Source organism: Nesterenkonia sp. K-15-9-6 (assembly GCF_052656005.1).
In genome coordinates this window covers 1-42,188 of record NZ_JBQYEY010000030.1, presented here as the reverse complement: position 1 = coordinate 42,188, position 42,188 = coordinate 1, and the positions used below count along the sequence as shown (strand labels likewise).

Genomic DNA, 42,188 nt, shown 5'->3' with positions numbered 1-42,188 from the left:
GGAGCGACGATGAGTCGTCGCTCCCGGCCCTGTGCTGTGGGGAGCCAGGATCAGGCCAGGGTGACCAGGTCCTGGTATTCGGCGGTGTAGAGATCCTCGACGCCGTCGGGCAGCAGCACCACACGCTCCGGATCCAGCGCCTCCACCGCACCCTCGTCGTGGGTGACCAGCACGACGGCGCCCTCGTAGGTCCGCAGCGCGGCCAGGATCTCCTCCCGGGAGGCGGGATCCAGGTTGTTCGTGGGCTCGTCGAGCAGCAGCACGTTGGCGCTGGAGGCGACCAGGGTGGCCAGGGCCAGACGGGTCTTCTCACCGCCGGAGAGCACCTCCGCCGGCTTGTGGACGTCATCGCCGGAGAACAGGAACGAACCCAGGATCTTGCGCTGCTCGGTGTCCGCCAGCTCCGGTGCGGCGGTCTTCATGTTCTCCAACACGGTGCGTTCGGTGTCCAAGGTGTCGTGCTCCTGGGCGTAGTAGCCCAGCTTGAGCCCGTGTCCAGGGATGACAGCCCCGGAGTCTGGCTGGGCGACTCCGGCGAGCATGCGCAGCAGTGTGGTCTTGCCTGCCCCGTTGTAGCCGAGGATGACCACCCGGGAGCCTCGGTCGATCGCCAGGTCCACACCGGTGAAGATCTCCAGGGAGCCATAGGACTTCGAGAGCCCTTCGGCGAACAGCGGCGTCTTGCCGCAGGACGCCGGCTTCGGGAAGCGGATGTTGGCCACCCGGTCCGCCTGTCGCTCTCCTTCGAGTCCGACCATCATGCGGTCGGCCCGCTTCAACATGTTCTGCGCAGCGACCGCCTTGGTGGCCTTGGCGCGCATCTTCTCCGCCTGGGAGCGCAGCGCCGTGGCCTTCTTCTCGGCATTGGCGAACTCGCGCTTGCGTCGCGCCTCGTCCTGCTCCCGCTGAACGAGATAGTTCTTCCACCCCATGTTGTAGACGTCCACCACACACCGGTTGGCATCCAGGTACAGCACCTTGTTGACGGTGCGCTCCATGAGCTCCACGTCGTGGGAGATCACGATGAATCCGCCCGAGAAGTGCTGCAGGTAGTCCCGGAGCCAGACGATGGAGTCCTGGTCCAGGTGGTTGGTCGGCTCGTCGAGAAGAAGGGTGTCGGCGTCCGAGAAGAGGATCCGCGCCAGCTCCACGCGCCGCCGCTGGCCGCCGGAGAGCGTCTTCAACGGCTGGGTGAGGATGCGCTCCGGCAGGTCGAGGTTCGCACAGATGGTGGCCGCCTCAGACTCTGCGGCGTAGCCGCCGGCTGCCACGAACCGAGCCTCCAGGGTGGAGTAGCGCTTCATGGCCCGGGCCTGGACGGCGTCGTCAGAGGAGCTCATCTGCTCCTCGGCCTGGCGCATCTTGGCCACGACCTCGTCAAGACCGCGCGCAGAGAGGATGCGGTCGCGGGCGAGCTGCTCCATGTTCTCCACTCGGGGGTCCTGGGGCAGGTACCCGATCGACCCGGTGCGCTCGACGTGACCGGCCGCGGGCAGGGCCTGGCCGGCGAGCACCTTGGTCATGGTGGTCTTCCCCGCGCCGTTGCGCCCCACCAGACCCACCTTGTCACCGGCGTCGATGCGGAAGGACACCTCGTCCATGAGCAGACGGGCGCCGGCTCGCAGCTCGAGGTTCGATACGCTGATCACAGTTGACAGGCCTTCCTGGGAGAGACGCGGACCGCCGCAGATCGGAGCAGCAGTCGAGACATGGCTGAGATGACGGACGGAGCGACGAGGAGCACGCTGAAGGGCGCCGACGCTCCGGCACACCCTGGACAGTCTAACGAGGCTGTCCAATCGGGCTCGCGGGTCCCCGCCTCTGGCCCGCAGCGCCTGGTCACCGAGGTCGACGCCGTCCACGTCGCCGTGGACCTGCCCGATGGCTCGCGTCGGACGATCCTCCACGAGCTGAGCCTCACCCTGGACGAGCCGGTGGTCGCGGTCGTCGGGGCCAACGGCTCCGGCAAGTCCACGCTGCTGCGGCTGGTGGCGGGCCTGGTCGCACCCACCGCCGGGGAGATCCGCTTCTCCCCGGCCGTGCCGCGGTCGGGGTTCATCTTCGCGAACCCGCAGGCGCAGATCATCATGCCGGTGGTGGGCGAGGACATCGAGTTCTCGCTGCGGGAGACGGTGAAGTCCCGCGCCGAGCGCACCCGCCGGATGCGGGAGATCCTGACACAGCTGGAACTCGGACACCGGGCGGAGTCGAGCGTCTACGAGCTCTCCTCCGGCGAGCGGCAGAAGGTCGCCCTGGCCGGAGTGCTGGCCACTGAGCCCGAGCTGGTGATCGCCGACGAACCCACCACACTGCTGGATCTGCGCAATGCCGCAGAGTTCCGCCGCCGCCTGCTCGAGCTGCAGGTGCCCCTGCTGCTGGCCACCCATGATCTGGAGTTCGCGGCCCAGGCGGACCGGGTCCTCGTATTCGATCACGGGCGGCTCGTGGACGACGACGAGCCGGCGGCAGCGATCGCTCGCTACCGCCGACTCGCCCTGCAGGAGCCTGAGGGCCGCTGAAGGCTCAGATGTTGAAGCCGAGGGCCCGCATCTGCTCGCGGCCGTCCTCGGTGATCTTCTCCGGCCCCCACGGCGGCATCCACACCCAGTTGAGCCGCCACTCGTCCACCATGGTGCCCACGTGCTGGCCGACCTGGTCCTCCAGGACGTCGGTCAGCGGGCAGGCGGCGGTGGTGAGGGTCATGTCGATGACCAGGGCGCCGTCCTCGGCGTAGTTCAGGCCGTAGAGCAGGCCCAGGTCGACGACGTTGATGCCCAGCTCCGGGTCGATGACCTCTTTGAGGGCCTCTTCGATGTCTTCGAGCGGTGTCCGCTCGGCGGTCGGGGTCTCACTCATGGTCCGCACTCCTTCCTTCGATGGCGTAACGCCACGGTGTCGCCATGTATGCCCGGCCTGTCCGGCCGGGGTGTCAGTCTTCGGTGCTCGGCGTGCGGGAGACGCGCGCCTGCAGCAGGGCGTCGTGCAGCGCCATCCAGCCCAGCAGGGCGCACTTGATGCGCGCCGGATACTTCGCGACGCCCACGAAGGCCGAGGCGTCCTCCAGCCTCTCCTGTCGTTCCTCGTCCGCCAAGGGGCGGCCTCGACCACGCATGAGCTCCCGGAAGGTCTCCCCCAGCTCTTCGGCCTCCGAGACCTGCGTGCCGTCGACGAGGTCATGCATGACCGACAGCGAGGCCTGGGAGATCGAGCAGCCGTGGCCCTCCCAGCCCAGACCCGCGATGCGCAGGTCCGTGCCGTCCTCCGAGGAGTCCAGCCTGACCCAGAGCCGGGCCTCGTCGCCGCAGGTCGGGTTGACCTGGAAGGATTCGCCGTCGTAGTTCTCCAGCGCACCTGCCCCGTGGCGTTCCCGGGAGTGGTCGAGGATCACCTGTTGGTAGAGCTGCTCCAGGGCGTCAGCCATGCTGCCCTCCCGAGGTGCTCCCCCCGAGGCCGAAGAACGGCCTCACACGCCCCAGCGCCTCCACGAACGCCGCGACCTCGTCAGGCGTGGTGTAGACGCCGGCTGAGGCTCGGGCCGAGGCGTGGACGCCGAGCCGCCGATGCACCGGCTGGGCACAGTGATGTCCCACGCGCACGGCGATGCCGGCGTCGTCGAGCACCTGGCCCACATCGTGCGGGTGCACCCCCTCGACGTCGAAGGCCACCACGGCGAGCCGGTCGACGGGATCCGTGGGGCCCAGCACCCGCACACCGGGGACCGAGGCGATCCCGTCGAGCAGCAGCCGGGTCAGCTCCTCCTCATGTGCGGCGAAGGACTCCATACCCACACCGTGGAGATACTCCACAGCGGCGTGCATCCCCACGGTCTGGGCGACCATCTGCGTGCCGGCTTCGAAACGGTTCGGCGGCGGCATGAACGTGGTGGTCTCCATGGTGACGACCTCCACCATCGATCCGCCGGTGATGAACGGCGGCAGGAGCTCCAGCAGCTCACGGCGACCGTACAGGACGCCCACACCGGTGGGAGCGAGCATCTTGTGCCCGGAGAACGCGGCGAAGTCGACGTCGAGACCGTGGACGTCCAACGGCAGGTGGGCTGCGGACTGGCAGGCATCCAGCACCACGACGGCGCCGACGCGCCGCGCGTGCGCGACGACGTCGGCCACAGGGCTGATCGCGCCGGTGACGTTGGAGGCGTGCGTCAGCGCCACGATTCGGGTGCGCTCGGTGATCACGGAGAACGTCTCCGGATCCAGGCGGCCCTCATCCGTGAGGCCGATCCACCGCAGCGTGGCTCCGGTCCGTGCGGCGAGCTGCTGCCAGGGCACCAGGTTCGCGTGGTGCTCGGCCTCGGTGACCACGATCTCGTCACCTTCCGCGAGGGCGAAGCGCTCCGACGTCGCGGATTCGCCGCGTCCGAGCCGGGCGTCCAGCGTGGCGCTGAGGAAGCCGTGGCTGACCAGGTTGAGCGCCTCGGTGGCGTTCTTGGTCCACACGATCTCGTCCTCGTCGGCCCCGACGAAGCCGGCGACGGCGGCTCGAGCCGCCTCGTAGACCTCTGTGGCCTCTTCGGCGACCTGATGGGCGCCGCGGTGGACAGCGGCGTTGGTGCGCTCGTAGAAGTGCCGTTCCGCCTCGAGCACAGCACGGGGCTTCTGCGCGGTCGCCGCGGTGTCCAGGTAGACCAGCGGCCGCCCGTCACGCACGGTGCGCTCCAGCAGCGGGAAGTCCGCACGGACGGCCGCCAGCTCCGCCGCGCTCAGGGAGCGGGCGGAGCCGGCGGCCGGCGCGGGCTGCGGGTGAGCAGCGGTCATGGGATCAGTGCCTCTCGAGATGGTCGTCTCAGGCGGTGGCCGCGAGGAAGCGGTCGTAGCCCTTCTCCTCCAGCTCATCAGCGAGCTCCGGCCCACCGTGCTCGGCGACGCGCCCGTCGATGAACACGTGGACGTGGTCGGGCTTGATGTAGTTGAGGATGCGGGTGTAGTGCGTGATGAGCATGGTGCCCATGCCGTTGGCCTCATGGGCGCGGTTGACGCCCTCGGAGACCACGCGCAGGGCGTCGATGTCCAGACCCGAGTCGGTCTCGTCCAGGACGGCGAACTTCGGCTTGAACAGCTCCAGCTGCAGGATCTCCACGCGCTTCTTCTCACCGCCGGAGAAGCCCTCGTTGACGTTGCGGCTGGCGAAGTCGGCGTCGATCTTCAGCTGCTCCATCGCCTCGCGGACCTCCTTGGTCCAGGTGCGGAGCTTCGGCGCCTCGCCGTCCAGGGCGGTCTTCGCGGTGCGCAGGAAGTTGGTCATGGTCACACCAGGGACCTCCACCGGGTACTGCATGGCCAGGAACAGGCCGGCCTGGGCGCGCTCGTCCACGCCCATCTCCAGGACGTCCTCGCCGTCGAGGGTGATGGACCCGGAGGTCACCTCGTAGCGGGGGTGCCCGGCGATGGTGGCGGCCAGGGTGGACTTGCCGGAGCCGTTGGGGCCCATGATGGCGTGGATCTCACCGGAGGTGATGGTCAGGGAGACGCCCTTGAGGATCTCCTTGGTGCCCTGCTCGGTCTCGATGGAGACGTGGAGGTCCTTGATCTCGAGAGTAGACATGTCGTGTCCGTCGTCCTTTGCTGTGTCGTGAAGCGTCAGTGTCAAGCGGGTGGGGCAGTCCGGGCGCGCGCCCGGCGATGCTCAGAAGCCGGCGATCTCCAGCTCGTTCTCCAGGTCCTCCTGGAGAGAGTCCTCGATGCTGGACACACCGATCTTCTGGATGATCTCGTTCAGGAAGCCACGGACCACCAGCTGGCGGGCCTCCTTCTCCGGGATGCCCCGGGCCATGAGGTAGAAGAGGTGGTTCTCGTCGAACCGTCCGGTGGAGGAGGCGTGCCCGGCCCCCTCGATGACGCCGGTCTCGATCTCCAGGTTCGGCACCGAGTCCGCGCGGGCTCCGTCGGTGAGCACCAGATTCTGGTTCTTCTCGTAGGAGTCGGTCCCCACGGCCTCCTTGCGGATGAGCACGTCACCCACCCACACGGTGCGGGCCGAGGCGCCCTGGAGAGCGCCCTTGTACAGGACGTTGGACGTGTTCCGCGGCGAGTTGTGGTCCACGAACGTCCGGTGCTCAATGTGCTGACCGGCATCGGCGAAGTACAGGCCGTACATCTCCGCCTCCGCACCCTCGGCGGCGTAGCGGAAGTTGGTGTTGAGGCGGATGACTGCGCCGCCCAGCGACACGGCGACGTGCTTGTAGGACGCGTCGCGACCGACCTCGGCGTCGTGCTGTCCGACGTGGACGGCGTCGTCGTCCCAGCGCTGCAGGGAGATCACCTTCACGTCGGCGCCGTCGCCAACGATCACCTCCACGTTGCCGTTGAAGGCCGCGCTGCCGCGGTGCTCGAGCACGAACACCGCCTTCGCGTGGGTCCCGGCCTGCAGCACGATGTGGCTGTTGGCGCGACGTCCGGCGCCCGCCCCGGTGATGTCCACGCGGATCGGCTCCGCGACCTCGACGTCGGCCGGCACGCTGACGTGCAGCGCGTCGTCGACGTTCTTGGCCGCGACGGCGGCTGCGCGGTCCGCCGGCTGCAGGACGCTGTCGCGCGGAGCGATCCCCTGGGCCAGCGAGGAGACGACGACGTCCTCGGAGGCGGTGACGCGGTGCTCCGCGGCGTCGGCCTGACCTGCCTCGTCGGTCAGCACGCCGGTCAGCTTCTTCAGCGGAGTGAAGCGCCACTCCTCCTCACGGCCGCTCGGCTGCGGGAAGCCGGCGACGTCGAATCCGGTGTGCCGGTTGGCCCGGGAGCCGATGCCGGAGGTCAGCTGCTTCGTCTCACCGAGCCCGCCGTGGCTGTGCTCAGCGGCCTGGTTGGTCTCAGCGGCGAGGTTCTCGCCCTCCTCCGTCATGCCGGGGATGGAGATGCGGCGTTCGCCGACCTCCACTCCTGCGACCTTCTCCGCCTGGTCAGCGGGGGTGTTCGTCATCTGTTCCTCGTCCCTTGTCTGTCGTGGAGATGTGGGTGAAGTCTGATCTCACGGAGACCCGCCCCGGGGGCTCCCCCCGGAGCGGGTGTCCGTGCGTACGGCGATGAGGCCTCCGGTCAGCCGACCGAGCCTTCCATCTGCAGCTCGATGAGGCGGTTCAGCTCGAGGGCGTACTCCATCGGCAGCTCCCGGGCGATCGGCTCGATGAAGCCGCGCACGATCATCGCCATGGCCTCGTCCTCGGCCAGCCCGCGGGCCATGAGGTAGAACAGCTGGTCCTCGGAGACCTTGGAGACGGTGGCCTCGTGCCCGAGGGTCACGTCGTCCTCGCGGATGTCGATGTACGGGTAGGTGTCGGTCTTTGAGATCGTGTCCACCAGCAGGGCGTCACACACCACGGAGTTCGCCGAGTGCTCGGCTCCCTCGTTGACCTGGACCAGGCCGCGGTAGGAGGCGCGCCCACCGTTGCGGGCCACCGACTTCGAGACGATGGAGCTCGAGGTGTGCGGCGCCATGTGGACCATCTTGGAGCCGGTGTCCTGGTGCTGACCCTCGCCGGCGAAGGCCACAGAGAGGGTCTCACCCTTGGCGTGCTCACCGGTCAGGTAGACCGCGGGGTACTTCATGGTGACCTTGGAACCGATGTTTCCGTCGATCCACTCCATGGTGCCGCCGGCGTCGACGACGGCGCGCTTGGTGACCAGGTTGTACACGTTGTTCGACCAGTTCTGGATGGTCGTGTAGCGCACGCGGGCGTTCTTCTTGACCACGATCTCCACGACCGCCGAGTGCAGCGAGTCGGTGTCATAGATCGGGGCGGTGCAGCCCTCGATGTAGTGGACGTAGGAGTCCTCGTCGGCGATGATCAGGGTTCGCTCGAACTGACCCATGTTCTCGGTGTTGATGCGGAAGTAGGCCTGGAGCGGGATCTCGACGTGCACGCCCTTGGGGACGTAGACGAAGGAGCCGCCGGACCACACCGCGGTGTTCAGGGCGGCGAACTTGTTGTCGCCCACCGGGATGACGGAGCCGAAGTACTCCTCGAAGAACTCCGGGTGCTCCTTCAGTGCGGTGTCGGTGTCCATGAAGATGACGCCCTGCTCCTCCAGGTCCTCACGGATCTGGTGGTAGACCACCTCAGACTCGTACTGGGCGGCCACGCCGGCCACCAGACGCTCACGCTCGGCCTCCGGGATGCCGAGCTTCTCATAGGTGTTGCGGATGTCCTCGGGCAGGTCCTCCCAGGTGCGGGCCTGCTTCTCCGTGGAGCGCACGAAGTACTTGATGTTGTCGAAGTCGATCTCAGAGAGGTCGGCTCCCCACATCGGCAGCGGCTTGCGCTCGAAGTACTTCAGGCCCTTCTTGCGCAGCTTGAGCATCCACTCCGGCTCGTCCTTCTTGGAGGAGATGTCGGCGACGACGGCCTCGTCGAGACCGCGCTTGGCGTTGGCGCCGGCGACGTCGGAGTCGGACCAGCCGTACTCATAGGCCCCGATCGCGTTGAGCTCCGGATTCTTCTCCAGGATCTCAGAGATGACGCCCGGGTCCTCGGTGCGCTGGATCTGCTCGGTCATGACAACCTCTCTTGTTGACGGGGGGAGATGACGATTCTCTTGCGTCCGCCGGACAGGCGGCTGCCTGCGGAGGCGGTGCGTGTCGTGGGGTCCTGCGGGGCATCGGACGCTGAACGTCGGGCCCGCTGTTCGGCGGCGAGCCGCTCGCGGCCCACCGGGACGTGTGTGGTGCAGACGTGGGCTCCCGCGGCCTGCGTCGAGAGCCGCCGGACGTCCACTTCGAGCAGGCGAGAGATCATCTCGGTCTCTTCCTCGCAGAACACCGGATGGGCCTCAGCTATTTCCCGCACCGGGCAGTGTCCCTGACAGAGCTGGGTGGACTGCATGGCCAGCAGCGGATTGTCCCGGCCCACTTTGCGGGTGAAGCCGGCGAACCCGTCCTCGCTGAAGAGCTCGGCCAGCCTCTCCGCACGCTCGTCGAGGTCGTCGATGCCGGCCAGGTGCTGGCGGTAGCGATCCTCGTGGCCGGCGAAGTAGGCCTCTGCCAGCGCGCGGGGCGCCTCGTCACCGACGGCGTCGCCGAGCACGTCGAGAGCCCGCCGGGCCAACCCGAGATAGTCGTCGCCGAGTACCTGCTGGCCCTCCTGCGAGATCACGTAGCGTCGGGAAGGACGTCCGGCACCCTTGCGACGGGAGGTGACGTTCTTGATCTCCACGATGCCCTGCTCGGTCATCGCGTCGAGGTGACGGCGTACAGCGGCGGCCGTGAGGTCAAGGCGCCTCCCGAGCGCCGCAGCGCTGATGGGGCCCTCCTCCACGACGAGCTGCAGCACCCGCTCACGCGTGGTGCCGTCGCCGTCCCGACCCGCGTCGACCTGCGCCGACACGGGCTCTGCGGAGCTCCGGCTCGAATACATGATCCTATTATGACTTATTCAAAACAGGCGTGCCAGTAAGGCGACCCTGCATTGATGCAGATCACAGCCGGGGTCCACGAGCCCCGGCACAGGATGTCATCCTCCCACCCTCCAGCACCCTCGACCTCTACTACAACCTGTAGAAATGTAGAATGTCCTGGTGCCCCAGCATCCCCTCTGCCTCAGCCTGCGCCAGGTCCGATACGCGGTCGGCTCCGCCCGGTCCGCAACCGGTGTGCAGGAGATCCTCCGCGGCGTCGACTTCACCGCCCGCCGCGGCGAAGTGACCGTCCTCCTGGGGCCCAACGGTGCGGGGAAGACCACCGCACTGGGCTGCGCGCAAGGCCTGCTGCGACCCTCCCAGGGCACGGTCTCCCTGCTGGGCGAGGACCCCTGGCGGGCCGGGGCTGGGCTGCGCGCCCGGGTCGGCGTCATGCTCCAGGACGGCGGCCTCCCCCAGTCGGTGCGACCGAAGGTGCTGCTCGAACACGTCGCCCGGCTCCACGCGGACCCCTGGCCGCTTCAGGACCTGGTGGACCGCCTGGACATGTCCGGATTCATGGGCACCACCGTGCGCCGCCTCTCCGGCGGGCAGCGGCAGCGCGTCGCCCTGGCCGCCAGCCTCATCGGCCGCCCGGAGGCCGTCTTCCTGGACGAACCGTCGGCCGGCCTGGATCCACAGTCGCGGCAGACCGTCTTCGAGCTGGTCACGCATCTGCGGGACCGTGGGCTGGGCATCGTGCTGACCACCCATCTGCTGGAGGAGGCCCAACGCCTGGCCGATTCGGTGCACATCCTCAAGGACGGCGTCGTCGTGCGGCACGGCACCGTGGCCGAGCTCACCGACGACGGGCGCAGCCGGCGGCTGATCTTCGTCTCGCCCCGCACGTTGACCCGTGCCGAGCTCGAGGCGGCTCCGACGCCGATGAGCCTCGACGGCGGGGCGGACAACGAGCCCGGAGCCCGGTGGGCCGCCGGAGGCATCAGTGGCCCCCAGGATCTCCACCGTCTCACGGACTGGTGGCGCCAGATCGATCTGATGCCCGGCGAGGTCTCCTTCGAGGCCCGCACCCTCGAGGACGTCTTCTGGGAGGTCTCCGTCTCATGACCCCGCCGCTCTCCCGCCCCGCTCCGGCGAGCCGGCGCATCCTCGCCCATGGCTTCTACGAGACCCGCAACACGCTGCGCAACGGCGAACAGCTGCTGGTCTCGATCATCCTTCCTGTGTTGGTGCTCATCGGAGCGCACCGTCTGGACATCGTCTCCGGTACGACCGCCGGAGGCCTCAGCGTGCCCGGGATCGATGTCATCACCCCCGGGGTGCTCGCACTGTCCGTGATGGCCTCTGCCTTCACCGGACAGGGCATCGCGGCCGGCTTCGAACGGCAGTACGGGGTGCTGGCCTATCTGTCCACCACTCCGCTCGGGCCGACCGGCCTGATCCTCGGCAAGGCCGTGGCCGTCGTCTGCGTCGTGGTCATCCAGGTGGTCGTCATCGGGGCGGCAGGACTGATGCTGGGCTGGCAGCCTGACCCCGGAGGCCTGGCGTGGCTGTCGCTGGTCCTCGTCCTGGGTGCCACCGCCTTCACTGCGCTGGGCCTGCTGCTGGCCGGCACGGTGCGAGCAGAGGCGACACTCGCACTGACCAACATCCTGTGGGTTCTGCTGGGGGCCGCCGGAGGCACCGTGTTCCCGCTCGACCATGACGGACCGGGCGCCCTGCTGCTCCTGCTCCCCTCCGCGGCGCTGGGCGAGGGCCTGCGCGCCGCTTCCATCGACGGGGCACTGGCCCCGGTCCCTGCTCTCGTCCTGGCGGGCTGGTCCGTGCTCGCCGTCCTCGCCGCACGAAGGTGGTTCCAATGGCGCTGACCGATTCCCTGACCCGCCGACTCCCCACCCGTATCACGACCATGACGCGGATCCTGGCGATCGCCACCCTGGTGTCCAACATCGGCATCATGGTCACCGGCGGCGCCGTGCGGCTCACCGACTCGGGCCTCGGATGTCCGGAGTGGCCCCGCTGCACCCCCGAGTCCTGGGTCTCCACCCCCGAGATGGGCATCCACGGTGCGATCGAGTTCGGCAATCGGCTGCTCACCTACGTGCTCATCGCCATCAGCATGGCCATGTTCTTGGCGATCGTCCGGCTCTGGGACAGCCACCGTCCACTCGTCGTCCGGTCGCTGCTGATCGGCCTGGGCATTCCGCTGCAGGGCGTGATCGGCGGCATCACCGTCTGGACGAACCTCAACCCGTGGGTGGTGGGCCTGCACTTCGTGCTGTCCTCGGTCCTCGTCATGCTCGCCGCCCAGCTGCTGCATCGAGTGAACCTGGAGCTCCGACACGACGGTGAGGCCGGACGTCCCCTCGTGGACGGGCCAGTGGACTCCGTCAGCTCCGCGATGGCTCCGGTCCTGCTGGGCGCCAGCTGGATCGCCGTCGTCCTGGGCACGATCGTCACGGGCACAGGCCCTCACGCCGGAGACCCGGGCGCCCCCCGGCACGGTTTCGACCCGGACCTGGTCACCCGCCTCCACACGATCCCGGTGTGGGTGCTGTGCGCGGCGACGCTGGCCATCCTGGTCCGGCAGCTCCGGCACCAGGCGTCCCCTGCTCAGCGGAAGGCCACCTGGTGGTTGGTCGGCGTGATCCTGGGCCAGGCCACCATCGGCTATGTCCAGCACTTCACCGGACTCCCCATCCTGCTCGTCCTGCTGCACATGCTCGGCTCCGCCGTGCTCATCGCCGCGGCGATCGTCCTGGTGGACAGGCTGCGGGCCCCGTATCGGACCCGCGGCCTGGATCGCGGGGCCCCGACGCAGGCCTCGGCCCCCGGTGAACACCGAGGTCGACGGTCACATCCTGAGCTGAACGGTTCCTGACACACGGTCATGGACGGCGCGCCCGTCGGGCCCGAAGAGGATCGCCGGGAGGATCACCACCAGCAGCCCCGTGCGTACGGCCGACCAGAGCGGGCCCGGGGCCCGAGTGCCGCGCACCACCTGGATGCGGACCAGTCGTTTGCCGATGGTCACCCCGAGCAGACCCACCAGGATGATGTGCATTGCGGCGAAGATCAGCAGGGTCACCACCGGGTCGCCGGCGAACCAGACGGTGGAGATCAGCAGCGCGATCCCCCAGTCGATCAGCAGAGCCAGCACCCGGCGCCCGAACGGGGCCAGGCTGCCTGGGCCGTCCTCCGGAAGGCCCAGGCGTTCCCCCGGCCAGCTGTCTCCGGCCCCCTCCCCGGAGGGCTCGGAACCACCAGGGCGCGCGTCTCGGCTGTCTGCCACGGATCTCCTCTGCTCGACGGGCCGTCGGCAACATGTCTGCCGACGGACTCCAACCCACCATTCTACGGGCGAGGACGCTCTCCGGGCGGGACTGACCGACGGGGATGAGCGACTTAAGTTACATGGCTGAAACATTTGCGTGATGGTCGAGAAACCCCGCCTGCCTAGCGTGGACTCCAGAGCGTGAGCCTCGGCCCACGGCTCAGGTGACGCGGACCGGCCATCACGACGGCACGACCCCGGTGCACCCCCCGCCGGATCAGGTCATCGACGGTGATCGGTCCCACACACCTGTGCCGATCCGGCTAGGGTGAACAACGCAGACCGGGTCCGCCCGGTGTCCAGCACGATATCCATAGGAGCAAGGACGCATGTTCAGCAACCCCGAAGAAGTCCTGAAGTTCATCCAGGAGGAGGATGTCCGCTTCGTCGACATCCGGTTCACGGACCTCCCCGGCAGCCAGCACCACTTCAACGTCCCGGCGAAGACCGTCGACCTCGACTTCTTCGAGAACGGGCAGCTGTTCGACGGCTCCTCGATCCGCGGGTTCCAGGGCATCGAAGAGTCTGACATGCAGCTCATCCCGGATGTCGCCACCGCCTTCATCGACGAGTACCGCGTCGAGAAGACCCTGGCGATGAACTTCTCCATCGTGAACCCGCGCACCGGCGAGCCCTACGTCCGCGACCCGCGCGGCGTCGCGCAGAAGGCCGAGGAGTACCTGGCTTCCTCCGGCATCGCCGACACCGCCTTCTTCGGTGCTGAGGCCGAGTTCTTCCTCTTCGACGATGTGAAGTGGCAGTCCTCGCCGCAGGCCTCCTTCTACTCGGTCGACTCCGACGAGGCCAACTGGAAGTCGGCCGAGGAGCTCGCAGGCGGCAACCTGGGCCACAAGCTCGCCACCAAGGGCGGGTACTTCCCGGTCTCGCCGCAGGACAAGAGCGCCGACCTCCGTGACGCGATCTGCATCGCGATGGACAACGCCGGCCTCGAGGTCGAGCGTTCCCACCACGAGGTCGCCGCTCCGGGCCAGCAGGAGATCAACTACAAGTTCAACACGCTGGTCCACGCCGCCGACGACGTCCAGAAGTTCAAGTACGTCGTGAAGAACACCGCCGACCAGTTCGGCAAGTCGGCCACGTTCATGCCGAAGCCCGTCTTCGAGGAGAACGGCTCGGGCATGCACTGCCACCAGTCCCTCTGGAAGGACGGCGAGCCGCTGTTCTTCGACGAGAAGGGCTACGCGAACCTCTCCGACACCGCGCGGTGGTACATCGGTGGCCTGCTCAAGCACGCCCATGCGGTCCTGGCGTTCACCAACCCGACGGTGAACTCCTACAAGCGACTGGTCAAGGGCTATGAGGCCCCGGTCTCCCTCGTGTACTCGCAGGGCAACCGTTCCGCCTCGATCCGCATCCCGATCACCGGGGCAAACCCGAAGGCGAAGCGCCTCGAGTTCCGCGCTCCGGACGCCTCGGGGAACCCGTACCTGGCCTTCGCCGCGCAGATGATGGCCGGCCTGGACGGCATCCGCAACCGCATCGAGCCCCACGAGCCGGTCGACAAGGACCTCTACGAGCTGCCGCCCGAGGAGCTGGCGACCATCCCTCAGGCCCCCGGCTCGCTGGATGAGGCGCTGGAGGCTCTGGAGAACGACTACGAGTTCCTGCTCGAGGGCGGGGTGTTCACCGAGGAGATCGTCAAGACCTGGATCGCCTACAAGCGTGAGCAGGAGATCGAGCCGCTGAACCTGCGCCCGAACCCGCACGAGTTCGAGCTCTACTACTCGGTCTGACCCGCAGACTCAGGTCGACGTCGAAGGCCCCGTGGGCGGCAGCTGCCAGGCTGTCCCCCACGGGGCCTTTCGCGTGCGCTGCGGTGGGCGCCCCTCTGCCCACGGTGCCGGGACCCACGGCCATACGCCCTGGCCACAGACCTCCGCCCGCCACTAAGGTCTGTGGGCATACCCGACGCCCGACGACCAGCGGCCACCACATCCCGAAGGCCGCAGGAGGCCGACACCATGTCAGAGATCGCCGCCCGTCACGCCCGGCTCGCCGCCGACTTCAGGAGCACCGCCGCCTCCGTGCCCCCGGGCCGGTGGGACGCTCCCTCACCCTGCCAGGGCTGGACCGCACACGACGTCGTCGCCCACGTCATCGAGGCGCACCTGATGCAGCTCGGTTTCGCCGATGCCGTTCCGCAGAACGTGCCTGATGCCGTCGAAGCCCCCGTCGAGGCCCTGGACGTCGTGATCGCCGCGGTCCAGGAACAGCTCGGGGACCCCGACCGCGCCACGCAGGTGATCGACGGAATCGCCGGGCAGATGCCCTGGGAGACCTCCGTCGACTCGTTCCTGTGCTTCGACCTGCTCGTCCACCGCTGGGACCTCTCCCGTGCCGCCGGCTTGCCGGAGGCGCTGCCTCCCGAGGACGTCCGTTGGGCGTCGGCCGTCGCCGACGGGTTCGGCGAGATGCTCCACGCCGAAGGAGTCTGCGCCCCACCGCTGGAACCTCCCCAGGACGCCGATGAGCAGACCACGTTCCTGGCCCGGCTCGGCCGACGCGCCTGGTGATCATGCTCTCAGCGAATCCGGGATGACGTGCCGCCGCGCCCCTGTTGGATCCGGTGAGCGCTGACACGGGTCAGCGCACCCGTCCGTCCGGAACCGCCGAGGAGCCGCTGTGCCTGCATCCCGTCCCCTGTCCCTGCTGGATCTGGCGACCGTCCGGTCCCCGGAGACGATCGCAGACGGCATCGCCCGCAGCCGCCGACTGGCACGCACCGCCGACGGCCTGGGCTACACCCGGCTCTGGTTCGCCGAGCATCACAACATGCCCCACATCGCCTCCTCGGCGACCTCACTGATGATCCAGCACATCGCCGCGGCCACCGAGAACCTCCGCGTCGGCTCCGGCGGCATCATGCTGCCCAACCACACTCCCCTGGTCATCGCCGAGCAGTTCGGCATGCTGGAGACTCTCTTCCCCGGGCGGATCGACCTCGGACTGGGTCGGGCCCCAGGCACCGACGGCGCGACCATGCGGGCGCTGCGCCGCGACGGCACCGAGTCCGACCGGTTCGAGTCCGACATCATGGAGCTCAACGGCTATCTGTCCGGATACTCCCGCATCCCCGGGGTCCGGGCCTACCCGGGGGACGGCACCGACGTCCCCCTCTATATCCTCGGGTCTTCCCTGTTCGGCGCCCAGCTGGCCGCCAAGCTCGGGCTGCCCTATGCCTTCGCCTCCCACTTCGCCCCGCAGATGCTGACCCAGGCCGCGGATCTCTACCGGTCCACCTTCGACGCCACCCGGTCGCTGCTCGGCCCCGAGGCCCGCCCGCACTTCATCGCCGCGGCCAATGTGATCGCCCACGACGACGCCGACGCGGCCCGGGCCCAGCGCCGGGCCGCCGAAGACTCCTGGATCCGCAGCATGCTCGGCCGAAACCGGAAGTTGACGGACGACGACGTCATCATGCTCCGTGACCATCCGGCAGGTCAGCAGGTGCTCGACATGCTCTCACGCACCGTGGCCGGCACAGGAGCAGAGGTCATCGCCTGGCTGGACCGCCTGGCCGAGGAGGTCCAGGCCGACGAGCTGATGCTGGTCAACCTCGCACCCGAGGAGGACGTCCAGCACCGCACTTTGGAGCTCCTCTCCCCGACCGCATGACGGTGCCGGGTTCTCGACGTCCGACCCTCGGGGTCCGTCAGACGTCTTCGTAGAAGAGCCTCTCGTAGACCTGCCGGCAGCGCCGCGTCGTACGCAGATAGTGTTCCTCGAAGGCGGCTGCGGAACCGGCGTCGAAGCCGCACCAGCGGGCCACGGCCTCCAGGTCCCGGCGCGATGAGGGCAGTACGTCCGAGGTCCGTCCGCTCCACACCTTCATGGCGGCCCTGGCTCGGGTGCACAGCCTCCAGGCCTCGGCCAGCACGGCGGCGTCCTCTGCCGCCAGCAGCTCATGCTGAACCAGCACCTCGAGGGTGTCCAGCGTGTTCGTCACCCGGAGCTCCGGGTGCTCATAGGCATGCTGCAGCTGGAGCAGCTGGGCCAGCCATTCCACGTCGGAGAGACCGCCGCGGCCCAGCTTCACATGACGGGACGGGTCGGCTCCACGGGGAAGGCGCTCCGATTCGACCCGGGCCTTGATCCGCCGGATCTCCCGCACCTCGGACTCGGAGGGGGCCGGGGCGTAGCGGACCTCATCCACCAGCTCCATGACGTCGGCCGCCAGCTCGTCGCAGCCGGCGATGGGACGGGCTCGCAGCAGCGCCTGGCGTTCCCAGACGTCCATCCACCGCCGGTAGTACTCGCGGAAGGACTCCAGGGTCCGGGAGATCGGGCCGGTCTTGCCCTCGGGCCGGAGATCGGCGTCGAGCTTCAGGGGGTCCTCCCCACGCACCGGCGGCTTCACCGACTGGGAGAGCAGAGCGGTCAGCCGTGTCGCCAGACGCCGGGCCTGCTCATCGGCGACGGTCGGGTCCGCCCCCTCGACGGCGCGGTGCACGAACATGGCGTCCATGTCCGACCCGTAGGAGATCTCCTGGCCACCCTGCCGTCCCATGGCGACCACGAGGAACTTGACGTGCTCGCCCTGCTCGGCAAAGACCTCCCGCTCGGCCACGTGCAGGGCGCCCAGGGTCGCGGCCCTGTCGACGTCGGAGAGCGCACGGCCCACCTCGTCCAGCTCCAGCAGCCCGGCGGCGTCGGCGATTGCGATCCGAAGCACCTCGCGCTGACGCACCAGTCGGGTGAGCCGGACCGCGGTGGACGCGTCCCCCTCATGCCGGGCCAGCTGATTTCGGATCTCCGTCCACAGCGACTCGAAGCTCAGCGGTCGCAGCGCAGAGTCGTCACCCAGCCACCGGCTCGACTCCGGCGAGTGCTCCAACAGGTCGGAGATGAAGCGGGAGCTGGTGAGGATGTGGCACAGCCGCTCGGCGGCCACCGAGGAGTCCCGCAGCATCGTCAGATACCAGGGGCTCGTGCCCAGGGACTCGCTGAGCCTCCGGAAGGCCAGCAGTCCGGCGTCGGGATCCACCCCTTCGGCGAACCAGCCCAGCATCATCGGCAGGATGCGGCGCTGCAGCGTCGCACGCCGGGTGACTCCCGCGGTGAGCGCCTCGATATGCCGCATAGCGCCGGAGGTGTCCGAGTACCCCAAGGCGGCGAGCCGGTCCTGTGCGGCCTGGGACGACAGGCGGACCTCCTCGTCGGAGAGCACCGCAGTGGTCGAAAGCAGCGGACGGTAGAAGATCGTCTCGTGGAAGCTCGCCACCTCACGCACCACGCTGCGCCACGCCTTGAGCAGGTCCTCAGCGGAATCCCGTCGGTCAGCCTGCGGCGGCCGCACAGCATGGGCGAGGGCGCGGAGCTCCGGCTCCCTCCTGGGCATCAGATGCGTGCGTCGCATGTTCGACATCTGGATCCGGTGCTCGTAGAGCCGCAGCTGTCGGTAGCAGCGGGACATGGCCTCCTGGTCCCGGCTGGCCATGTACTCGCCCTCTCCGAGCGCCCGGATGGCGGTCAGCGTGTCCCGGACGTGCAGCTCCTCGTCCACGCGTCCATGGACCAGCTGCAGCAGCTGCACCGTGAACTCGATGTCACGCAGCCCTCCACGGCCGAGTTTGATCTCCCGGTCCACATGCTCGGCAGGGATGTGTTCGAAGACCCGCCGGCGCATGCGCTGGACGTTCTCCACGAACTCCGGCTGCTGCGAGGAGCTCCACACCAGCGGCCACAGCGTGGTGATGTAGGCCTCGCCCAATGCCTGGCTGCCGGCGATGGGGCGCGCCTTGAGCAGCGCCTGGAACTCCCAGCCGTGGGCCCACCGCTTGTAGTACTCCACATGGGACTCCAGGGTGCGGGTGAGCGGGCCGTCCTTGCCCTCGGGCCGCAGATTCGCATCGACCTCCCACAGCCCTGGTTCCGGCGCCGAGGAGTTGATGACCTTGGAGATGCCTCCGGCCAGCCCTCCGGCGATCGAGCTGACCTGCGCGTCGTCCACGTCCTCCGGCCCGCGATGGACGAAGACGACGTCCACGTCGGAGATGTAGTTCAGCTCGCGGGCCCCGCATTTGCCCATCCCGATGACCGCGAGCTCCACCTGCTGGGCGATCGGGCCGTGACGCTCCACCAGCTCCGCCCGAGTCACGGCGAGGGCGGCCTCGACGGCCGCGGCCGCCAGGTCTGCCAACTGCTGGGAGACCAGCGGCTGATAGGCCAGCGGGTCCGCCGCGGTGAGGTCACGCAGAGCCACGGCGGTGAGCAGGCCACGATAGGCAACTCGCAGGGCGACCGCGGCGTCGCGGGCCGTGAACCCGTCATCCAGGCGGGCCACCGGCGTCTCTGACCCGGGGTCCGCGCGCACCTCTTCGAGCAGGACCCGCCGGAGGTTCTCAGCGTCGTCGACCCGCGGCCGACCATCGGGGGATGGAAGATCCGCCTCCTCCCGGTGATCGAACACCACGCGCACCGCGTCAGGGCGGCGCACCAGGAACTCGCCGAGCGCCCTCGAGGCGCCCAGGAGCCGGATCAGCGGGACCGCCTGCGGATGGTGGCCGTCGCTGACCTCCTCGAACAGCGCGAGGACGTCCGGTGCCTGCTCGAGCAGCCGGATGAGCAGCAGCAGGGCCTGATCGGCATCGGGGGCCCGCCTCAGCGTGCCCAGGAGTTCCGGCCTGCCGATCGTCCGCAGCTGATCGTCCTGCAGGAAGGCCGCAGCTCGGTCCAGCTCGTCGAAGCCGGCGGCGATCAGGTCGCGTGTGGACGGTGTGCTCATGCTCGTCCGGCCGGTCTCAGATCATGCCCAGGTATCGGTTGATCTCGAAGGGCGAGACGTTGATCCGGTACTCGTCCCATTCCTGCTGCTTGTTGCGCAGGAAGTTCTCGAAGACCTGCTCGCCGAGGATCTCCGCCACGAGCTCGGAGTCCTCCATCTGGCGGATCGCATCGTGCAGCGTGCCGGGCAACGGCTTGATGCCCAGTGCCTTGCGCTCCGGGGTGGTCAGAGACCACACGTCCTCAGTGATCGCCTCCGCCAGCTGGTACTCCTCCTGGATGCCCTTCAGCCCGGCACCCAGCACGACCGCGTAGGCGAGGTAGGGGTTGGCGGAGGAGTCGATGCCACGGAACTCCACCCGCGCAGAGCCGCCCTTGGTGGGCTTGTACAGCGGCACCCGCATGAGGGCCGACCGGTTGTTGTGCCCCCAGGAGACGTGCGACGGCGCCTCTCCCCCGCCCCAGAGGCGCTTGTAGGAGTTCACGAACTGGTTGGTCACCGCCGTGAACTCCGGTGCGTGGGTGAGCACACCGGCGATGAACTGCCGGGCGATGGTGGAGAGGTTGAACTCGGCGTTCGGCGCGAAGAACGCGTTCGTGTCGCCCTCGAAGAGGCCGAAGTGCGTGTGCATGCCCGAGCCGGGGTGCTCGGCGAAGGGCTTGGGCATGAAGGTCGCGTATTTGCCCTGCATCACGGCGACCTCCTTGATCACCGTGCGGAAGGTCATGATGTTGTCCGCCGTGGTCAACGCGTCCGCGTAGCGGAGGTCGATCTCGTTCTGGCCGGGTCCGGCCTCGTGATGGCTGAACTCCACCGAGATCCCCACGGCCTCCAGCATGGAGACCACATGGCGGCGGAAGTCCTGGGAGACGCTGCCGGTCACGTGGTCGAAGTATCCTGCCCGGTCCACCGGCACGGGGTAGCCGTCCGCGTCGACCTCGTCGGAGTCGAGCAGGTAGAACTCGATCTCCGGGTGGGTGTAGCAGGTGAAGCCCATCTCCGCGGCGGTGTCGAGCTGTCGGCGCAGCACGGAGCGCGGGTCAGCGGCGGCCGGCTCCTGGTCCGGCGTGAGGATGTCGCAGAACATCCGGGAGGTGGGCTCATCCTCGCCCCGCCACGGCAGGATCTGGAAGCTCGAAGGGTCGGGCTTCAGCAGCATGTCCGACTCGAAGACGCGGGAGAGTCCCTCGATGGAGGAACCGTCGAAGCCCAGCCCTTCGCTGAAGACGCCTTCCACTTCGGCGGGCGCCAGGGCGACCGACTTCAGCGCGCCCACGACGTCGGTGAACCACAGACGCACGAAGCGCACGTCCCGTTCCTCGATGGTGCGCAGTACGAATTCCTGCTGTCGATCCATGCTCGCTGCAGCCTCTCTGCCGTGCGTGGGTGTCTCGCCGCTCCCACTCTACCCAAGTCTTCGCCCACGTCGGGGCCATCCTGGGTGCGGTTCGGGGTTCGCCGACCCTCATGCCGGCTCGCCGGCAGAAGGCGCTAGCCTGGAGCCATGCCAGCTGAGAATCAGAGCAGCGAGACAGACACCCAGGCCACCTCCCCCGCGTCCGCCCCCTATGGGGGGTCAGGCGGCGCGGCGGCCGGAGGCACCGCAGGCGAGGCCGGGGCGACGCCGCACTCCCCCTCGCGGATCCGCACGGTCCACCTGCGACGTTTCAAGGACGACGGCCGCCGCTTCGCCATGCTGACCGCCTATGACGCCCAGATCGCCTCGATCTTCGACGAGGCCGGCGTCGAGGTGCTGCTGGTGGGCGACTCCGCCGCCAATGTCATGATGGGCCGGACCACTACGCTGCCGATCACGGTGGACGAGATGCTGGTGTTCTCCCGATCAGTGGTCAACGGCGTCCGGCGCGCCCTGGTGGTGGCCGATGTGCCGTTCGGCAGCTACGAGGCCTCCCCGCAGCAGGCGGTGGCCACCGGCGTGCGCTTCCTGAAGGAGGCCGGCGTCCACGCGGTGAAGGTCGAGGGGGATGCCGCCATGGCGCCCCACGTGCGCGCCATGGTCGCCGCCGGGATCCCGGTCATGGGGCATGTGGGATTCACTCCGCAGTCGGAGCACGCGCTCGGAGGCTACCGAGTCCAAGGCCGCGGCGATGCGGCCGCCCGAGTGCTCGAGGACGCGCGAGCCATGCAGGACGCCGGCGCGTTCTGCGTGCTCATGGAGATGGTCCCCTCGGAGGTCGCCGCCGAGGTCGACGCCGCTCTGGAGGTCCCGACCATCGGCATCGGCGCCGGAGGGTCCACCACCGGGCAGGTGCTCGTGTGGCAGGACATGCTCGGCATGACCCAGGGCCGCGTGCCTCGCTTCGTGAAGCGCTATGCCGACCTTCGCGGGGTGATCTCCGAGGCCGCGACGGCTTTCGCCGACGACGTGCGCTCGGGCACGTTCCCCGCGGAGGAGCACGGGTTCTGAGTCAGCCCTCGGCGTCCTCCGCCGAGTCGCTCTCGTCCCATCGCTCGTTGTTCGCCCGCACCTTCTCCATGGCGCGGGCCGCCTCCGCATGGGAGTCGTAGGGACCCAGGAGGTGCTTCCAGCTGGACTGGGCGCCCTGCTCGACCTCGCCGGTGCGGACGTTGTACCAGTACTGCGTGCTCATGGCTCCAGCCTACGCCGCACGCCCTCGCAGGCACAGCGCGAAGGCGCGACATCAGGCACAGCGCGAAGGCGCGACATCAGGCACAGCAGACGACGTCGACCCCCTCCTGCTCCAGCCAGAGCCGTCGCTCGCGAGACAGACGCCCCGTGGCGAGGGTGTCTACCGCCGAGGAGGGGCACACCGAGAGGACCGCCGAGAGCCCGATCTTCTCGGCCGCCGCGGCGGCGACCACCTGACGGGAGGACCCGATGAGCGCCTTCTTGACGTCGGCGTCCTGAAGCGTGGACGCCGTCATCCCGGACTCCTCGTCCCATCCGCAGACCCCCAGCACGCCGATGTCCGCCCGGAAGTCCTCGATGTCGCGCACCGCCCGGTGGCCGCTCCAGGACAGCTCGCCAGGGTTGAGCTCGCCTCCGGGGGTCAGCACCCGGATCCCCCTCCCTGAGGCGTCCCCTCCCTCCGCAAGCACGGCCGCGAGATGCACCGACAGCGCGAGGACGGTGAGCTCCCGCCCGGCCAACGCTCGGGCCACCGCTCCGCAGGTGGTGCCGTCGTCGAGGATCACGCTGGAGCCGTCCGGGATCATGGCGGCCACCGCCTCCCCGATCCCGCGCTTCTCCTCCACATGAGTCTCGCTGCGCACCTGGAACGGCAGCTGCGCGCCTCGTGCGGGCAGCCCGACGGCACCCCCATGGGTGCGCCGCAGCACCCCGCGGCGTTCGAGATCGCTCAGGTCCCGGCGAATGGTCATCGCAGAGGCCCCGGTGGCGCGGACCAGATCGGAGGCGCGCACCTCGTCGCCGCCCCGCACGGCTGCGATGATCGTTCTGTGTCTGTTCGCACGTTGCATGTGTTCGATCTGATCGGAAGACTGCTCGCCATGCAAATGCCCAGCCCAGCGGACCGCGTGCCGACTCCGCCGCCGCCCTCCCTGCGACGCAGCCGGATGGCGACCATGGCGGCCTTCGCCACGAACGGCGCCCTGCCGGCCTCCCTGCTGGCCCGGTATGCGGAGGTCAAGGAGGCCCTGGGACTGAGTCCGGCGCTCTTCGGACTGCTGGTCGTCGGCATCGGTCTGGGCGGCACGCTGGCCGTGCACCTGCCGGGAGTGATCTCCCGTCGCTTCGGCGTCGCCTGGTCGGCCGGTGTGGGCACGGCCTGGGTGGGCGGCTCCCTGGTGGTGGCCACCTCCGGCGTGGCACTGGCCAGCCCGTGGCTCGTCCTGCTGGGACTGCTGCTCGCCGGCTTCGGAGACGCCGTGGTGGACGTGGCGCAGAACTCCCAGGGCTTGCGGGTCCAGGAGGCCTACGGCCGGTCCCTGCTGAACTCCATGCACGCCGGGTGGAGCGTCGGAGCGGCGCTGGGCGGCGCCGTCGGCACGCTCGCCGCACTGCTGGGTGTGCCGATTCTGACCCATATGGCCGTCTGGGCCGTGGTCTGCGCGGCCGCGATGGCCGTATCCGCCCGGGCGTTCCTGCCGGAGCCGGAACCGGTGCTGGGCACCCCGCAGAGCACCACCCGCGCCACCGGCTGGGCCACGGCGAAGATCCTGATCCCGTTGGCGCTGGTGGCACTGGCCGGGATCTCGGTGGAGGACGTGGGCAACAACTGGTCCGCCGTGCTGCTCTCCAGCGAACGCGACATGGCCGCGGCCTCCGCCGGCATCGGCCTCACCGTCCTGCTGACCGCCCAGTTCATCGGCCGCCTGCTGGGAGACAGGGTGATCGATCGGCTCGGCGACCGTCGGGCTCTGCTGCTGAGCCTCGCCGCCGTCGTGCTGGGTCTCCTCGGGGCCGCCTGGGCGCCCACCGTCCCCCTCACCCTCGCCGGACTGGCCCTGGCCGGAGTGGGCTGTGCGGTGACCGTCCCGATCGCGTTCGCTCGCGCCGACGCGGTGCCCGGACTGCCCCCGCACAGCGGCGTCACCTGGATCAGCTGGACCATGCGGACCGTCACGCTGAGCCTCTCGCCGGCGATCGGCGCCATGACTCAGAGCACCTCGCTGCCGATCGCCCTGACCGTGGTGACCCTCATCGCCGTCGTCGCCCTGGTGCTGCAGCTGCGCCCCGTCGCCCGGTGAACGCCCCCTGTCGGAACGTTAGGATGGGGTCCATGGCTTCCGCTCCCTCCTCCACCGCCCCGATCGGCACGCTCACCAAGGGCACCGTGACTCCGATGCGGCCCGTGCCGCACCACATCGAGAAGCCGAACTACGTCGGGCTGGACGCGCCCCCGGAGTACACCGGGGAGGACGTCTACGACGCCGCGACGGTGGAGCGCATCCGCCGTGCCGGACAGCTCGCCGCCGATGCGATGGTGGCCACCGGCCGACTCATCCGCCCCGGGGTGACCACCGACGAGCTCGATGCCTTCGCCCACGAGTACCTCGTGTCCCGTGGGGCCTACCCCTCCTGCCTGTCCTACCGCGGCTTCCCCAAGGCGATCTGCACCTCCGTCAACGAGGTCATCTGCCACGGCATCCCCGACTCCACGACCCTGCAGGACGGCGACATCGTCAACCTGGACATCACGGCCTACCTCGACGGCGTCCACGGCGACCACAACCGCACCTTCCTCGTGGGCGACGTCGACGAGGACTCCCGGCTGCTGGTGGAGCGGACCCACGAGGCCATGATGCGCGGGATCCGGGCCGTGAAGCCCGGCCGCCCCATCAACGTCATCGGCCGCTCCATCGAGTCCTATGCCAAACGCTTCGGCTACGGCGTGGTCCGCGAGTTCATCGGCCATGGAGTGGGCAAGGCGTTCCACACGGGGCTGGTCATCCCCCACTACGACGCCGCACCCGAGTACTCACGTCCCATGGAGCCCGGGATGGTGTTCACCATCGAGCCGATGCTCACCCTGGGGACGCGGCACTGGGACATGTGGGAGGACGGCTGGACCGCGGTCACCCGCGATCGGCGCCGCACCGCACAGTTCGAGCACACGCTGGTCGTCACTGACGACGGGGCGGACGTCCTCACACTCCCCTCGGCCGACGAAGACGCCTGATCAGCCAGGCGCCGGGCGGCCGCGCAGTTCCCGTGGGGCTCCGCACGCCCGCGTCCGCGGCGCGTCAAGCATCGTGACATACGTGACCTGCATCGCTCCGACCCGCTATCCTGTTCTCTGGCCGACCCCGCAGGGTCTGGCCGTCCGATCCCGGTGCGACGACGCACGTCCAGTCCTGTGGCCCCCGAGCAGAGCCGGCAGCGCGTCGTCGATCGCCGCTGTCTCGCTCTTCTCGCCTCACCCCTTGGAGAGCAATGACCCACTCTGACCAGTCTCAGCCTCTGGCCGCCCAGGCGGTCGCCCCTGCCAGCTTCGCCGTCGACGACCTTCCCAAGCGGGCGATCGGCATCGACGTGGGCGGCACCGGCATCAAGGGCGGGATCGTCAACCTCCAGAAGGGCAAGCTGACCGGCGAGCGGTTCCGCATCCCGACGCCGAGGCCGGCCACGCCGGAGGCCGTCGCGGAGGTCATCAGCACCATCCTGGAGGAGCTGCTGGGGCGCGAGAAGGCGCCCTCCCGCGATGAGCTGGCCGTCGGCGTCCTGGTGCCCGGCATCGTGATCGACAACGTCGTGCTCTCCGCCGCCAACATCGACGACTCCTGGATCGAATGCGACGCCGGTGAGCTGCTGCGCCCGCTGCCCGGTGACGTCTCCACGCTCAACGACGCCGACGGCGCCGGTCTGGCTGAGGCACGGTACGGCGCTGGCGCTGGACGCGCGGGCAGCGTGCTCACCGTCACTCTGGGCACGGGGATCGGCTCTGCCCTGGTGCATGACGGGGTGCTGGTCCCCAACAGCGAGCTGGGGCACCTGGAGTTCGAAGGAGAGGTCGCCGAGCAGAAGGCCTCGGCCGCGGCCCGCGAACGCGTCGACATGCCCTGGGACGAGTACGGGCGGCTCCTGGACCGCTACCTCACTCACGTCGAGCGCCTGTTCTCCCCCTCCCAGTTCATCATCGGCGGGGGCATCTCCAAGCGCAGCGAGGACTTCCTCCCCCACGTGACCAGCACCCGCGCGCCGGTGGTGCCTGCCCAGCTGAAGAACAACGCGGGCATCGTCGGCGCGGCGCTCTTCGGCGCCGAGCAGCGCGCCCTGGCGCGGCGTTCCGCGGCCGTGGACCCGCAGCAGGAGGCCGCTGAGAAGATCAGCGCGGACGCCTGAGCGGCCGCCCTGCAGGAGGGCTTCCTCCGTCGCGGGCGCTGAGCCCTTTGGTATAGTGCTGTGGCCGGCGCGCCCGTCCCGACGTCATTGCGCCTGTCACGGGAACGCGGCCGCCGTGCCCGGGCCTTTAGCTCAGCTGGTAGAGCATCGCGTTTACACCGCGAGTGTCATCGGTTCGATCCCGGTAGGGCCCACCGATGCCCGGCACGGTCTCCGTGCCGGGCATCGTCGTTCCCGCAGCAGCTTCCGCTCCGGCCATGCCGCGCGGCCACAGACCGCGCCTCACGGTCGAGCAGCCATCCTCACCACAGCACCCACCGGGTACGGTGGACGGATCCTGAGACGCATCTCTGGTTCTGAGGGGAGGACACAGTCGCACAGGGCCCGGTCCTGGCCGGTCGGCGGGGACGGGCGTGCCGTCTGCAGATCATGGTGGTTGTCGAGGTGCTGGGGCCGGTGCAGGTCAGACGCGACGACGGCACCGTCGTCCGTCCGCCAGGCCTGCAGGCGCTGCTGCTGAGCATGCTGGTCGTGGACGCAGACCAGATCGTCACGACGGATCGGCTGATCGACGTCATGTGGGGCGCTGCCCCGGATGATCGTGCTGCTCATCGCCTGCAGTCCCATATCCACCGGCTGCGCCGCACACTCGACACCGGTGCCACGATCGAGGCCGACGGCGGCGGGTACCGTCTGAGCCTCGAAGGCGGGGCTGTCGACGCGGTCCGCTTCGAGAAGCTCCTCGCGGAGGCACGGAGGGCGGCCGAGATCGGCGACCATGACCAGGTGGTGACGCTGTGTCGCGACGCTCTCTCCCTGTGGCGGGGCGCACCGTTCGAGACCATCGAGACCACACGTCTGGCCGGAGCATCGCGGCGCCTCCACGACCTTCGCTCGTCCACCTGGGAACTGCTGCTGGCCTCGGAGCTGTCCCGGGGAAACCACGAGACGGTGGCGCGAGAGATCGAGCCGCTGGTCCGTGAGCACCCGCTCCGCGAGCGCCTCCACGAACTGCTCGTCACGGCCCTCTCCCTCTCCGGTCACCACGCCGACGCGCTGGGGGCCTGTGAACGCGCCAGGACATGGCTTCTGGATGAGCTCGGCGTCGAGCCCGGACCCCGGCTGCGAGAGCTGCATCGCATGGTCCTCGCCGAGGAAGCGATACTCGTCGACCCGGGCACGTCCGTCCCGAAGCCGTCCCGCCAGGTTCCCGCCCAGCTGCCGGTGTGTCCCCGTGTCTTCGTCGGCCGCACGGACGTCCTTCGGGAGCTTGACGAGGGGAGGAGCCGTGCTGTCGATCCGGTCAGGATCTTCTGCCTGACCGGTGGCGCCGGCACTGGCAAGACGGCGCTGGCCGTCTCGTGGGGACATGCGGTCACAGGCGACTTCCCGGACGGACAGCTGTACATCGATCTGCGGGGCTTCGGCCCGGATGAGCCTCGGGACCCTACGGAAGCACTGCCCGGACTTCTCACTGCTCTGGGCGTCCCGACGGCGGAGATTCCTGATGGCGAGCACGAACGATCAGCCCTGTTCCGATCGGCCATGTCAGGTCGTCGGATGCTGGTGGTGCTCGACAACGCCAAGGACGCCGACCACGTCCGGCCTCTGCTCCCGGGGACATCGGAGTCAGTCACCGTCGTGACCAGTCGTTCGCAGCTGACCGGACTGGTCGTGCAGGAAGGTGCGCATCGCCTCCCGTTGGGTCCGCTCTCCCCGGAGGAGACTCAGCAGCTCATCGCGGACCTGGGCCTGCCGCTGGATGACTCACAGGCCGATTCCCTGGCAGCAGTCTGCTCGCGCCTCCCCCTGGCCCTGCGCATCGCAGCCGAGCGTATGCGGTCAGGAGGCGCCCAGGAACTGGACGCGCTCCTCGCCTCGCCCCAGGACGTCCCTCCTGACGCCGGGGCTCGGCTGGACGTGTTGGACGTCGGAGAGGACCGGGCGTCCGTTCGCGGCGTCTTCTCCTGGTCCTACCGTCACCTGGACCATGACTCCGCATGGATCTTCCGATGCTTCGGCATCTCACCGTCCGCTGAACTGAGCCTGGGTCCGCTCTCAGCGCTCGCCCACCTCGATGAACGCGCCACCCGGCGCGGCGTGGAGACGCTCCGGCGTGCTCATCTGGTCGAGCCGGTGTCCCGGGGGCGCTACCGGCTTCATGACCTGCTTCGGGTCTACGCGATCGAGCTCTCCGAGAATCACGATCCGGAGTCGGCGCGGCAGCGAGCCTTCGCCCGGCTGTGCGATCACTATCTCGAGCGGGCGGCCTTGGCCATGGTGGTCCGCATGCCCCACCAGACCGACCATCCCAGCATCCAGGACCTGGCAGGCAGGGCGAAGGCGACAGGAGCCGACGTCGACGTCCGGTCAGCCATCACCTGGCTCACCACCGAACGTGAGAATCTCGTCCTCACCTCGGAGGAGGCCGCCCGCCGCGGGGGCCATCCCTTCTCCACAGACCTCTCCGAGATCATCTGGCGCGATCTGTACCATGATGAGGCCCATGTGCTGGCGGAGCGACTGCATGGCGCTGCGCTCCGAGCGGCTCGCCATGTCGACGATGCTTCTGGGGAGGGCACTGCGCATCGACGTCTTGCCATCACCGCGGTGAACCGTGCGCGTCTCGACGAGGCCCAGCATCACGCCGCACGCGCCCTGGAGCTCCACGCGACGGCCGATGCCCTCAAGGAGATCGCCGCTGACCGGGACACGCTCGGTGCGTTGAGCTTCTACCGTTGTCGTCCGGCCGACGCGGGTGCGCACTTCGAATCCTCGGCTCACGCTCACGAGGAGCTGGCAGATCCGCGAGGGGGCTGCGCCATGGCCAATGCCGGTCTGGTCCATCAGCGGATGGGGCGCTTGGACGATGCCCTGTTCTGGCTGGGGAAGGCACTGGACTACAGCCACCAGCACCACCAGACGTCTGATGAATGCTCCGCCTGTGCGTCCCTCTCCCTGGTGCACAGAGAACGGGGCGAACTCGAGACATCTCTGAGATGCGCCGAGCAGGCCATTGCCCTGGCACAGGACATTGCGGCCGCGGACCTCGAAGGTTTCGCCCGGGCGGAGATGGGCAAGACGTCATGGCTGTCGGGTGAGACCGCCACAGGGCAGCACCTGCTGGACCAGGCGCTCGACGTGGCAGAGCGACTTGTGATCGAGGACCTGGCGTCGGAGGCCCGGTTCGGTCTCGGGGAGATCGCTCTTGACCGCGGGGACCTCCACCGTGCGGTCGGCCTCTTCACTGCGGCCCTCGACGTCTCGGACCAGTATTGGTACGAGTTGGCCCAAGCCCATAGGGGGCTGGCCCGGACCTTCGACGCGCTCGGCTCAGTCGACGAAGCGACGGAGGCCTGGCGGCGGGCCGCGGAGATCTATACGGCTGTCGATCATCCTGACGCCGAGGCGCTGCGACGACGGGCGGCGGGCGGACCCGCTCCGTGAGCGCCGGGGACATCAGCGCCGAGCTGGGCCGCACGGGGTCAGCCTCCGCGGACCCGGCCGCTCGCCCTCACGGCAGATACCCGTAGGGCGCAGCCGTGGCCCGGGCGACCATGTCGTCGTGCCGCCGCCGCGCTTCCCAGCCGACCAGTCGGCGCCGGTGGATCTCCTGGGGCCCCGGCCGCTCGCGTCGGACGACGCAGATCTCCTCGCAGCGGCTGGCCCACAGCACCAGGCGCGCGCCCAGCTCGTAGGCCAGCCGCCGCGCGGCGGGGATGCTGTGGACATCGATGATGCTGGTCATGGTTCTCCTCACGCAGACATGTCTCCGGCTGCAGGTCCCCTCCTCGTATGGCTCCACTGTGCCGACACCGCCTCACAGTCTCCTCACACGGGCCTCACACGCCCTTCTGCAGCGGTCCGCTCAGCCGCTGACCTGGGACGTCTCCTCTCCATCGGCGCCGAAGAGTTCTCGGAGAGCGCTGCGGCACGGTACCGTGTCATCGTCGGGCACGGTCGTCGCAACGGGAGGGGAGGATCGCCCCGGCGGTCGCGGGCGCCGCCATCCGGAGGCACCGCTCCGGAGTCTGCCGGGGATCATGACATGCCGATCTTCGAGGTGCTGGGGCCTGTACGCGTTCGTCGCGATGACGGCAGCACACTCACCCCGACAGGTCTGCAGTCCCAGCTGCTGGGGCTGCTCCTGGCGAACCCCGGCCGCCTGCTGACCCATGACCGGCTCGCCGACGCGATGTGGGGATGCCCGGCGGATCCGCGGATGGTCCATCGCCTGCAGACGCACGTGCATCGCCTGCGCTCCGCCGTCGGCGACCTGCCCCTGGCCGCGGACCCCGGTGGGTACCGGCTTCAGATCACCGCGGAACAGACCGACGCCGGACGGTTCGAGTCCCTGGTCTCCGCGGCGGCCGACGTCGCCGCCCAGCAGCCAGCCCAGGCCGCGGCACTCGCCCGTGAAGCCCTGAACCTCTGGCGCGGACGACCGTTCCACGGCCTGGAGACCGAGGAGACCGCGGCGGCATCTGTGCGCCTGCAGCATCTGCGGGTCACCGCGTGGGAGGAGCTCTACGCCGCTGAGCTGACCTGCGGGCATCATGCGCTCGTGGCCGACGAACTGCCACCTGTCGTCGATCAGCACCCGCTGCGTGAGCGCCTCCGCGAGCTGCTCATGATGAGCCACGCCGCAGCGGGCCGTCAGGCCGACGCCCTGGCTGTCTTCCACGAGGCACGCTCGGTGCTGCGCCGGGAACTGGGTGTGGAACCGGGCCCTGGACTGCAGGACCTGCAGGCGCGGATCCTCTCCGGTGCCGCACTGGACCATGACCGTCTTCCGCCTGCCGCGGCCCTCGAGGCGCTGTCACGCCAGCGGGCCGGCGTCCACGGGGCCTGCGCGGCTGTGGAGGTCCCAGCTCAGCTGCCCGCCCGGCCGCGAGGATTCATCGGACGCGACGCCGAGCAGAGTGAGCTCTGGACGTGGCTGGACGATGACCATCGTCCGGCGTCGCTGTTCACACTCATCGGCGGCGCCGGCGTCGGCAAGACCGCCCTGGCTCTGCATTGGGCCCACGAGATCGCCCACCGGTTCCCCGACGGTCACTTGGCGGTGGACCTGCGGGGGTACGGTCCCGAGGATCCCGTGCCTGCAGAACAGGCCCTCGCCGGGTTCCTGCGCGCTCTCGGCACGGACGTCGAACACGTCCCCGACGGACTCGACGAGCGCGCGGCGGCCTTCCGGTCCCAGACGGCGGAACGACGCCTGCTGATCCTGCTGGACAACGCCCGCGATGTGTCCCAGGTGCGGCCGCTGCTGCCCGGAGGCTCCGGTTCCCTGGTCATCGTGACGAGCCGGACCGCGCTCACGGGGCTGGTGCTGCAGGAGGGCGCGCACCAGATCGCCCTCAGCACGATGGGCGACGACGACTCACGCCGCCTGCTCGGACAGCTGCTGGGCCCGGCGCCCAGCGCTGATCAGCTGGAGACCCTCGCCGACCGGTGTGCGCATCTGCCGCTGGCCCTGCGTGTCGCCGCCGAACGTGTCCGGGGGATCGGATCTGAGGACCTTCCGACGGTCCTGGAGGATCTCGAGGACCTGCAGGATCGACTCGACGTCCTCGACCTCCACGCCACCGGGGACCAGGCGTCCTCCATGCGAGCGGTGTTCTCCTGGTCGTATCTGGGCCTCGAGCCGACCCCAGCCTGGCTGTTCCGCTGCTTCGGCGTCGCACCGGCCCATGAGCTCAGCCTCCAAGGCCTGTCCGCCCTGGCGGGGCTCGAGCTCCGCATCGTTCGGCAGGGGGTAGAGGGGCTGCGCCGAGCCCATCTGGTGGAGAGCTGCGGGCCTCACCGGTACCGCCTGCATGACCTCCTCCGCAGCTACGCGATCGAGCTCACCGAAGACCACGAGGGCGACACCGTCCGGCAGGCGTGTCTCGACCGTCTGTCCCGCCACTACCTTCGGGGCGTGGCGGCCGCTTTGGAGATCCTCATGCCCGAAGAGATGACCATCCCCGAGGCGTGGGATCTCCTCGACGCCGACACCGTCCGGCCGTTCAGCCGGAAGACGGACGCAGCGGAATGGCTCGAGCAGGAGCTGCCCCATCTGCTCGTCACCGCGGAGCACTGTGCCGATGGCGGCCAGCCGCGCTTCGCCGTCGTGCTGTCCAAGCTCCTGCGTCGCCACCTGGACCGCTCCCCCTATCTGCACAGCGCCCACCGGCTGCACACCGCAGCCTTCCTGGCCGGCCGCCGCCTGGAGGACCTGGCCGCACAGGGCCACTCACTGCGGATGCTGGGGCGAGTGGCCCTGCTGCGGGTGCAGCTGGAGGAGTCGCGTGAGCTGCTGGAGCGGTCCGTGGACTGTCACCTCCGAGCCGGAGAGGAGCGTGAGGCCGCCGTCACCCGAGGGCTGCTGGGAGGGGCCCACGCCTATCGCGGAGACATCCGCGGCGCCCTGCGCGAGCACCGATCCTCCGTGGACACGCTGCGGGCCCTCGACGACCCGGCGGTGTGCTTCTCCCTGGCCAACTGGGGGCTGGCCCACCATCTGCTGGGTGAGGCGGACGAGGCCCGCAGGCTCCTCCACGAAGCAGTCGACATCAGCCGGCAGCGCGGCTCGCCCTACGGCGAGTCCGTCGCCCTGCTGAACCTGACCCTGACCTACGCGAGCACCGGAGAGCATGAGGCTGCGTTGGACCTCGCCCGGCGGACGCTGCGACTGGCCACCAGGCTGGGGCGTCGCGCTCGCGCCTGCCAGGCCCTGGTCAGCGCCGGAGAGGCGCTCCACGGCGTGGGCCGGCGCAAGGTCGGTCACCGGCTCGTGCGGTTGGCCCTGACCGAGGCCGAGGATCTGGGGCAGCGGGACATCATCGCCACCGCCCACCTGGCGCTCGGCGGCCTGACGCGAGAGGCCCGGGCGCTGCAGCACAGCAGGTCCCACCTGCTCATCTCTCTGGAGCAGGCGCGCGGGCACTGGGACCTGGAGGCGCTGACCCTGATCAGTCTGGGCGAGACATGCTCCGCGACTCAGGACCCAGACGGTGCGCGGGAGGCATGGGGCCAGGCGCTGGCGATCTACGAGCGGGTGGGCCACGCTCACACGCCGGTCCTGCGGCGTCGTCTTCAGGGCGTCGAGTCTCCGGCGGTCACCTGACGAGACGAGGGGGCTCCGACCGTGGGCTCGCGGTCTCCCGAACGGCCGGTCTCCGGACCGGCTCGCCCCTCAGAGGCCGACGGCGGGGATGATCTCTCGTTGCCACGCCTGACGACCATGGACGACGAAGCGATGCTCGTAGCCGTCCCGGATGTCGACGACCACAGCGTTGGGCACCACAGGGACCATTCCGGCGATCCTCGTCCAGCCGAGGCGGAGGTCGGTGACCTCCTCCAGCGGCACGACCGCATCTCCCGTCTGGGCGTTCATGCGATGAGCCGCGGAGCGCAGCTGCCGATCCATCAGCGCGAGGTTTCCCTCAGAGCCCGGGGGATGGTCCTGACAGCCGCTCCTTGCTGCTCCGAGGACCACGACCGCGACATGGCCCGGCCTGACGGTGCGGACCTCAGCGCCGACGTCCTCGTGACCTGCCGCCCGGGCGCCTCTCCGGGTCGTCGTGGCCATGTCATGGCCCTCTGAGGAGGACACCTCTGTCACAGACCTCCCCTGGACCGAGATGGCCCGAGGTGGTCGAACTCAGTGCTGAGGCTCCGATTCCGGATAGGCGACCCCGGGCCCGGCGACGGCCAGCCGCACGACCGCGCCCGGCGGCAGCGGATCGGCGTTGAGCCGGCGCACGCGGATGGGCTCCTCGAGTCCGTCCACCGACACCACAGCCGTGGTGTCATGCCCGAAGTACTGCGAGGTCAGCACCTCGGCACGGACGCCTTCGTCGGCCAGCACGATCTGCTCCGGACGAAGCATGACGGTGGCCGATGCGTCCGCGGTGCGCCAGCTCCGATCCTCGGCCGACTCCTCCGGTTCGGAACGCACCACCGAGACGTCTCCGAGCACAGTGGACGCCACGCCGGGACTGCGCAGGCGGGCCGGCAGCAGCACGGCCTCGCCCAGGAACCTGGCAGTGCGCGCATCACGGGGGCGGCGGTAGATCTCCTCCGGGGTGCCCGTCTGGGCCAGCCGCCCGTCCCGCAGCACGGCCACCTGGTCGGCGAAGGACAGGGCCTCGTCCTGGTCGTGGGTCACCAGCACGGTGGTGGTCCCGGTCGAGGCGAGGATCTCACGGACGGCCTGCCGAGTGATCTCCCGCAGACCTGCGTCCAAGGCGGAGAACGGCTCGTCCAACAGGATGACCTCCGGACGCCGGGCCAGTGCGCGGGCCAACGCCACCCGCTGCCGCTGGCCTCCGGAGAGCTGATCGGGCCGCCGTCGCGCGTGGGAGCGGTCCAGGCTCACCAGGTCCAGCAGCTCCTCGACGCGGCGCCTCGCCTCCCCGCGCCGGATGCCCTTCGGCAGTCCGAAGGCGATGTTTCCTGCCACGTCGAGATGCGGGAACAGGGCCCCGTCCTGTGCCACCAGACCGATGCTGCGCCGGTGGGCGGGCACCTGGGTGACCTCCTGCCCGCGCAGGGACACCGTGCCGGTTGCGGGGCGGAGGAACCCGGCGATCACCCGCAGCAGCGAGGTCTTGCCGGAACCGGACGGTCCCACGATCGCGGTGGTGCTGCCGGGCGCCACCTCCAGGTCCACGCCCTGGAGGACCGGGGTGCCCCGCCCGAAGCCGACCGAGGCGCCCACCACCTGCAGTCCCGGCCGCTCAGCACCGGCCCCCAAGACGGCGGTCTGCCTCGCCGCATCGATTGGTGCGCCCGCGGGACTCGTGGTCAATGCCGGAGTGGTCATCGGACCTCCTTGAGCAGTCGTGAGATCATCATCCAGGCCGGAACGGCGGCGACGAGTACCAGCAGCGCCGCGAACGGAGCGGCGGCCGCGTAGGACTCGTTGCCGGTGTAGGTCCACAGCCGCGTGGCCAGAGTGTCGAAGCCTGTGGGCCGCAGCATCAGCGTCGCAGGAAGCTCCTTGATCACCGTGAGAAGGACCAGCAGCGCCCCGGAGACGATGCCCGGAAGCATCAGCGGCAGGGTGACGCGCAGATAGGCCTGCACCGGACTCCTGCCGAGCGCCCGCGCCGCCTCCTCCAGCTCCGGCGGCGCACTGAGCGCGGCCGAGAGGACCGGCCCCAGGCTCAGCGGCAGCATCAGGGCGCAGTAGGCCAGTGTGAGCAGCCACATCGTCTGATACAGCGCCGGAAGGACCGTGATGCCGAGCATCACCACCGAGAGTCCGATGACGACCCCGGGCAGCGAATGCGCCAGATACGCGGCCCTCTCCAGGCCTCGAGCCAGGACGCTGGGGCGTCGGGCCAGCCACAGCCCCAGCGGGACGGCGATCAGCGTGGTCGCGGCCGCCGCCAGGCCGGCGGCCCACAGCGAGTTGCCCAGGGCACCCATCACCTCGGCGAGGGATCCCGGGCGGGACACCCCCTGGACGCTCCAGATGCCCAGTGCCGAGAGCGGCACCCCCAGCGCGACGACGATCGGCGCCCACCCCAGCATCACGGCCGCACCACGCCAGCGCCCCAGATCGAGCAGCAGCAGGCGTCCACCTCCCGAGCCGGAGAGGCTCGCATACCTGGTCCCGGTGCGACGCAGACGCCCCTCGACGGTGAGGACGCACAGGGTGAGCAGCAGGAGCACGGAGGACAGTGCGATGCCGCCGAGTCGGTCGAATCCCATGGAGAAACTGGTGAAGATCGCCCGAGTGAAGGTGTCCACCCGCAGGATCGAGACTGCTCCGAAGTCCGCGATCACGTAGACCGCGCACAGCAGGCCCCCAGCGGTGATCGCCGGGGCGGCCTGTCGCACCGTCACCGTGAAGAACGTGGACAGCGGCCCGCGGCCCAGTGCCCGTGCGGCCTCCTCCTGCGCGGGATCGACAGCCACCAGGGCGGCGACCGCCGGCAGGTATACGTACGGGTACGTGACGGAGGTGATCACCACGACGGCGGCGGCGAAGCCCTCGAACGTCGTGCCCGGGCTGAGCAGCGCGTTCATCGACTGCCAGCCGAAGGCCGCCACATAAGAGGGAACCGCCAATGGCAGGGCGGCCGCCACCCCCAGGGCCACGCGCCCCGGGATCCGGGTGCGGGTCACCAACGCGGCCAACCCGACTCCGAGGGCCACACACAGCAGAGTCACCAGGCCGGTCAGGGCGAGGGACGTGACGGCCAGCCGCGCGCTGCGGGGGCTCAGGACAGCATCAGCGAAGTCGCCCAGGGGGTATTGGGCGACGCGCACCACCAGGTAGACCAGTGGCAGCAGGGCCACCGCGGTGCCGATCAGCGCTGCGGCCCGCAGCCACCAGGGCACGCCGACGGCTCCGCCCCCGGCAGGGGCGGAGCCGTCAGTGCGCCGGAGCCGACCGGCCGTGGTGGGGGTGATGGGTCAGCCCACCAGCCCGGATTCGGTGATCATCTGCACGGTGGTCTCCAGGTCCTCCAGAGAGTTGAGGTCGATGTCCGGGACGTCGAGCTCCTCCAACGACGGCATGCCCTCCGGCCCGTCGAGGCCGTCGATCAGTGGGTACTCAGCCGTCTCTTCGGCGAAGTAGCGCTGGCCCTCGTCGCTGAGCAGGTGCTCCACGAGCGTATGGGCTCCTTCATGGTCGGCGTCGAACACTCCGACGCCGGCCACGTTCATCAGCGCGCCGACGTCGCCGTCACCGAAGAGGTGGTTGGCGATGTTCAGCTCTGCGGGGTCCTCCCCCAGCTCGGCCGCACGGCCGTAGAGGTAGTAGTGGTTGACCAGGCCCATCTCCACGACGCCGTCGGCGACGTCGGAGACGATCTCGCCGTTCTTCTCCCGGATCTGCGGGTCGTTCTCCGCCAGCCCGGTCAGGAAGTCCTCGGCGGTCTCGTCGCCCTCGATCTCACGGTAGGCGGTCACGAACGCTTGGAAGGACCCGTTGGTCGGAGCCACCGCGTAGCGCCCTGCGTACTCGGGATCGGTCAGATCCGAGACGGTCTCCGGCAGCTCCGACTCGTCGACGAGGTCTGTGTTGTACACCAGGGTGCGGGCCCGGCCCGAGACTCCGACCCATCGGTCCTCCGCGTCACGGAAGGCCTCCGGCACCTGGGCGAGGAGCTCCTCGTCAAGCTCCTCGAACAGCCCGTCCTGGGCGACGGCACCGAGCGCCCCGGCATCCTGGGCGAGGAAGATGTCAGCGGGTGTGGACTCCCCCTCCTCGAGGATCTGGGCGGCCAGCTCGGCGGTGTCTCCGTAGCGGACCTCGACGTCGATGCCGGTGTCCTCGCTGAACTGGTCGATCAGCGGCTGGATCAGCTCCTCGTTGCGTCCCGAATACAGCACGACGCTGTCCTGGTCGGCTCCGGCCTGCTCTCCGGCGGCCTCGTCCTGGTCGCCGTCGGCGGCGCCGCAGGAGGTGAGCGTCAGGGCCAGCAGCGCGACGGCGGCCGGCACGAGAGTGCGAGTCATCGAATGGGGTCCTTTCATGGGGCTGTGCCGCGGGCCCTCCGGCACATGCCCTGGGGGCCCGCTGTGCCGTCCGGGCTGCGTCTCTGTCGGTGGTGCGTTGTGGCCGATGGCGGCCCTTGGGATACGACAGAGCGGGCCCGCGTCCCGCACGGGCACCGTCCAGCAGTATACGCAACAGAAGCCTTGGCTAATAGCCCAGATCGGGACCAGGTGAAGGTGAGGCATCCCTTCCCCGGAGGTATCTCGCGTCAGTGAGGATGCCAGCGCGCCAGGTGAGGCCTATGTGACGATTTCCTCGACACTCCTGGACGAGGGCAGGCCGACAGACACGTCGGCCCCGGCCTGTGCAGGTGCACCGGGGCCGGGGCCGACGTCGTCGGACTGCCGACAGGCCCGTCAGCTCACGCCGAGAGCCTCCTGGATGGGGCCGGAGACGAAGTAGAGGATGAACAGCACCGCGGTCACGTACATGAGCGGATGCACCTCCCGGGCCTTGCCACGCAGCAGCTTGATACCCACGAAGGTGATGAACCCCGCGCCGATGCCGTTGGTGATCGAGTACGAGAACGGCATCATCACCACGGTCATGAAGGCCGGGATGGCGATCTCCACGTCCGTCCAGTCGATGCGGGTGATCTGCTGCATCATCAGGAACCCGACGAGCACGAGCGTCGCCGACGCGGCCTCGGTGGGGATGACCGCCGCCAGCGGCGCCAGCACGATCGTGGCCAGGAACAGCACGCCCGTGACCACATTGGCCAGCCCGGTTCGGGCGCCGTCGCCGACGCCGACCGTGGACTCGATGAAGCCCGAGTTCACCGAGGTGGAGCCCAGGCCGCCGCCCATGGTCCCCACGGCGTCAGAGATCATGATGCGCCGCGAGTAGGGGATCTCGCCTGAGGCGTCCTTGATGCCGCCCGCGTTGGAGACACCCACCATGGTGCCCAGCAGGTCGAAGAAGTTCGCCAGCAGCAAGGTGAAGATCGCCAACGACGCCGCGATGATCCCGATGTTCTGCCAGGACCCCAACAGGTTGAACTCGCCGATCAGGGACAGGTCCGGCAGCGTGAACCAGTTCTGGTCGAGGGTCGGCACAGAGAGGCCCCAGCCGTAGGGGTTCTCCTCGCCGTCGGCGCCGACCTGCGGCCCCACGCGGAACACCGCCTCCACAGTGAGCGCCAGCACTGAGGCGCCGATGATCGAATAGAGGATGGCGCCGCGCACCTTGGCGGCCCACATCACGAACAGGGCGAACAGGGCCACCAGGAAGATCAGCAGAGGCCACCCGAACAGGAAGCCGCCCACTCCCAGCTCCAGCCCGACTCCGCCGGAGTTCTGGATGAATCCGGCGTTCATCATCCCGATCAGGGCGATGAACAGTCCGATGCCGACGCTGATGGCATTCTTCAGCGGGGCCGGGACGGCGTTGAAGATCGCCTGCCGGAAGCCCGTCAGGACGAGGATCAGCAGGATGAAGCCCTCGATGACCACCAGGCCCATGGCGTCGGCCCACGTCATGCCCGGCAGCACCACGATGCCGTAAGTGATGAACGCCGAGAGGCCCAAGGACGAGGACACGGCCATCGGGAACTTGCCGACCACCCCCATCAGGATGGTCATCAGCCCGGAGATCAGCGACGTCGCCGCCGCCACGGCAGGCAGGTTCGGCTCGGTGCCGCCACCCAGGTAGTGACCGGTCGAGTCGGCCGCCGCGCCGATGATCAGCGGATTGAGCACGATGATGTAGCTCATGGCCAGGAAGGTGGCCAGGCCTCCGCGCACCTCCCGCCCGATGCTGGAGCCGCGCTCGGAGATGTGGAAATAGCGATCGAGGACGCCGTGCCGCGCCCGCTGGGAACTCTGTACACTCACGAGGCCCCACTCTAGGCGATCCGAGCCCCTCAGGCCCCGCCGCCGTCGTCGACGAACACCCGCCGACCGGCGAACCAGCCTGCCACGCCCTGGGCAGCGATCACGCCGAGCAGCACATGCAGCACTGGCACCCACGAACCTGTGACGTCCACCAACGCACCGGCGATCAGCGGCCCGGAGCCCGCCAGCAGGTACCCGATCCCCTGGGCCATGCCGGAGAGCCGCGCCGCCTGATGCGGCGTCCTGGCCCGGAGGGAGACGACGGTGAGGCTCACCAGAAGCGTGGCCCCGGAGGCGAATCCGGCCATGAGGCACCACACGGGCAGAAGCTGCGGGACGAAGGCCATGCCGGCGACCCCCGACCCCATCAGCACCGCCAGTCCGACGGCGATGCCGCGCTGATCCCGCGTGCGCTGCATCAGCGGACCCACCAGGAGGCTGGCGATGATCCCGACCGCTTGGTAAGCAGCAAGCCACCATCCCGCCGCCGCCTGAGAGATCCCGTGGTACGTCTGGATCGACGGCAGCCAGGTGAGCATGATGTAGAACACTGCCGACTGCAGACCGAAGTAGGCCGTGACCTGCCACGCCACCGGTGACCGTGTCAGTCGGCGTCTTCGGGGGCGCGGGCTGTCCGAGACCTCCGTCGGCAGCACCACGACCGCCTGCTCCTGCGGCCGTCCGCGCCGGGACCAGACCACTGCGGCGACGACGGCCAACGCCGAGGCTGAGGCCAGAGTGAGCTCCCAGCCGATCCAGGCGGCGGCCGGGACCGCCACACCGGAGGCCACCGCCGCACAGCCGACGAGCGTGGCGGTGTAGAGGCCCGTCATCAGGGGCACATGATCGGGAAAGTCCCGCTTGACCACCGCCGGCACCAGGACGTTCCCCACGGCGATGGCCGCCCCGAGGATCACGGTGCCCAGATACAACGTCCAGACCCCGGCCGGCAGCGGGCCGCCGGGGAGAGACCTCAGCACCGTGCCTGCGGCGAGCACGCCCAGCGCCAGCAGGATGCTGCGTTCCATGCCCAACCGGGAGGAGAGCCGATGCACCACAGGCGAGAAGACCCCGAGGCTGAGGACCGGCAGTGCACCCAACAGGCCCAATGCGCTCGCGCTCATCCCGGTGTCGGCACCGATCCGTTCGATCAGCGGCCCCACCACAGTGATGGCCGGACGGAGGTTGGCCGCCACCAGCAGCACGGTGACCAGCAGAAGGGCGCGAGACGGACCCCGCGCGTCGTCCTGCGACGCTGTCATGCGAGACCAGCGAGCTCGGCCAGGGCCTCCTGGAGATCGCGAGACCGGTCCGAGGGAACGTGATGGACGTGACGGATCACCAGCTGGGGGTCGAGCACATAGCTGGTCCGCGTGGGCGCCCCCCGGGACGCGTCGAAGGCCCCGCAGGCTCGGGCGATCTCCCCGTGGGGCCAGAAGTCGCTCACCAGGTCGAAGGGGAGCCCCTCTCCCCCGGAGATCTCCTGCGCATAGGCGCGCAGCGCGTGCAGGGAGTCGCAGCTGATCGCCACCACACGCGCGCCGATCCTCTCGAACTCGCCGGCCGCGGCGTACACGGCGGACAGCTCCGTGCCGCAGACACGGCTGAAGGCGTAGGGGTAGAACATCACCAGTGAAGGCGCCCCGGCGAGGTCATGCAGCGCGAACTCCTCGCCGTGATGGGTCCGCCCCCCGACGCCGGGGATCCGCTGCCCCGGCCGCAGTGGGCGGCCATCCCCCGCCACGTCGGACGGACTCACTTGCGCGGCATGAGGCGGGCCGCGGCCCAGTCCGCACAGACGCCGGCCGACGAGGTCACGTGCAGCCCGGCGTTCGGCGCGGCGTCCTGGATCTCCACCGGCGGAACGTAGCCGTCACGCCCGGATCGCGGAGTCAGCAGCCACACCACGCCGCCGGTGTCGAGCGTGGTCAGCGAGTCCACCAGTGCATCGGTGAGGTCACCATCGCCGTCACGGAACCACAGGAGCACGGCGTCCACGACCTCGTCGTCGTCCTCGTCGATCAGCGGATCGTCGAGGAGGTCCTCCAGAGCGTCCCGGAAACCGTCGTCGACGTCATCGTCGACCCCGATCTCCTGGACGAGGGAATCAGCGGAGAGACCAAGCTCCTCCAACAGGCCCGACGTGTCGACCACATTGGTCGCGGCGTCGTAGGCGTGTCCGGTCTCGGCGCTCAACGGATCCTCGGCAGGGGCTGCCTGGCTCACCTGGGGTGTCCCTTCCTCTCGTGACATCGGGTGGAGGACCACGGCATGTGCCGCGCCTCTCACAGGCAACGTTACGTCGCCGGAGCACCGGGTGGGAAGTGCGACACCGGGTGTTCCGGGTAGAGTTGCCATGACGACGCGTGCCCGCACCCTGACGGGCGCGTACGACCTCGACAGCGCTGCCGGGCGTGACCCCTTGTGTCCGGGTTCTCAGTGCTGACCATCGACCCTTTGAGAGAGGTATGTTGTGAGCGCTGGTGAAGAGATCTCACATATTCGCAGCGGTCTGACCAACCAGTTGCCGGATGTGGATCCGGAGGAGACTCAGGAATGGTTGGAGTCTTTTGATCAGTTGGTGGAGGTCCATGGCACCGAGCGTGCGGAGTATATGATCCG

At 69.3% G+C, this 42,188-nt stretch carries 35 protein-coding genes and 1 tRNA gene; 14 read left to right on the top strand and 22 right to left on the bottom strand.

The window, feature by feature from the left end; genetic code table 11:
* Window positions 1-50: 50 nt before the first annotated feature.
* Window positions 51-1,649, bottom strand: coding sequence for an ABC-F family ATP-binding cassette domain-containing protein (locus SD455_RS14730; protein ID WP_085437308.1), 1,599 nt, complete (start codon window positions 1,647-1,649; stop codon window positions 51-53).
* A 60-nt stretch (window positions 1,650-1,709) separates the two neighbouring features.
* Here SD455_RS14730 and SD455_RS14725 point away from each other — a divergent pair, with 60 nt between their 5' ends.
* Complete coding sequence (locus SD455_RS14725; RefSeq protein WP_311024390.1) at window positions 1,710-2,519, top strand: energy-coupling factor ABC transporter ATP-binding protein; 810 nt, start codon at window positions 1,710-1,712, stop codon at window positions 2,517-2,519.
* Window positions 2,520-2,523: 4 nt separating this feature from the next.
* On the opposite strand, the gene SD455_RS14720 is transcribed toward SD455_RS14725, so the two are convergent.
* The 7 genes from SD455_RS14720 to SD455_RS14690 form a co-directional block, all read right to left on the bottom strand.
* Window positions 2,524-2,856: a metal-sulfur cluster assembly factor gene (locus SD455_RS14720; protein ID WP_070162443.1), complete on the bottom strand. Its 333-nt coding sequence runs from the start codon at window positions 2,854-2,856 to the stop codon at window positions 2,524-2,526.
* Window positions 2,857-2,929: 73 nt separating this feature from the next.
* Entirely contained in the window at window positions 2,930-3,421 is a 492-nt protein-coding gene (sufU, locus tag SD455_RS14715; RefSeq protein ID WP_070162441.1) for a Fe-S cluster assembly sulfur transfer protein SufU, read from the bottom strand.
* On the bottom strand, window positions 3,414-4,775 hold the full coding sequence (locus SD455_RS14710; protein WP_311024391.1) for a SufS family cysteine desulfurase: 1,362 nt from the start codon (window positions 4,773-4,775) through the stop codon (window positions 3,414-3,416). Before SD455_RS14710 ends, sufU begins: the two co-directional genes overlap by 8 nt.
* Before the next feature lie 28 nt (window positions 4,776-4,803).
* The gene (sufC, locus tag SD455_RS14705; protein WP_070162438.1) at window positions 4,804-5,562 is read right to left on the bottom strand and encodes a Fe-S cluster assembly ATPase SufC; all 759 of its coding nucleotides are present in this window, start codon (window positions 5,560-5,562) and stop codon (window positions 4,804-4,806) included.
* Window positions 5,563-5,643: 81 nt separating this feature from the next.
* Window positions 5,644-6,933, bottom strand: a complete 1,290-nt coding sequence (sufD, locus tag SD455_RS14700) for a Fe-S cluster assembly protein SufD (RefSeq protein WP_070162435.1) — start codon at window positions 6,931-6,933, stop codon at window positions 5,644-5,646.
* A 116-nt stretch (window positions 6,934-7,049) separates the two neighbouring features.
* Window positions 7,050-8,507: a Fe-S cluster assembly protein SufB gene (sufB, locus tag SD455_RS14695; protein ID WP_070162433.1), complete on the bottom strand. Its 1,458-nt coding sequence runs from the start codon at window positions 8,505-8,507 to the stop codon at window positions 7,050-7,052.
* Window positions 8,504-9,364: a helix-turn-helix transcriptional regulator gene (locus SD455_RS14690; RefSeq protein WP_070162431.1), complete on the bottom strand. Its 861-nt coding sequence runs from the start codon at window positions 9,362-9,364 to the stop codon at window positions 8,504-8,506. Before SD455_RS14690 ends, sufB begins: the two co-directional genes overlap by 4 nt.
* A 160-nt stretch (window positions 9,365-9,524) precedes the next feature.
* Here SD455_RS14690 and SD455_RS14685 point away from each other — a divergent pair, with 160 nt between their 5' ends.
* The 3 genes from SD455_RS14685 to SD455_RS14675 are packed head-to-tail and all read left to right on the top strand — an operon-like array spanning window position 9,525 to window position 12,246.
* The gene (locus SD455_RS14685; RefSeq protein ID WP_237089990.1) at window positions 9,525-10,472 is read left to right on the top strand and encodes an ABC transporter ATP-binding protein; all 948 of its coding nucleotides are present in this window, start codon (window positions 9,525-9,527) and stop codon (window positions 10,470-10,472) included.
* Window positions 10,469-11,233, top strand: coding sequence for an ABC transporter permease (locus SD455_RS14680; RefSeq protein ID WP_085437310.1), 765 nt, complete (start codon window positions 10,469-10,471; stop codon window positions 11,231-11,233). Before SD455_RS14685 ends, SD455_RS14680 begins: the two co-directional genes overlap by 4 nt.
* The gene (locus tag SD455_RS14675) at window positions 11,224-12,246 is read left to right on the top strand and encodes a COX15/CtaA family protein (protein WP_070162428.1); all 1,023 of its coding nucleotides are present in this window, start codon (window positions 11,224-11,226) and stop codon (window positions 12,244-12,246) included. The genes SD455_RS14680 and SD455_RS14675 overlap by 10 nt, the downstream gene beginning before the upstream one ends.
* Here the strand turns inward: SD455_RS14675 and SD455_RS14670 are convergent.
* Window positions 12,220-12,657 (bottom strand): RDD family protein, encoded by a 438-nt coding sequence (locus tag SD455_RS14670; protein WP_237089991.1) that lies wholly within the window; start codon window positions 12,655-12,657, stop codon window positions 12,220-12,222. The two genes, SD455_RS14675 and SD455_RS14670, sit on opposite strands and share 27 nt — an antisense overlap.
* A 371-nt stretch (window positions 12,658-13,028) precedes the next feature.
* On the opposite strand from SD455_RS14670, the gene glnA (SD455_RS14665) reads away from it, so the two are divergent.
* From glnA (SD455_RS14665) to SD455_RS14655, 3 genes are all read left to right on the top strand, one after another.
* A complete protein-coding gene (gene glnA / locus SD455_RS14665; RefSeq protein WP_070162426.1) occupies window positions 13,029-14,453 on the top strand; it encodes a type I glutamate--ammonia ligase in 1,425 nt (474 codons plus the stop codon).
* Window positions 14,454-14,681: 228 nt separating this feature from the next.
* Window positions 14,682-15,233 (top strand): maleylpyruvate isomerase family mycothiol-dependent enzyme, encoded by a 552-nt coding sequence (locus SD455_RS14660; protein WP_070162424.1) that lies wholly within the window; start codon window positions 14,682-14,684, stop codon window positions 15,231-15,233.
* Between the two features lie 109 nt (window positions 15,234-15,342).
* Entirely contained in the window at window positions 15,343-16,335 is a 993-nt protein-coding gene (locus tag SD455_RS14655; protein ID WP_445508558.1) for an LLM class flavin-dependent oxidoreductase, read from the top strand.
* Between the two features lie 37 nt (window positions 16,336-16,372).
* Here SD455_RS14655 and SD455_RS14650 read toward each other — a convergent pair whose 3' ends face one another.
* Entirely contained in the window at window positions 16,373-19,444 is a 3,072-nt protein-coding gene (locus tag SD455_RS14650) for a bifunctional [glutamine synthetase] adenylyltransferase/[glutamine synthetase]-adenylyl-L-tyrosine phosphorylase (RefSeq protein ID WP_445508557.1), read from the bottom strand.
* A gap of 16 nt (window positions 19,445-19,460) precedes the next feature.
* Entirely contained in the window at window positions 19,461-20,801 is a 1,341-nt protein-coding gene (gene glnA / locus SD455_RS14645) for a type I glutamate--ammonia ligase (protein WP_085437316.1), read from the bottom strand.
* A 147-nt stretch (window positions 20,802-20,948) separates the two neighbouring features.
* Here glnA (SD455_RS14645) and panB point away from each other — a divergent pair, with 147 nt between their 5' ends.
* Entirely contained in the window at window positions 20,949-21,872 is a 924-nt protein-coding gene (gene panB, locus SD455_RS14640) for a 3-methyl-2-oxobutanoate hydroxymethyltransferase (RefSeq protein ID WP_445508556.1), read from the top strand.
* A 1-nt stretch (window position 21,873) separates the two neighbouring features.
* On the opposite strand, the gene SD455_RS14635 is transcribed toward panB, so the two are convergent.
* Window positions 21,874-22,056, bottom strand: a complete 183-nt coding sequence (locus SD455_RS14635; protein ID WP_311024401.1) for an SPOR domain-containing protein — start codon at window positions 22,054-22,056, stop codon at window positions 21,874-21,876.
* Between the two features lie 76 nt (window positions 22,057-22,132).
* Window positions 22,133-22,906 (bottom strand): DeoR/GlpR family DNA-binding transcription regulator, encoded by a 774-nt coding sequence (locus SD455_RS14630; RefSeq protein ID WP_445508555.1) that lies wholly within the window; start codon window positions 22,904-22,906, stop codon window positions 22,133-22,135.
* A gap of 30 nt (window positions 22,907-22,936) precedes the next feature.
* Here SD455_RS14630 and SD455_RS14625 point away from each other — a divergent pair, with 30 nt between their 5' ends.
* The 5 genes from SD455_RS14625 to SD455_RS14605 all read left to right on the top strand — a co-directional run bounded on the left by SD455_RS14625 (window position 22,937) and on the right by SD455_RS14605 (window position 29,678).
* Complete coding sequence (locus SD455_RS14625; protein WP_445508554.1) at window positions 22,937-24,136, top strand: MFS transporter; 1,200 nt, start codon at window positions 22,937-22,939, stop codon at window positions 24,134-24,136.
* Between the two features lie 32 nt (window positions 24,137-24,168).
* The gene (gene map, locus SD455_RS14620; protein ID WP_083277793.1) at window positions 24,169-25,068 is read left to right on the top strand and encodes a type I methionyl aminopeptidase; all 900 of its coding nucleotides are present in this window, start codon (window positions 24,169-24,171) and stop codon (window positions 25,066-25,068) included.
* Between the two features lie 254 nt (window positions 25,069-25,322).
* Entirely contained in the window at window positions 25,323-26,231 is a 909-nt protein-coding gene (gene ppgK / locus SD455_RS14615) for a polyphosphate--glucose phosphotransferase (protein ID WP_445508553.1), read from the top strand.
* Window positions 26,232-26,352: 121 nt separating this feature from the next.
* A tRNA-Val gene (locus SD455_RS14610) sits at window positions 26,353-26,425 on the top strand.
* Between the two features lie 235 nt (window positions 26,426-26,660).
* Window positions 26,661-29,678, top strand: a complete 3,018-nt coding sequence (locus tag SD455_RS14605; protein ID WP_445508552.1) for an AfsR/SARP family transcriptional regulator — start codon at window positions 26,661-26,663, stop codon at window positions 29,676-29,678.
* 67 nt (window positions 29,679-29,745) lie between these two features.
* Here SD455_RS14605 and SD455_RS14600 read toward each other — a convergent pair whose 3' ends face one another.
* Complete coding sequence (locus tag SD455_RS14600) at window positions 29,746-29,979, bottom strand: hypothetical protein (protein ID WP_445508551.1); 234 nt, start codon at window positions 29,977-29,979, stop codon at window positions 29,746-29,748.
* A gap of 300 nt (window positions 29,980-30,279) precedes the next feature.
* Here SD455_RS14600 and SD455_RS14595 point away from each other — a divergent pair, with 300 nt between their 5' ends.
* Window positions 30,280-33,342: an AfsR/SARP family transcriptional regulator gene (locus tag SD455_RS14595; RefSeq protein WP_445508550.1), complete on the top strand. Its 3,063-nt coding sequence runs from the start codon at window positions 30,280-30,282 to the stop codon at window positions 33,340-33,342.
* A 69-nt stretch (window positions 33,343-33,411) separates the two neighbouring features.
* On the opposite strand, the gene SD455_RS14590 is transcribed toward SD455_RS14595, so the two are convergent.
* The 8 genes from SD455_RS14590 to SD455_RS14555 all read right to left on the bottom strand — a co-directional run bounded on the left by SD455_RS14590 (window position 33,412) and on the right by SD455_RS14555 (window position 41,792).
* On the bottom strand, window positions 33,412-33,612 hold the full coding sequence (locus SD455_RS14590; RefSeq protein ID WP_139827637.1) for a hypothetical protein: 201 nt from the start codon (window positions 33,610-33,612) through the stop codon (window positions 33,412-33,414).
* Between the two features lie 267 nt (window positions 33,613-33,879).
* The gene (locus SD455_RS14585) at window positions 33,880-35,043 is read right to left on the bottom strand and encodes an ABC transporter ATP-binding protein (RefSeq protein WP_083277789.1); all 1,164 of its coding nucleotides are present in this window, start codon (window positions 35,041-35,043) and stop codon (window positions 33,880-33,882) included.
* Window positions 35,040-36,569 (bottom strand): ABC transporter permease, encoded by a 1,530-nt coding sequence (locus SD455_RS14580; protein WP_344683095.1) that lies wholly within the window; start codon window positions 36,567-36,569, stop codon window positions 35,040-35,042. Before SD455_RS14580 ends, SD455_RS14585 begins: the two co-directional genes overlap by 4 nt.
* 75 nt (window positions 36,570-36,644) lie before the next feature.
* Complete coding sequence (locus SD455_RS14575) at window positions 36,645-37,694, bottom strand: extracellular solute-binding protein (RefSeq protein ID WP_445508549.1); 1,050 nt, start codon at window positions 37,692-37,694, stop codon at window positions 36,645-36,647.
* Window positions 37,695-38,090: 396 nt separating this feature from the next.
* On the bottom strand, window positions 38,091-39,566 hold the full coding sequence (locus tag SD455_RS14570; protein WP_311024410.1) for an NCS2 family permease: 1,476 nt from the start codon (window positions 39,564-39,566) through the stop codon (window positions 38,091-38,093).
* Between the two features lie 29 nt (window positions 39,567-39,595).
* Window positions 39,596-40,828 (bottom strand): CynX/NimT family MFS transporter, encoded by a 1,233-nt coding sequence (locus SD455_RS14565; RefSeq protein WP_445508548.1) that lies wholly within the window; start codon window positions 40,826-40,828, stop codon window positions 39,596-39,598.
* Window positions 40,825-41,325, bottom strand: a complete 501-nt coding sequence (locus SD455_RS14560) for a redoxin domain-containing protein (protein ID WP_445508547.1) — start codon at window positions 41,323-41,325, stop codon at window positions 40,825-40,827. The genes SD455_RS14565 and SD455_RS14560 overlap by 4 nt, the downstream gene beginning before the upstream one ends.
* The gene (locus SD455_RS14555; protein ID WP_237089993.1) at window positions 41,322-41,792 is read right to left on the bottom strand and encodes a DUF3052 family protein; all 471 of its coding nucleotides are present in this window, start codon (window positions 41,790-41,792) and stop codon (window positions 41,322-41,324) included. The genes SD455_RS14560 and SD455_RS14555 overlap by 4 nt, the downstream gene beginning before the upstream one ends.
* Between the last annotated feature and the right edge of the window lie 396 nt (window positions 41,793-42,188).

Coding starts and splice junctions, on each gene's coding strand:
- SD455_RS14725 (WP_311024390.1), top strand. CDS start 1,710: ATGGCTGAGATGACGGACGGAGCGACGAGGAGCACGCTGAAGGGCGCC.
- SD455_RS14720 (WP_070162443.1), bottom strand. CDS start 2,856: ATGAGTGAGACCCCGACCGCCGAGCGGACACCGCTCGAAGACATCGAA.
- sufU (WP_070162441.1), bottom strand. CDS start 3,421: ATGGCTGACGCCCTGGAGCAGCTCTACCAACAGGTGATCCTCGACCAC.
- SD455_RS14710 (WP_311024391.1), bottom strand. CDS start 4,775: ATGACCGCTGCTCACCCGCAGCCCGCGCCGGCCGCCGGCTCCGCCCGC.
- sufC (WP_070162438.1), bottom strand. CDS start 5,562: ATGTCTACTCTCGAGATCAAGGACCTCCACGTCTCCATCGAGACCGAG.
- sufD (WP_070162435.1), bottom strand. CDS start 6,933: ATGACGAACACCCCCGCTGACCAGGCGGAGAAGGTCGCAGGAGTGGAG.
- sufB (WP_070162433.1), bottom strand. CDS start 8,507: ATGACCGAGCAGATCCAGCGCACCGAGGACCCGGGCGTCATCTCTGAG.
- SD455_RS14690 (WP_070162431.1), bottom strand. CDS start 9,364: ATGTATTCGAGCCGGAGCTCCGCAGAGCCCGTGTCGGCGCAGGTCGAC.
- SD455_RS14680 (WP_085437310.1), top strand. CDS start 10,469: ATGACCCCGCCGCTCTCCCGCCCCGCTCCGGCGAGCCGGCGCATCCTC.
- SD455_RS14675 (WP_070162428.1), top strand. CDS start 11,224: ATGGCGCTGACCGATTCCCTGACCCGCCGACTCCCCACCCGTATCACG.
- glnA (WP_070162426.1), top strand. CDS start 13,029: ATGTTCAGCAACCCCGAAGAAGTCCTGAAGTTCATCCAGGAGGAGGAT.
- SD455_RS14660 (WP_070162424.1), top strand. CDS start 14,682: ATGTCAGAGATCGCCGCCCGTCACGCCCGGCTCGCCGCCGACTTCAGG.
- SD455_RS14650 (WP_445508557.1), bottom strand. CDS start 19,444: ATGAGCACACCGTCCACACGCGACCTGATCGCCGCCGGCTTCGACGAG.
- glnA (WP_085437316.1), bottom strand. CDS start 20,801: ATGGATCGACAGCAGGAATTCGTACTGCGCACCATCGAGGAACGGGAC.
- panB (WP_445508556.1), top strand. CDS start 20,949: ATGCCAGCTGAGAATCAGAGCAGCGAGACAGACACCCAGGCCACCTCC.
- SD455_RS14635 (WP_311024401.1), bottom strand. CDS start 22,056: ATGAGCACGCAGTACTGGTACAACGTCCGCACCGGCGAGGTCGAGCAG.
- SD455_RS14630 (WP_445508555.1), bottom strand. CDS start 22,906: ATGCAACGTGCGAACAGACACAGAACGATCATCGCAGCCGTGCGGGGC.
- SD455_RS14625 (WP_445508554.1), top strand. CDS start 22,937: ATGCAAATGCCCAGCCCAGCGGACCGCGTGCCGACTCCGCCGCCGCCC.
- map (WP_083277793.1), top strand. CDS start 24,169: ATGGCTTCCGCTCCCTCCTCCACCGCCCCGATCGGCACGCTCACCAAG.
- ppgK (WP_445508553.1), top strand. CDS start 25,323: ATGACCCACTCTGACCAGTCTCAGCCTCTGGCCGCCCAGGCGGTCGCC.
- SD455_RS14605 (WP_445508552.1), top strand. CDS start 26,661: ATGGTGGTTGTCGAGGTGCTGGGGCCGGTGCAGGTCAGACGCGACGAC.
- SD455_RS14600 (WP_445508551.1), bottom strand. CDS start 29,979: ATGACCAGCATCATCGATGTCCACAGCATCCCCGCCGCGCGGCGGCTG.
- SD455_RS14595 (WP_445508550.1), top strand. CDS start 30,280: ATGCCGATCTTCGAGGTGCTGGGGCCTGTACGCGTTCGTCGCGATGAC.
- SD455_RS14590 (WP_139827637.1), bottom strand. CDS start 33,612: ATGAACGCCCAGACGGGAGATGCGGTCGTGCCGCTGGAGGAGGTCACC.
- SD455_RS14585 (WP_083277789.1), bottom strand. CDS start 35,043: ATGACCACTCCGGCATTGACCACGAGTCCCGCGGGCGCACCAATCGAT.
- SD455_RS14575 (WP_445508549.1), bottom strand. CDS start 37,694: ATGACTCGCACTCTCGTGCCGGCCGCCGTCGCGCTGCTGGCCCTGACG.
- SD455_RS14565 (WP_445508548.1), bottom strand. CDS start 40,828: ATGACAGCGTCGCAGGACGACGCGCGGGGTCCGTCTCGCGCCCTTCTG.